This window comes from Haloarchaeobius sp. FL176 (assembly GCF_024609245.1).
Lineage (GTDB): Archaea > Halobacteriota > Halobacteria > Halobacteriales > Natrialbaceae > Haloarchaeobius.
Window position 1 is genome coordinate 389,632 of record NZ_JANJYH010000001.1, and the last position, 57,459, is coordinate 447,090.

General features: G+C 65.2%; 54 protein-coding genes (2 of these 54 cut by a window edge). 32 read left to right on the top strand and 22 right to left on the bottom strand.

Annotated features, from left to right (window positions below; genetic code table 11):
* A protein-coding gene (gene glpK / locus NO978_RS01975) for a glycerol kinase GlpK (protein WP_257297831.1) crosses the window boundary here: on the bottom strand, positions 1–235 show its 5' portion. 1,307 nt of this gene lie to the left of the window's left edge; 235 of the gene's 1,542 nt are visible here — the first part of the coding sequence; it begins with the start codon at positions 233–235; its stop codon lies beyond the left edge, outside the window.
* A 249-nt stretch (positions 236–484) separates the two neighbouring features.
* Here glpK and glpA point away from each other — a divergent pair, with 249 nt between their 5' ends.
* The 4 genes from glpA to NO978_RS01995 all read left to right on the top strand — a co-directional run bounded on the left by glpA (position 485) and on the right by NO978_RS01995 (position 7,056).
* Positions 485–2,179, top strand: coding sequence for an anaerobic glycerol-3-phosphate dehydrogenase subunit GlpA (gene glpA / locus NO978_RS01980; RefSeq protein ID WP_257297832.1), 1,695 nt, complete (start codon positions 485–487; stop codon positions 2,177–2,179).
* The gene (gene glpB, locus NO978_RS01985; RefSeq protein WP_257297833.1) at positions 2,166–3,440 is read left to right on the top strand and encodes a glycerol-3-phosphate dehydrogenase subunit GlpB; all 1,275 of its coding nucleotides are present in this window, start codon (positions 2,166–2,168) and stop codon (positions 3,438–3,440) included. Before glpA ends, glpB begins: the two co-directional genes overlap by 14 nt.
* A complete protein-coding gene (locus tag NO978_RS01990) occupies positions 3,437–4,729 on the top strand; it encodes an anaerobic glycerol-3-phosphate dehydrogenase subunit C (protein ID WP_257297834.1) in 1,293 nt (430 codons plus the stop codon). Before glpB ends, NO978_RS01990 begins: the two co-directional genes overlap by 4 nt.
* 251 nt (positions 4,730–4,980) lie before the next feature.
* Positions 4,981–7,056, top strand: a complete 2,076-nt coding sequence (locus NO978_RS01995) for a hypothetical protein (RefSeq protein WP_257297835.1) — start codon at positions 4,981–4,983, stop codon at positions 7,054–7,056.
* A gap of 62 nt (positions 7,057–7,118) precedes the next feature.
* On the opposite strand, the gene NO978_RS02000 is transcribed toward NO978_RS01995, so the two are convergent.
* The 3 genes from NO978_RS02000 to NO978_RS02010 all read right to left on the bottom strand — a co-directional run bounded on the left by NO978_RS02000 (position 7,119) and on the right by NO978_RS02010 (position 11,446).
* Entirely contained in the window at positions 7,119–7,256 is a 138-nt protein-coding gene (locus NO978_RS02000; protein ID WP_257297836.1) for a hypothetical protein, read from the bottom strand.
* Between the two features lie 241 nt (positions 7,257–7,497).
* Positions 7,498–8,424: a DUF368 domain-containing protein gene (locus NO978_RS02005; protein ID WP_257297837.1), complete on the bottom strand. Its 927-nt coding sequence runs from the start codon at positions 8,422–8,424 to the stop codon at positions 7,498–7,500.
* Between the two features lie 49 nt (positions 8,425–8,473).
* Positions 8,474–11,446 carry an STT3 domain-containing protein gene (locus NO978_RS02010; protein WP_257297838.1) on the bottom strand — a complete coding sequence of 991 codons (2,973 nt, stop codon included), beginning with the start codon at positions 11,444–11,446 and terminating at the stop codon, positions 8,474–8,476.
* Positions 11,447–11,561: 115 nt separating this feature from the next.
* Here NO978_RS02010 and aglG point away from each other — a divergent pair, with 115 nt between their 5' ends.
* Positions 11,562–12,503, top strand: a complete 942-nt coding sequence (aglG, locus tag NO978_RS02015; RefSeq protein ID WP_257297839.1) for a glucosyl-dolichyl phosphate glucuronosyltransferase — start codon at positions 11,562–11,564, stop codon at positions 12,501–12,503.
* A gap of 6 nt (positions 12,504–12,509) precedes the next feature.
* Here aglG and NO978_RS02020 read toward each other — a convergent pair whose 3' ends face one another.
* The 5 genes from NO978_RS02020 to NO978_RS02040 form a co-directional block, all read right to left on the bottom strand.
* A complete protein-coding gene (locus tag NO978_RS02020; protein ID WP_257297840.1) occupies positions 12,510–13,685 on the bottom strand; it encodes a glycosyltransferase in 1,176 nt (391 codons plus the stop codon).
* A 66-nt stretch (positions 13,686–13,751) separates the two neighbouring features.
* The gene (locus tag NO978_RS02025; RefSeq protein WP_257297841.1) at positions 13,752–14,867 is read right to left on the bottom strand and encodes a glycosyltransferase family 4 protein; all 1,116 of its coding nucleotides are present in this window, start codon (positions 14,865–14,867) and stop codon (positions 13,752–13,754) included.
* Positions 14,868–14,895: 28 nt separating this feature from the next.
* Positions 14,896–15,705 (bottom strand): FkbM family methyltransferase, encoded by an 810-nt coding sequence (locus tag NO978_RS02030; RefSeq protein WP_257297842.1) that lies wholly within the window; start codon positions 15,703–15,705, stop codon positions 14,896–14,898.
* A gap of 108 nt (positions 15,706–15,813) precedes the next feature.
* Positions 15,814–16,827, bottom strand: coding sequence for a hypothetical protein (locus NO978_RS02035; RefSeq protein WP_257297843.1), 1,014 nt, complete (start codon positions 16,825–16,827; stop codon positions 15,814–15,816).
* 54 nt (positions 16,828–16,881) lie between these two features.
* The gene (locus NO978_RS02040; RefSeq protein WP_257297844.1) at positions 16,882–17,814 is read right to left on the bottom strand and encodes a hypothetical protein; all 933 of its coding nucleotides are present in this window, start codon (positions 17,812–17,814) and stop codon (positions 16,882–16,884) included.
* Between the two features lie 121 nt (positions 17,815–17,935).
* Between NO978_RS02040 and NO978_RS02045 the strand changes: the two genes are divergently transcribed.
* The 4 genes from NO978_RS02045 to NO978_RS02060 all read left to right on the top strand — a co-directional run bounded on the left by NO978_RS02045 (position 17,936) and on the right by NO978_RS02060 (position 22,878).
* A complete protein-coding gene (locus tag NO978_RS02045; protein ID WP_257297845.1) occupies positions 17,936–18,937 on the top strand; it encodes a hypothetical protein in 1,002 nt (333 codons plus the stop codon).
* Between the two features lie 66 nt (positions 18,938–19,003).
* The gene (locus tag NO978_RS02050; protein WP_257297846.1) at positions 19,004–20,164 is read left to right on the top strand and encodes a DUF563 domain-containing protein; all 1,161 of its coding nucleotides are present in this window, start codon (positions 19,004–19,006) and stop codon (positions 20,162–20,164) included.
* Between the two features lie 203 nt (positions 20,165–20,367).
* Complete coding sequence (locus NO978_RS02055; RefSeq protein WP_257297847.1) at positions 20,368–21,309, top strand: hypothetical protein; 942 nt, start codon at positions 20,368–20,370, stop codon at positions 21,307–21,309.
* A gap of 114 nt (positions 21,310–21,423) precedes the next feature.
* A complete protein-coding gene (locus NO978_RS02060) occupies positions 21,424–22,878 on the top strand; it encodes a flippase (RefSeq protein WP_257297848.1) in 1,455 nt (484 codons plus the stop codon).
* A 38-nt stretch (positions 22,879–22,916) separates the two neighbouring features.
* On the opposite strand, the gene glmU is transcribed toward NO978_RS02060, so the two are convergent.
* Both glmU and aglF read right to left on the bottom strand, forming a co-directional pair.
* Positions 22,917–24,110, bottom strand: coding sequence for a bifunctional sugar-1-phosphate nucleotidylyltransferase/acetyltransferase (gene glmU / locus NO978_RS02065; protein WP_257297849.1), 1,194 nt, complete (start codon positions 24,108–24,110; stop codon positions 22,917–22,919).
* Entirely contained in the window at positions 24,111–24,899 is a 789-nt protein-coding gene (aglF, locus tag NO978_RS02070; protein WP_257297850.1) for a UTP--glucose-1-phosphate uridylyltransferase AglF, read from the bottom strand.
* Positions 24,900–24,995: 96 nt separating this feature from the next.
* On the opposite strand from aglF, the gene aglJ reads away from it, so the two are divergent.
* The gene (gene aglJ, locus NO978_RS02075; protein ID WP_257297851.1) at positions 24,996–25,958 is read left to right on the top strand and encodes an S-layer glycoprotein N-glycosyltransferase AglJ; all 963 of its coding nucleotides are present in this window, start codon (positions 24,996–24,998) and stop codon (positions 25,956–25,958) included.
* Positions 25,959–25,984: 26 nt separating this feature from the next.
* Here the strand turns inward: aglJ and NO978_RS02080 are convergent, their stop codons facing one another.
* Positions 25,985–26,305 carry a hypothetical protein gene (locus NO978_RS02080; protein ID WP_257297852.1) on the bottom strand — a complete coding sequence of 107 codons (321 nt, stop codon included), beginning with the start codon at positions 26,303–26,305 and terminating at the stop codon, positions 25,985–25,987.
* Positions 26,306–26,400: 95 nt separating this feature from the next.
* Here NO978_RS02080 and NO978_RS02085 point away from each other — a divergent pair, with 95 nt between their 5' ends.
* Complete coding sequence (locus tag NO978_RS02085; protein WP_257297855.1) at positions 26,401–26,610, top strand: ribbon-helix-helix domain-containing protein; 210 nt, start codon at positions 26,401–26,403, stop codon at positions 26,608–26,610.
* A gap of 28 nt (positions 26,611–26,638) precedes the next feature.
* Here NO978_RS02085 and NO978_RS02090 read toward each other — a convergent pair whose 3' ends face one another.
* Positions 26,639–27,052 (bottom strand): hypothetical protein, encoded by a 414-nt coding sequence (locus NO978_RS02090; protein ID WP_257297857.1) that lies wholly within the window; start codon positions 27,050–27,052, stop codon positions 26,639–26,641.
* Between the two features lie 55 nt (positions 27,053–27,107).
* The gene (locus NO978_RS02095) at positions 27,108–28,592 is read right to left on the bottom strand and encodes a Na+/H+ antiporter NhaC family protein (RefSeq protein WP_257297858.1); all 1,485 of its coding nucleotides are present in this window, start codon (positions 28,590–28,592) and stop codon (positions 27,108–27,110) included.
* A 167-nt stretch (positions 28,593–28,759) separates the two neighbouring features.
* Between NO978_RS02095 and aglM the strand changes: the two genes are divergently transcribed.
* Positions 28,760–30,061 carry a UDP-glucose 6-dehydrogenase AglM gene (aglM, locus tag NO978_RS02100; RefSeq protein WP_257297859.1) on the top strand — a complete coding sequence of 434 codons (1,302 nt, stop codon included), beginning with the start codon at positions 28,760–28,762 and terminating at the stop codon, positions 30,059–30,061.
* Positions 30,062–30,064: 3 nt separating this feature from the next.
* Here aglM and NO978_RS02105 read toward each other — a convergent pair whose 3' ends face one another.
* Complete coding sequence (locus NO978_RS02105; RefSeq protein ID WP_257297860.1) at positions 30,065–31,018, bottom strand: DUF4268 domain-containing protein; 954 nt, start codon at positions 31,016–31,018, stop codon at positions 30,065–30,067.
* Between the two features lie 108 nt (positions 31,019–31,126).
* On the opposite strand from NO978_RS02105, the gene NO978_RS02110 reads away from it, so the two are divergent.
* Positions 31,127–31,624, top strand: coding sequence for a hypothetical protein (locus tag NO978_RS02110; RefSeq protein ID WP_257297861.1), 498 nt, complete (start codon positions 31,127–31,129; stop codon positions 31,622–31,624).
* Positions 31,625–31,636: 12 nt separating this feature from the next.
* Here the strand turns inward: NO978_RS02110 and NO978_RS02115 are convergent, their stop codons facing one another.
* Positions 31,637–32,323, bottom strand: coding sequence for a hypothetical protein (locus NO978_RS02115; protein WP_257297862.1), 687 nt, complete (start codon positions 32,321–32,323; stop codon positions 31,637–31,639).
* Positions 32,324–32,434: 111 nt separating this feature from the next.
* On the opposite strand from NO978_RS02115, the gene NO978_RS02120 reads away from it, so the two are divergent.
* Complete coding sequence (locus NO978_RS02120) at positions 32,435–33,283, top strand: bifunctional 2-polyprenyl-6-hydroxyphenol methylase/3-demethylubiquinol 3-O-methyltransferase UbiG (RefSeq protein ID WP_257297863.1); 849 nt, start codon at positions 32,435–32,437, stop codon at positions 33,281–33,283.
* 53 nt (positions 33,284–33,336) lie between these two features.
* Positions 33,337–34,011 carry a VOC family protein gene (locus tag NO978_RS02125; protein ID WP_257297864.1) on the top strand — a complete coding sequence of 225 codons (675 nt, stop codon included), beginning with the start codon at positions 33,337–33,339 and terminating at the stop codon, positions 34,009–34,011.
* A gap of 1 nt (position 34,012) precedes the next feature.
* Here the strand turns inward: NO978_RS02125 and NO978_RS02130 are convergent, their stop codons facing one another.
* Complete coding sequence (locus tag NO978_RS02130) at positions 34,013–34,312, bottom strand: DUF5779 family protein (protein ID WP_257297865.1); 300 nt, start codon at positions 34,310–34,312, stop codon at positions 34,013–34,015.
* Positions 34,313–34,519: 207 nt separating this feature from the next.
* Here NO978_RS02130 and NO978_RS02135 point away from each other — a divergent pair, with 207 nt between their 5' ends.
* Genes NO978_RS02135 through NO978_RS02150 form a run of 4 tightly spaced genes read left to right on the top strand, consistent with a single transcriptional unit; the run spans position 34,520 to position 38,816 of the window.
* Positions 34,520–35,074 (top strand): nitrous oxide reductase accessory protein NosL, encoded by a 555-nt coding sequence (locus NO978_RS02135; protein WP_257297866.1) that lies wholly within the window; start codon positions 34,520–34,522, stop codon positions 35,072–35,074.
* Positions 35,075–35,077: 3 nt separating this feature from the next.
* Positions 35,078–37,009, top strand: a complete 1,932-nt coding sequence (locus NO978_RS02140; RefSeq protein ID WP_257297867.1) for a NosD domain-containing protein — start codon at positions 35,078–35,080, stop codon at positions 37,007–37,009.
* Positions 37,006–37,821 carry an ABC transporter ATP-binding protein gene (locus NO978_RS02145; protein ID WP_257297868.1) on the top strand — a complete coding sequence of 272 codons (816 nt, stop codon included), beginning with the start codon at positions 37,006–37,008 and terminating at the stop codon, positions 37,819–37,821. The genes NO978_RS02140 and NO978_RS02145 overlap by 4 nt, the downstream gene beginning before the upstream one ends.
* Positions 37,818–38,816: an ABC transporter permease gene (locus tag NO978_RS02150; protein ID WP_257297869.1), complete on the top strand. Its 999-nt coding sequence runs from the start codon at positions 37,818–37,820 to the stop codon at positions 38,814–38,816. Before NO978_RS02145 ends, NO978_RS02150 begins: the two co-directional genes overlap by 4 nt.
* Here NO978_RS02150 and NO978_RS02155 read toward each other — a convergent pair.
* A complete protein-coding gene (locus NO978_RS02155; protein WP_257297870.1) occupies positions 38,813–39,265 on the bottom strand; it encodes a ferritin-like domain-containing protein in 453 nt (150 codons plus the stop codon). The two genes, NO978_RS02150 and NO978_RS02155, sit on opposite strands and share 4 nt — an antisense overlap.
* 212 nt (positions 39,266–39,477) lie before the next feature.
* On the opposite strand from NO978_RS02155, the gene NO978_RS02160 reads away from it, so the two are divergent.
* The 7 genes from NO978_RS02160 (at position 39,478) to leuD (ending at position 46,935) form a co-directional block, all read left to right on the top strand.
* Positions 39,478–40,737 (top strand): LeuA family protein, encoded by a 1,260-nt coding sequence (locus NO978_RS02160; protein WP_369684090.1) that lies wholly within the window; start codon positions 39,478–39,480, stop codon positions 40,735–40,737.
* Between the two features lie 346 nt (positions 40,738–41,083).
* A complete protein-coding gene (gene ilvB, locus NO978_RS02165) occupies positions 41,084–42,850 on the top strand; it encodes a biosynthetic-type acetolactate synthase large subunit (protein WP_257297871.1) in 1,767 nt (588 codons plus the stop codon).
* Positions 42,847–43,467: an acetolactate synthase small subunit gene (gene ilvN, locus NO978_RS02170; protein WP_257297872.1), complete on the top strand. Its 621-nt coding sequence runs from the start codon at positions 42,847–42,849 to the stop codon at positions 43,465–43,467. Before ilvB ends, ilvN begins: the two co-directional genes overlap by 4 nt.
* The gene (ilvC, locus tag NO978_RS02175; protein WP_257297873.1) at positions 43,464–44,522 is read left to right on the top strand and encodes a ketol-acid reductoisomerase; all 1,059 of its coding nucleotides are present in this window, start codon (positions 43,464–43,466) and stop codon (positions 44,520–44,522) included. The genes ilvN and ilvC overlap by 4 nt, the downstream gene beginning before the upstream one ends.
* A gap of 13 nt (positions 44,523–44,535) precedes the next feature.
* A complete protein-coding gene (locus NO978_RS02180) occupies positions 44,536–44,892 on the top strand; it encodes a hypothetical protein (RefSeq protein WP_257297874.1) in 357 nt (118 codons plus the stop codon).
* Positions 44,892–46,322 carry a 3-isopropylmalate dehydratase large subunit gene (gene leuC / locus NO978_RS02185; protein WP_257297875.1) on the top strand — a complete coding sequence of 477 codons (1,431 nt, stop codon included), beginning with the start codon at positions 44,892–44,894 and terminating at the stop codon, positions 46,320–46,322. Before NO978_RS02180 ends, leuC begins: the two co-directional genes overlap by 1 nt.
* Complete coding sequence (gene leuD, locus NO978_RS02190; RefSeq protein WP_257297876.1) at positions 46,315–46,935, top strand: 3-isopropylmalate dehydratase small subunit; 621 nt, start codon at positions 46,315–46,317, stop codon at positions 46,933–46,935. Before leuC ends, leuD begins: the two co-directional genes overlap by 8 nt.
* Positions 46,936–46,939: 4 nt before the next feature.
* Here the strand turns inward: leuD and NO978_RS02195 are convergent, their stop codons facing one another.
* On the bottom strand, positions 46,940–48,196 hold the full coding sequence (locus tag NO978_RS02195; protein ID WP_257297877.1) for an acyl-CoA thioester hydrolase/BAAT C-terminal domain-containing protein: 1,257 nt from the start codon (positions 48,194–48,196) through the stop codon (positions 46,940–46,942).
* Positions 48,197–48,268: 72 nt separating this feature from the next.
* A complete protein-coding gene (locus NO978_RS02200) occupies positions 48,269–48,796 on the bottom strand; it encodes a hypothetical protein (protein ID WP_257297878.1) in 528 nt (175 codons plus the stop codon).
* A gap of 754 nt (positions 48,797–49,550) precedes the next feature.
* Between NO978_RS02200 and NO978_RS02205 the strand changes: the two genes are divergently transcribed.
* The 3 genes from NO978_RS02205 to NO978_RS02215 all read left to right on the top strand — a co-directional run bounded on the left by NO978_RS02205 (position 49,551) and on the right by NO978_RS02215 (position 54,421).
* Entirely contained in the window at positions 49,551–53,162 is a 3,612-nt protein-coding gene (locus NO978_RS02205; protein ID WP_257297879.1) for a tetratricopeptide repeat protein, read from the top strand.
* A 98-nt stretch (positions 53,163–53,260) separates the two neighbouring features.
* Positions 53,261–54,238 (top strand): 3-isopropylmalate dehydrogenase, encoded by a 978-nt coding sequence (gene leuB / locus NO978_RS02210; RefSeq protein ID WP_257297880.1) that lies wholly within the window; start codon positions 53,261–53,263, stop codon positions 54,236–54,238.
* A 36-nt stretch (positions 54,239–54,274) separates the two neighbouring features.
* The gene (locus NO978_RS02215) at positions 54,275–54,421 is read left to right on the top strand and encodes a hypothetical protein (RefSeq protein ID WP_257297881.1); all 147 of its coding nucleotides are present in this window, start codon (positions 54,275–54,277) and stop codon (positions 54,419–54,421) included.
* On the opposite strand, the gene NO978_RS02220 is transcribed toward NO978_RS02215, so the two are convergent.
* Positions 54,418–54,906: a DUF5799 family protein gene (locus tag NO978_RS02220; protein WP_369684091.1), complete on the bottom strand. Its 489-nt coding sequence runs from the start codon at positions 54,904–54,906 to the stop codon at positions 54,418–54,420. The genes NO978_RS02215 and NO978_RS02220 overlap by 4 nt on opposite strands.
* Positions 54,907–55,045: 139 nt before the next feature.
* On the opposite strand from NO978_RS02220, the gene NO978_RS02225 reads away from it, so the two are divergent.
* The gene (locus NO978_RS02225) at positions 55,046–55,906 is read left to right on the top strand and encodes a ubiquinol-cytochrome c reductase iron-sulfur subunit (protein ID WP_257297883.1); all 861 of its coding nucleotides are present in this window, start codon (positions 55,046–55,048) and stop codon (positions 55,904–55,906) included.
* A gap of 28 nt (positions 55,907–55,934) precedes the next feature.
* Here the strand turns inward: NO978_RS02225 and NO978_RS02230 are convergent, their stop codons facing one another.
* Positions 55,935–56,327 (bottom strand): OsmC family protein, encoded by a 393-nt coding sequence (locus tag NO978_RS02230; protein ID WP_369684092.1) that lies wholly within the window; start codon positions 56,325–56,327, stop codon positions 55,935–55,937.
* A gap of 192 nt (positions 56,328–56,519) precedes the next feature.
* Here NO978_RS02230 and NO978_RS02235 point away from each other — a divergent pair, with 192 nt between their 5' ends.
* Positions 56,520–57,212: a hypothetical protein gene (locus NO978_RS02235; RefSeq protein WP_257297885.1), complete on the top strand. Its 693-nt coding sequence runs from the start codon at positions 56,520–56,522 to the stop codon at positions 57,210–57,212.
* 86 nt (positions 57,213–57,298) lie between these two features.
* A protein-coding gene (locus NO978_RS02240) for an ATP-binding protein (RefSeq protein ID WP_257297886.1) crosses the window boundary here: on the top strand, positions 57,299–57,459 show its start. Its footprint extends 895 nt past the window's final position; the window shows 161 of its 1,056 coding nt (coding positions 1–161); it begins with the start codon at positions 57,299–57,301; its stop codon lies off the right edge, out of view.

Consider the following 57,459-nt stretch of genomic DNA (forward strand, 5'->3'; position numbering starts at 1 on the left):
CCAGCGCGGCGAGTTGCTCCGGGGCGAGGTCGGCCTCGTCGAGTGCACTCTCGACGACCGACTTCGTGTTCTCCCAGATCTCCATCGGGTCGTGCTCGACCCAGCCGGGTTCCGGGTATATCTGTTCGTGTTTCTCGTATGCATTGGCGACGACCTGTCCAGCGTGGTCGAACACCATGAATCGAGTGCCTGTCGTCCCCTGGTCTATCGCGCCGACGTAGTGCTTGCCTGCCATAGGTTCCTCCGTGTCCGCGGGCCAATGTTTACTCTTGGCCCGCAACCGGTAGTAAACACTATGGTAAACCCTGATAAAACTTGTGCGTGTTGTTCACAATCAGAGTAATCTTACGGCCGGAGACGGGAAAAACCGCCGAACAGGTTTGGAGCACCGCCGAAACGTGGAAATAGTTTGTGCTGAGTTACTGGCGCCCCGGGCACTAGGGTAAACAATGAAGTACTCGCGGTCCACAGTGTCGGTATCCGGATGGCAACGACTACCGAAGTACTCGTCATCGGCGGCGGGTCCACGGGCACGGGCATCGCACGCGACCTCGCCATGCGCGGGGTGGACGTGACGCTCGTCGAGCAGGGCAACCTGACACACGGCACCACCGGGCGCATGCACGGGTTGCTCCACAGCGGCGGCCGGTACGCCGTCGCCGACCAGGCGAGTGCGACAGAGTGCATCGAGGAGAACAGGGTCCTGCGTGACATCGCCGGTCACTGCGTCGAGATGACCGGCGGGCTGTTCGTCAAGCGCCCGGAGGACACGGACGAATACTTCGAGGAGAAACTGGAGGGGTGTCGGGAGTGTGGCATCCCGGCCGAGGTCCTGTCCGCGGAGGAGGCACGCGAGGTCGAGCCGTACCTCGCGAAGGACATCGACAAGGCCATCGAGGTTCCGGACGGCGCGGTCGACCCGTTCCGACTGGTCGTCGCGAACGCCGTCTCCGCGGAGGAGCACGGCGCACGCATCGAGACCCACGCCGAGGTCGTCGACCTGTTGACCGATGGCGACGAGGTCACCGGTGCACGCGTCGAACACGACTCCGGGCCGGGGAAGCGCGAGCACGGACTACCGGGCGAGACCGAGGACATCCACGCCGAGCACGTCGTCAACGCGGCCGGCGCGTGGTCCGGCCAGCTCGGGGAGATGGCCGGCGTCGACATCGAGGTCCGCCCGTCGAAGGGCGTGATGGTCGTCATGAACGTCCGGCAGGTTGACACCGTCGTCAACCGCTGCAAGCCGAAGGGCGACGCCGACATCGTCGTCCCGCACGAAACCACCGCCATCCTCGGCACGACCGACGAGGAGGTCGAGGACCCGGAGGACTACCCCGAGGAGGGCTGGGAGGTCGACCACATGATCGACGAGCTCTCCGAGCTCGTGCCCATCCTCTCCGACGCGCGGACCATCCGCTCGTTCTGGGGCGTCCGCCCGCTGTACGAACCACCGGACACCGGGACGACGGACCCGACGGACATCACGCGTGACTTCTTCCTGCTCGACCACGCGGACCGCGACGGCATCGAGGGGCTGACGACGGTCGTCGGTGGCAAGTTCACCACCTACCGGATGATGGCCGAGGACGTGACCGACCACGTCTGCGACCTCCTCGACGTGCGCGCGTCGTGTACGACCGCCGACGAACCCCTCCCAGGGAGCGAGGACCTCGACCGGCTCGAATCGGCGATGGACGACTACGGTCTCCGCTCGCCGGTCGCGCGCCGGAGCAAGGAGCGACTCGGCTCGTACGCCCCGGACGTGCTCGGCACCGACGAGCCGAACCCGGTGCTCTGCCAGTGCGAGGCCGTCACCCGCGCCGAAGTACAGCACGCCATCGGCCAGGCCGGCACCGACCTCAACGCGGTCCGGCTCCGCACCCGCGCCTCGATGGGGAACTGCCAGGGCGGCTTCTGCTGTCACCGGGTCGCGAACGAACTCCACCCCGAGTACGACGCCGAGACCGCCGACGCCTCGTTCGACGAACTCTGGCAGGAGCGGTGGAAGGGCCACCGCCACGCGCTCTGGGGCGAACAGCTCTCGCAGGCGATGCTGAACCACACGCTCCACGCGACGACCTGGAACCGCGACGGCGACGACGCGTACATCGACTGGGACGCCTTCGCCAGCCCGGCACGCGCCGCCACGGACGGGGGGAGCCATGATCGGGACTGAGGTGCTCGTCGTCGGTGGCGGGCTCGCCGGCTCGGTCGCCTCGCTGTCGGCCGCCCGCGAGGGCGCACAGGTCACACTCGTCTCGAAGTCCGAGAGCACGCTGCAGCAGGCCTCCGGGCTCGTGGACGTGCTCGGCCGTGTCGACGGCGACCTCGTCGCGGACCCGTTCGCAGCCATCGAGAACCTCGCCGACGACCACCCATACTCGGTCGTCGGGACAGACGCACTCCGCGGGGGCCTTGCCCTGCTCGACGACGTGGCCGGCGACCGCTACCGCGGCGGCGACCGGAACGCGCTCGTCCCGACCACGCAGGGTACCGTCAAGCCGACGCTCCGGTACCCCGCGAGCGTCGCACCCGGGGTCGCCGGCGACGGCCGCGAGACGCTCCTCGTCGGTATCTCGACCGACCCAGACTTCGACGCGAAGCGCGCGGCGGAGTCACTGGACGGGACCGTCCCCGGCGACGTCCGTGGCGTCACGGTGCGGTTCCCGCGGCTCCGGGACGACGCGAAGCGGACCCGATACGCGAAGCTCCTCACCGAGGACGACGAGTTCCGCGATGCCCTCGTCGAGAAGATCGCGCCGAAGGTCGACGGGGCGGACCGCGTCGGCTTCCCGGCGGTGTTCGGCGAGGACCCCGCCTTCGTCAGGGCCGAGCTCGAGGAACGGTTCGATGCGGCCGGCGAACCGGTGTCGGTGTTCGAGGTACCAACTGGCCCGCCGAGCATCCCCGGAACGCGGCTCCGGGACCTGCTCCGGCACGAACTCGAAGCCGCTGGCGTCGAACTCGTGACGGGCGTTCCAGTGGTGGACTTCGAGGCGGAACCGGCGGCTGACGGGAACGATGCCAGTGAGCTCGTCACGAAAGTCGTCGTCGACCGCAACGGCGCACGCGTGCCGTACGCACCCGAGCAGGTCGTGCTCGCAACCGGCGGCCTCGTCGGCGAAGGGATCGACTCCGAGCGCGACCGCGTGTACGAACCCATCTTCGACCTGCACGTGCCCCACCCCGAAGACCGGTACGACTGGTCCGCGGAAGGGGCGTTCGGGGACCACGCCTTTGCGCGCTTTGGCGTGCGCATCGACACCGACGGGCGGGCCCTCGACGCGGGCGGGGCGGTCGCGTTCGAGAACCTCCGCGCGGCCGGCGCGGTCGTCGGCGGCGCGGACACGGCAGCACAGAAGGCGGCGAGCGGCGTCTCGCTGGCGACGGGCTGGCGGGCAGGGACACGGGCAGCCACAGCAGTGAACCAGTCATGAGTACGGACAACGAGGACGATTTCGAACCGATCCAGGTGTTCCCCGAGGGCGACGCGGACCTGCGTCCCGGGGCGGACAGTTGCTACAAGTGCTCGACGTGCGACTCGTCGTGTCCGGTCGCGGAGGTCGACGACGAGTTCCCCGGACCGAAGTTCCAGGGCCCCGAACAGTGGCGGCTCACGCGCAAAGAGGACCAGGAGATCGACGACTCCATCATGAAGTGTTCGAACTGCATGCGCTGCGACGGCGCGTGCCCCTCCGACGTGCCGCTGAGCCAGATGCACAACACGGCCCGCGCCCAGTACGTCGAGGAGTCGATGAGCAAGCTCTCGGTGGAGTACTGGCGCAACCGACTGCTCGCCAACTACGGCACGATGGCCCGGTTCGGCTCGATGTTCCCGCGGCTCACCAACGCCGTCATGGGCAACTCGCTCGTCCAGAAACTCAACGACCGATTCATCGGCATCACCAGCGAGCGCGACTTCCCCGAGTTCGCCACCCAGACCTTCCGCGAGTGGTGGGCAGAGCGGGGCGGTGCGGCCGTCGAGAGCGAGGACAGGCGTGTTGCCTACTTCCACGGCGACTACGCCAACTACAACACCCCCGAGGTCGGCAAGGCGATGGTCCGGGTGTTCGAACACTTCGGCTACGAGGTCGCCGTCCCCGAGCAACGCTGCTCGGGCACGCCGATGTTCGCCAACGGGATGCTCGACGACGCCCGCCGTGCCGCGCGGTTCAACGTCGAAACGTTCGCCGAACTCGTCGACGAAGGCTACGACATCGTCTGCTCCTGTACCTCCTGCTCGATGGCGCTTCGTCAGGAGTACCCCGAGCTGTTCGACTTCGACAACACCGACCGCGTCTCCGCACACACCTACGACGCCGTCGAGTACCTCCGTATCCACGAGAACCTCGACGGCGAACTGGAGGCCGTCGACGACGTCGACGCACCCGATTTCGCGTACCACGCGCCCTGCCACGCCCGCAATCAGGGCCTCGACGGCCAGACGACCACGGTACTCTCCAAACTCGGCGACGTCGACGCCCACGACGTCGGCGAGTCCTGTTCGGGCATCTCCGGCACCTACGGCTGGAAGTCCGAGAACTACGACGCCTCCATGGCCATCGGCGAGGAGATGTTCGAGCACATGGACGAGGCCGAACCCGAAACCGGTCTGACCGAGTGTCCGACCTGTGCGATGCAGATGGAACACGGCAGCGACTACCCGGTTAAGCACACCCTGCAGGTGCTCGAGGCCGCGCTTACCGACCGCTCGCTCCCGGCCTGAACAGGTCGCTTCCGCCGCCCCGTCTGCGATAATCGGACGTTAGTGATTTCCGATTGATACAACCAGCAGCAGGAAATTTAAGTAGCACGACCAGTATCTACAGTTAACGACCACGACGGTGCTCCGGCACTGCTCGGACCGGGCGAAACAGTCACGGCCGACGAGACCCTCCCACACTCACGCGGTGACGGTACGACAGGGTGGTGGCGGAGTCGGACACGGACCCCCGTCGATGGTATCGTCGGAACACCATGAAGGTCAGTTACAAGCAGACGGACGATCCCTGCGGCGTCGCCATCACGGACCAGATCAAACAGCGACGCCTGCAGGTACTGACCGACGAGCCGGTCTCGCCGACTCCGACCGACGCCGAGTCCTTCGAGTTCCCGGTAGACGAGGCGTTCACGATCGAGGCGAGTGAGCTGTTCATCGATCGTGCGGAGGAGGTATATTTGCGTAGTGACTCCGGCGGTCATGATGGACCGGTCACACATCAGACTCAGGTGGAACCCGGATCGGGGTTGTACAGCCTCGATATCTCGGGTCCTGTCAAGCTCTATTGGCGGTTCAGTGGAACTCCAACAATCCGAAACGGTGCCGACTCTCTCCGGGTCGTGTTCGACGAATCCAGAGTCGTTGAGTTTGGCGTCCGGACCTATCACAAGCACCCTGCTGGTACCATTACTACTACCGAGGACCCGACAGATGTTATGGCTGCGGTCAGTTCGCTTTCCTCGGCGCTCAAAACCACATCCTGTGAACGTTCGTATCCGACACTTCGCGGGCATCCGCCACTGCTGGAACTCGGCGACGACCTAGACATTCCCGACAGTTTTTCCTCCCCCAACACTGGCATCGAGATCGTCATCCCACCTGATCTCCTGTACATCTACTCCGCGACACCTCTGGCATACTACCTCGGTGCGGACCTCGTCCCGGGGAACGAGCCCAAAATCAGGACAGGAGAGTTCGAGCACGGGTTGCCCAGAGGTCGCAGCTTCGAGGACGAGATAGCGAAACTGCTGAAACAAACGCTGTTTCTCGACTGCGTGGTCAGAACAGAGGGCATCCATCAGGTCGATCTCTACGAACGCAGGCAGGTCGAACCGTTCCTGCCATTCGAAACCGGGGCGATGTACGACCGACCCCTGACGGAACAGTTGGCGGCTTACCTCTCTGTCCCGCACGAGGTCATCGAACCATATCTCCCGCGGTGGTGTTTGACTGCACACCTTCCAGCGGAGGCCAAACACGTGGACGCGATACCCCACATCGTGAACGACCTCGGAATAATCAGGTCACCCAAAGGTACAGCACGGACCGTTTCGCGGACAGTGTCGACTCAGGCAGAAGAAGCACGTCTCTACCGTTCGAATGCGCGGAACTCGACGCACGAAGAAGTCTCGCTGTCACTAATCGAACCAGAACGGAACGACGAGTCCATCGAACACGCCTGGTTCGGCGAGAAACTTCCACTGGGCGCGTCGAAGGCATCGGTCCGGTCGTTCGAACACCAGCTCGAACAGGGCGAACGGAGCGACTCCATCAACATCACCGTCGTCTGTAACGACCCGCTGATGCTTGACGAGCAGGCTAGCATCGACGATGCGTACGGGAAACGGGGAGATCAGCCCTACAACGTGGACTCTCACTTCGGCGTCCCCCAAGCCGAACTTGCGACTCTGTTGACCGACGAGGCCTGTGACTTCCTTCACTACATCGGACACGCGACTCCAACCGGACTCAGATGCACGGACGGCGAACTCGATGTCCGCGAACTTGAGTCGGTCGGCGTGAACGTATTCCTCCTTAATGCGTGCCGGTCCTTCGAACAGGCCGAGGCACTCGTCGAGAAAGGATCGTTCGGAGGTGTTGCGACACTCGGCGACGTAGTAAACGAACATGCGGTCGAGATAGGACACGCTATCGCACACCTGCTCAATCTCGGTTTCCCGTTGCGGGCCGCAGTCGAACTGGTTCACGAACACACGCAGATAGGAGACCAGTATCTGGTGGTCGGTGACGGTTCGGTCGATATCGTTCAGTCCGAAGGTGGGCCCCCGCTAGTCTGCCACGTCGAGCACGCGGACGGGGGTAATTACGGCCTGTCGATTCACACGTACCCAACCAAGGAGCTCCAGCTCGGGTCACGAACCGTGCCGACGTTGGAATCCGTCGAGGATTACTACCTCCTCCCGGGACGGATGCAGACGTTTGAACTCGATGAACAGACGCTGCGCGAGTATCTGATGTGGACTATATCTCCTGTAGCGTACCGTGGCCAACTTTTCTGGGACAACGCGATGGGCAACGTAAACATCGAGTGAGGACGACCTTGCTGCCCGCTAACCGGTTTGCAGGAGATCGCAGTAACGGTCCTGTTAGTCGATTACGGGCCGGGGCTGGCGGATGCACCAGTCGCCATCACAGGCGACGCCTGCATCAGCAGCAGGCCGATCATGAACAGGACACCAATCATACGGGGATGCTCGGACAGCCAGTCGGACATCGTGCCTTTGTCGGACATCGTACTTGCATGGTGAGCAGGCACATACATCAAATTATCTTAATATTACTTATAAAATTTCATGGTTTTTTACAGTATTGGTTTATATATGTACTACTTATTGGCAGTTAAAAATACATATATCCATTATTTGCACTCGATTACTCGAGAGTCGGCCAAAAAATACAAATATTGGTGTACGGCCGGGCAGTTATAATAGCCTCCAGTAATCACCAATCAACGCACCAGCAGTAGTCGGGTACTAGTAGTCGATTTCGTCCGTGAAGAAGTCGACCGCGAGTACCAGTCCACCACCGACCAGTGCGAACACGGCGACACCAGCGAGGTCGGCTGTGACACCGAACTGGGCCTCTGTGGTGATGGTCCTCACCGGCTTTACGAGACCACCGACCATCAGACTCACCAGGAACGTGAGGGTTCCAGCACGGTACTCCTGAAACGCCCACTTCACCACCCGCGCCATCGTCAGCAGCCCCAGCAGTGCCCCGGTACAGAACGTGGCGACGACCGTGAACGACTCCCCGAGCGACGCCAGGTCCCCCCCATCCGCGAGACCGATGACCCCATCGACGAACGTCGTGAGGTTCGTAACCATGTACTCGTACTGATTGAGTACGTAGAGGAGGAACGACCCGGAGACGCCGGGAAGTATCATCGCGCAGACGGCGATTGACCCCGCGACGAAGACGACGGGGTAGGAACTTCCTATCGCACTCTCGGGGAGGCTCGACACACCCGCCGCGAGGGCAATACCGACCAGGGCGACGGCCAGGCGCTGCGGCGTCCCCACGTCGACCTCGGAGTAGAGCACGATGGCAGAAGCAGCGATCAGACCGAAGAAGAAGGCCGCGGTGAACGCCGGGAACTGTTCGAGGGTGTGTTCGAGAACGCGGGAGAGCGTAAGCACCGCGGAGGCGATGCCGAACCCGAGTACCATGAGGAACAGTCCATCAGCTCTGGCGAACAGGTCACGGAGATCGTCCCGCCCCTCCGTTGTGTGGAGTGCCAGCAGAAGCCGGGCATCTGCAGGGCTGACGCTCGTGATTGCCTCGATGAGTCGTTCGTAGATACCGGTGATGAGGGCGATGGTCCCACCGGAGACGCCGGGGACCGTGTCCGCGGCACCCATGAGGAACCCCTTCAGGTAGACGGAGAGTGACGAACGCATCGAACGGTGCTAACCACCGTGGTGCGGAAAACAGTTCGCTTTCGGGCCGCTACGCGAGCGGTACGTGGTGACGGACCGGGAGGAGTGCCCCGTCGGTCCGCTCTCGACTGTCCTCGGACTCGTCCGACTCGTCGCCCGAGGACGAGGCGTTCTCGTCGAACGTGACCTCGATGGGCGAGCCATCCTCGTCGACGACTGCCGTCTCCGGGACCGACACCCGAGTCGATTCGTTGTCGTATGTGACCTCGTAGTCACCGGTCGCCTCGACGGCCACGTCGGTCGCGCCGTCCTCGGGCCCGAGTTCGTCGTTCGTGGCGTACGGCACCGTGATCTCGAAGCTGCCGTCCGCGTCGGTCTGGACCGTCCGCGTGTAGTTGAACGTCCGGTTCAGCGTGTCGGAGGCGAGCTCGACGCGCGCGGTGACGTTCGTCGGACTCCCCACGTCGGCCTGGCCAGAAAGCGTCGCACCGGGGACCCGCTCGTAGGTCTTCACGGTGGACTCGGCCTGGGTGTTGTACGTCTCGTACTGCGGTCGGACCTGATACTCGAAGTACTGCTGGACCGGGAGCGGCTGGTTCACGAACCGTGTCGGCCGTAACGACCCCGACTCGTTGATCGCGATGGACGTGAACACGCGCCGGTTCGATGCCTCGTGGACCAACCGGTAGTGCTCCATGCCCTCGGCGTCGTCGAAGTAGAGCCGTGAGAGCATCGTGTTCTCGTAGGAGTCCGAGCGCGTCGGCAGCGCGGCCTGCTGCCCGCCGACGGTCACGTTCTCACGTTGGTTGTAGTACGACCCCGGCCCCGGGCCAGTCCAGGTCGCGATGGCACCGAACTTGCCACCGGCCATCTGGTAGTCGATGACGACGTACTGGGTGTCCTCGTGGGCCTCCTGTTCGGTCTGCTGGTCGATGAGGCTCCGAAGCTCGTCGTTGCTGAGGTTGTATATCGGCTCGTCCGCGTCGCCGGAGTTCGGCATCGCCTCGAGCAACAGGTTCGCACGCGTCTCGTCCTGTGCCTGCAGGTACGCGGAGGAGATACGTGCGTTGTGCTGGAAGGGGTTCGAAACGGGAACACGTTCACTCTGGGTCGTAATCCAGTGTCCGTAGTCCCACCACGACATCACGCCGTATGCACCCTCGGGATACGCGAAGTCGTCTTGGTTCGAGTAACGGTCGTAGTAGCCAAGATCGTTGTCCGCATCACCGTACTGGCCAGGGGCCGGCGTGTTCTGCTCCATCCACTGGGTGCTCTCGTTCCAGATGAGCACCGAACCGGGTGAGAGGTCGGCTGCCTGCTGATCGACCGTCGTGGACGTCATATTCGCCGGCGGGACGAGCGGAACGAACACGAGCATCAGCACGGAGATGACGGCGATGACCTGGTACATCTCGACGTCGAACGCCTTCTCCGAGAGGTTCGTGAGCCCGATGAACTTCGCGACGCGGCCGAGGAACCAGCCATTCAGCGCCGCGACCGGGACAACGAGGTAGTAGTTGAAACGGACCTGTGTGAGTGCCATCAGCAGCGTGAACACCGTCCAGACGGCGACGAGCAGGTACTCAGCACGGTAGTCGTCGCCGACGTAGAGGGACGTGAGGAGCCAGATCAGCGCGGCGAACGCGACGACGTAGCTCAACCCGTACTGCGCGTTCATGAACTGCGTCAGCGTGTCGAAGAACGGTTCACCTGCGGGGACGACTGCCTGTGCCTCGCCGATGGTGAGCGTCGTGTCGCTCGCATTCAATGCGACGGTTCGGTTGATGTTCCGGATCAGCAGCCCGAACGTGTCCGGCAGAAGAAACCGGAGCGCGAGGAAACCGGCGATCAGTGTCGACGCGATGGTGAGCGAGTACGTCGCCGCCCGTACGTCGTCATTCTGAGCGTATGCGACGATGGCGAACGCACCAGCGAACACGAACACCATCGCAAACGGAATGTCGAGAAACGGGAAGCCGATTACGGGTGCGAGCAGGATGCCGAAGAACAGTATCACTGCCGGCACGACCCCGACAAGCTGGAGCGTCGTGACGTCGGCATCGTCCCAGAGCCGGGCCAGATACGCCATGAATACGCAGCCGGCCGCGAGGCCGAGACCGAGGCCGATTTGAAGGAACGAAAGGGAGGTGACCGCGAAGCCGAACTCGTCGATGTTCGGGAGCACCGTCACCGCACTCACGAGTCCGACGACGACACCGGTGAAGGCGACGTGGTCGGGCGAGCGGCCAGCCTGGTACTCCACGACGAGGGCGAAGGTAAAGAAGACACCGAGGATGCCGACCAGCACGACGGCCGGCGGCCATACCCACATGTAGAGCCCAGCTGCGACGCCGGCAAGCCCGGCCCACTTCGTCGGTTCACGGAGTGCAGCCCAATCGCGGTCGAGCAGCAGCTCGAAGACAGGCTTCTCGCGTTCGGCGGATCGGAGCGCGACCATCACCGCGAGGACGGCCGTCGCCTGCAGGAGCACCTCTGCGACTTGGTGGTCCGAGAAGCCGACCGTGCTCCGGCGGAGGAACACACCCGGGAGGAGCGCCAGAACGAGTGCCGCGGTGACGCCGCCGAGGCGGCCGCCGAGACGCTTCCCGATGAAGTAGGTCGGAACTGCGACGAGCATTCCGAACACGGCGGGGGCAATCAGCAACGTCATCGCGATGGTGTTCTGTGACGGGTCACCGAGTCCGACGATCAGCGCGGCTGTCGCAACGATCTGGTCGAAGAGCGTCCCGAACTGGTCTGCGCTGACACCCGTAGGGAATTCGGAATAAACGTCGTACGGCATCGTCCAAGGCCAGTTGCGGACAGTCCACGATACCTCCCGTAGGTGGTACCAGGCGTCGTTCCCTGCGAAGAAGACCTGGCCGTTCCGCGTGAACTTGTCGAGCGGCTGGAGCCTGATCCAGAGCATGAACAACATTATCAGCCCTACGCTCGGTACGTGATACCAACGTTCGAAGGCGTCGAGAAGTGAGTCCGAGGTGGTCTCCTCGGTCTCTGACTCTTCTCCGGTCGACGTACTCATTGTACGGGAAAAGTCCAAACCCACGAATAAGGCTTGTGTAATCGTTTCGGAGAGGAACAGGTGCGAAAAGCACGATGCAAAACGCTTATTCGCGCTTCGGGGGTGAGTCCGAACGATGAACGTCTCCGTCGTCGTCTGTACGTATCCGACGGACCGCTACGAGGTATTCTCCGAAGCCGTCGAAAGTGTGCTGAACCAAACATACGACGACATCGAGGTCGTCCTCGTCATCGACGGGAACGAGGAGGTACACGAGATGACGGTTGCGGACTTCGGTGACGAGGAGACAGTCCACATCCACTGCAACGACGAGAACCGCGGCATCTCCCACTCGCGGACGAAAGGGGCCGAAATCGCTTCCGGGGAGGTCGTCGCGATGATCGACGACGACGCTGTCGCAGAGCCCGACTGGATAGAGAACCTCGTGCGCACGTACAAGGAAACCAATGCCGTCGCGGTCGGCGGTCAGGTGCTCCCCGACTGGCAGGTCGCAAAGCCTGACTTCTTCCCCGACGAGTTCTACTGGCTCGTCGGCTGTGATGAGAAGGGTTTCGGTGAACACTTGGAAGAGATGAGAAACACCTACGGCTCCAACATCTCGTTCCGACGGAAGGTTCTGTTGAACGTCGGTGGCTACGACGAGAACACCGGGCGCAAGGGCGACAAGCACATTCAGGCCCACGAATCGACCGTCGGCGCTCGCATCAGGCGCGAGTACGGGCGCGGCGTGATTTACAATATGGAGGCGAAGGTACATCACAAGCTCTTTGAGTACCGTGGCGACTTCAAATGGCTCGCCAGCCGGTCGTTCTGGCAGGGCTACTCGAAGCGCATCATGGACCACATCATCCCCGAAGCGTCGGGCGACAAGAACGAGTACCTCGCCGACCTGCTCACGGAACACGTACCCGAACGGCTCGTTTCGCTCCTCAGAGATCCCGAGCTAGCGAAGGTGAAACAGCTCGCCGCTCTGTTCGTCTTCACGGCGATGGTCGGATTCGGGTACGTGTACGCGATACTAAAACCGGATCTGCTTGAGGACTACGACGAAGCCTGAGGCAGACTACTCCGTATCGTACTCGGCGTACCAGTCCGGCCGAATCGCTGCCCGTGTGATTGCCTCTCTTGTGACCTGTTTCATCTCCTCGTGGAACGATTCGACGGAGAACCGCTCGGCAAACGAAGCGATTTCCTCTGGTGACCACTCGACACCTTCCGTCTCGAACCGTTCGATGCTCTCTTCGATGCTCGTCCCTGTTTCATCACGTTCGTGATGGTATCCGTTCTTCCCGTCGAGAACCTGAAACTGCGTCATTCCTTCTGCCACGCCGAGCAACGGTGTGCCAGCTGCGAGTGCCTCGACTGGAGCGATACCGAAATCCTCATCTCGAGCGTTGAACACGAACGCCTTCGCCCCCGCCAGCAGTCGTCGCTTCTTCGCTTCGTCGACGAAGCCAGCGAACTCGACGTTGTCTCCGGCTATCGATTCGAGCCGCTCGCGCTCTTCGCCGTCACCCGCGACTATCAGGCGTTCGTCGAGCCCATCGAACGCCCGGACGATACCGTCGATATTCTTGTGCCAGTCGAGGCGCGAGAGCGTCAGATAGTAGTCGCCGTTCTCGGCGTCTGACCGGGAGTAGCTATCCGTCTCAACAGGTGGATACACGACACGAATCTTGTCCTCGGGAACGCCCCAGTATCGGACAATCCGACGCTTGACGACCTCCGAGTTCACCACGAACAGGTCAGGTTTGTGGGTGTTGTGGTCGTAGGCGACGCGCATGCCGTAGTACAGCAGCAGCTTGACCGACTTGAGCCGAGACGACTCCAGTTCGGTAATCTGGTCGGACTGCCGCCGGTTCGTATGGTGAATGTACGCAACCCAAGTCTGGTCGTCCGGAGCCACGTAGAACAGCGGCTCGTTTCCGCTGGTCACGAGTACGTCGTAGTCACGGAGTTCTGGTGCGACCTGCCAGCCGATTAGATGCGCGAGCTGTCGAAGGAGGCCACCACGACGAAGACCGAAATTCAGGAATCGCCCATCGATAAGCTGTTCCGACTCGACGTCGTCCGGCTCGATGGATTCGTCGGTCCAACCAGCGTAGTACGACGAGTCGTCGAAGGTTCTCGCGAGTTCCCAGGCGAGGCGGTCACCTCCGCCGTTCGCGTGCTCACCCCAGTGTGCGATAGCGAGGCTCCGGTCCGAGAGATTCGGAGACCCGTCGGGCTCGTCGGTCATCGTCTACCATCTTTAGTCGGAGGGTCATATCTGTCACGACTTCCGAATGGGACGGGGTGTAGGACCTCAGAGGAGTCGTTCGTAAGCCGATACGAACTGCGGCACCACCACGTCTGGATGGTACGTGGCCCGGACGTACTCACGGTTCTTGGCCCCGTATTCGTCCCGTCGGTCGTACGCCTGCTCGATGGCGTCGGCCATCGAGACGGGATCCGCCGGTGGACACAACATTTCCTGCTGTTTAATTGTCTCCGCCGGTCCGCCGACGTTCGTCGCGACGACAGGTAGCCCTGCCTGCATCGCTTCTAGTATCGTCCGACCGAACGGCTCCGGCCACACACCTGGATGGACGAATACGTCCGCAGTCGCGTACGAACGTGTGACCTCCTCGTAGGGGACTTGTCCAGTGAACCGTACCCGATTCGAGAGCCCCATCTCTGAAACACGGGTCTCCAAGGCTTCCCGTGTCGGTCCGTCACCGACGATCTTCAGCGTGAGGTCTGAGGAGACATGCTTCATTGCGTCTATCAGGTACCGGACTCCTTTCGAATCCCGGAGATACCCCACGTAGAGCAGTTCCGTACTGTCTCCTTCGATATTGGTCGGGAGTTCGAACTCTGGGTCGAGCATGTTCGGGACGACTTCATATTCGGGACCGTCAAACCCGTTCTCCCGGTACACCCGTTCGACCGCACTGCTGAGTGGGAGGAGGAGTTCGATTTGCTGTATCTGTTTCCGTAGTCGTGGCCGTTCGAGGCGGAGCACCGTCGACTCGTACAGTCGCCGCTGCAGCGACGGCGTCACTCCAATCGACGCCCAGTCCAGAAGCGGGTACGCGTTCAGTGTTGCAACGGTGGGGATGTCCCGTTCAGCTGCAAGCCGACCAACAGCAGGGTGGAGGTGCATGTTGTAGGCATGGAGGAGATCGAAGTCCCGGTCCACTGATTTGAGCTTCCGATAGGCAATCTCGTTCGGGAGACTGTAGGGATACTGCGGGACATCGGATAGACGACTGACTTGAACACCTTCGACTGTCTCGGTTGTCGTCCCGTCGAACGAAAAAACCTCGAGATTATTGACCGTCTCGTGGGAATGCAGTTGATTCGCGAGGAGTTGGACGCTTATTTCACCGCCACCGGCATGGTTGGGCGGATACCGGGGCGTCACGATTCCAATCTTCATTCACGTCTAAGACAGCGGTGGGCGACTTTTAGCTACTGCGGGTTGCCCTGACGAAGTAGTTGTCACGCCGTTCGCCGAGCACATCCAGTTCGAAGTCCAAATCTTTCAGGAGAGCCTCAACGCGTTCCGGGGAACCGCCGATGGCCGCGATCTTTTCCGTATGAATTTCGCAGTAGACGACTCGACAGTCAGAGGACCGGAGCGTCTGTTCTAACCCCGAGAGCGCCAGATACTCGGCGCCCTCAATGTCAATCTTGCAGATGTCCGGCCTGGGAACTTCGTCGTCTTCGACCAGTGCGTCACCCCGCGTCGTCTCGACACGCAACGTGGCATCGTCGGTGTCGTCGGCCATCTGGTGGCCCGTGTAGCCACGAGAAACCATCTCTACTTCCCCTTGCTGGTCTGACAATGCCACGTTCTGAAGTTTCACCGATACGTCATTCTCGGCTACATTCCGCGTGAGCAAATCGAATACCTCCGGGTGTGGTTCGAAGGCGACGACCTGTCCCGACTCGAGTTCGTCCCCGACAAGACAAGTGTAGATGCCGGCGTTTGCACCGATGTCATAGAACACGTCGTCGGGCTTGACATCGTCCAAGACCTTGGCGATGAGCACCTCCTCCGAACGAAGATCGTCGACGAAGTCGTGCTGCCGGAGCGACCGCGTACCCATGTCAAAGAATGCTGTCGCACCACTGACGGAGTACGAGTTGAATGCCGGTTTTACCAGCTGGTACAACGGGTCTATCGGTCGAACACTCCGGTGGATTCCCCGACTGATGAGTTCCGTCAGACCATCGTCACGGGCGATTTGGAGTGCTTTTTCGGTGGTGCTCATAGAGAAGATAGAGGTATTGTAGTCGTATAGACGTCCGCAACGAGTAACGACCGGAGTCGAGACTAGAATCGAGACTCGAAACGTGCGATTGTCTCAAATAGCCTATCCTCACTTATAGCCTAGCGCCTCTAGCTGCCGGTCCAGGGCTTCCTCCGACTGGGAGGCTTCCGGTGGGTCGTGAACCGGCGTGTACGAGCCCGTATCAGTCGCAGAGGTGGTTGCCCAGGGCACCGTCCTGACCTTTGGGTGGAGGCTGCCGTTGTTGTGGCCGAACTCCCAGTACTCGCCAAACGCCTCACCGTGGTCCGACGAGATGGCGACGGTCTCCGCGTCTAGGTTTTCGAGGAGGAGTTCGACATCATCAAGAACGTATCGTAGCTCGTCCAGATATGCGTTCCACACGGCCTCTTTGTCGCCTGTCTCTGCCAGGTACCCCCACCAGTCAGTCTCGTACATTTCGAGTGGCCTGTCCTCGGCGATCCCGTTGGCCATGTAGGGCGAATGTGGCTGGAGGTAGTGTAGAATCATCCTGTCGAAGTCGTACTCACGCCACACCGCGATTCCCCTGTCGGTGACGTACCGTGGCGGCGTCCCGCCCTCTGCGTGACTGAGAGGACCGTCTTCCCCCACCCCCTCGTAGGTGTACAGGTACTCACACCGCCCGAGGGTGTCCACATCCACGTTCTGGATTCGTCCCAGCAGCCTGTAGCTCAGGTTTGTTTCACTGAGCGGAATCTTCTCGTGCTCTCTGTCCTCCAGAATCTGGTCGGTGTAGACGTTCGCAGAGAGGTATGCGGTTTCCGCGATCATCTCTCGGTAGTCCTCGTGGAAAGTCTTCGCAATCCATTCTGGGGACCGCCCACCAACAGAACGTATCTTCCCGACCTCACCGATAAAATCGTACTCATCGGCGACCGCGCGCAGTGCATCCACTCGGCATGTGTCCAAGATTAGTAATACATCCCACTCCTTGTCGAACACGTTGGTACCAATAGTTGTGAGGGTGTTGAGGTAAGTCGACGGAATCCGGTAGAAGAACTCGTAGACGGTCGCATCGAACGCCTGGTCAGGAGCTTTCAGTCCCTTCCGGAACGTGTCGACGCTCAGATCGTGGCGCAGCATTGGTTAGAGGTTCTCGACGGGGCGTTTAACGGTTTTGCTCCGGTTAGTCATTCGTTATTTGTAACCGAGCGCCCGGAGTCTATCCTCGAGATTCTCATCGGACCCGCTTTCGGTATCGACTGGTTCGTCCTCTGTTATGTGCCGACGGTCTCCCTCTATCTCCAGCCATGGAACCTCGTACAACGTCCTGTTCCGGATTGCGTCATGTGAGTGTCCGAACTTTGGATTCGTAAGGAAGTTCATCCGTTCGCCAAGCAGTTCGCCGTGATCAGAGCTGATAACCGTTTTGCCGTCGATCCCATCGAGCAACTCCGCTACGTGCTCCAACACGATATCAAGCGTTTCGGAGTACGCCTTCTGCGCCTTCTCAGCAGGAATCTTCCCTCGTTCTACCATCTTCGAGAACGACTCCCGACTGTCGTGCGAACGCTCCTCGTTGGCGACGTGTCGGTTGAACCCGCGAACATCGTACTTCGCCCGGAGTTCCTCACCCGTCGGTCCGAGGTACGGTCGGTGAGGTTGCATGAAGTGGACGATGAGCCGCTTGTCCGGGAAGCGCTGGTGTGCCGCGAGCGCCTCCTCGACGACTGTCTCCGGCAGCACCGTCTCGTTCTTGTCGTCCCATTCTTCGAGGTACAGAGGTTCGACTGCGTGAAAGACATCGTCGGCAAGCTTGCCAGTATGTGGGTTCGCCGTTACGTAAATAGTGTCGTGAAAGGTCTTCCCGACGAAGTTGCCCTCCATGAACTCCCAGCTTCGACCACCGCGAGAGATGACAGATTGCAAGTCACCTTCGAACTCGCATCGCTCCTCAAAATAGTCGTACCGGCAAGCGTCCAATAGCAGCAAGTTGTCCCAGTCCTGCTCCATAACATCGATACCCCCTTCATATCGCAGATTAAAGAGAATTCGCTGAGCCTCCCAGAGAATATACTCAGGTTTGCCCATAACCTTCTTCAGATTCTTTAGATTGTACCGATGACTCATGATTGTCCGGTCAGTTTGGGGGAGCATGATTCTTTGGGATTTTTCCTAAACAAGGAGACGACCGATCCTGCTGTAGCCACACGCCCATCTGGTTGAGTGCGAATCGCGCCATCAAGACTGCATGACTGAGTACGCTTACACCAGTAAACGACAGCGTTATTATTCAAGCGAAGTAGGTCCAGATATGCGCCATCACCTCAAGAAGGCTAAAAATAAATATAGGTCTGAGGGGGCCATACCGGTGTTCAAAAGCGTGCTTCGGTATCTACCGATCGAGTGCAACAATCTGTTTTTCAGGCTCAAATACGGTCCGGGCACGAAGGTGATGGAGGAAGACTGGGACAACCTCGTGATACTTGACGCCTGCCGATATGATATGTTCTCAGAACGAATTCAGCTGGACGGGGAGCTTCAGTCCCGGATATCACTCGGTTCCAGCAGCGAGGAGTTCCTTGAGGAGAACTTCAAAAAAAGGTATTTCGAAACGGTTTATGTGAATACCAATCCTTACGTTCCGCAGTTGGGGCTGGACAGAGGGACGTTTCACGCCGTAATCGATTTGCTAGAGCAGTGGGATTCTGACCTCCAGACGGTTCGACCGGAGACAGTCGTCGAGGAGGCGCTCGCGGCACACCAGCGCTTCCCGGACAAGCGGCTCATCGTCCACTTCATGCAGCCCCACATCCCGTTCATCGGTGAGACCGGAAAGAGGCTGGTTGGCGAGGACTGGACGCTAGGTACAACCAACGAAGACACCAGTGGCGTATGGGAGCATCTCCGTCGTGGCTCCGACGAGGTAGATATCGAGACATTTTGGGAGGCTTACTACGAGAATCTTGACATTGTCCTCGCCGAAGTAGAGAAGTTGCTCGATGAACTCGACAGAAAGACAGTCATCAGTGCCGACCACGGGAACATCGTCGGTGAACGTCTCTTTCCGGTCCCCACACGCCGGATGTATGGACACCCCTACGGCGTCCACACGACATCATTGGTCAAAGTACCCTGGTTTATAGTTGAGGGCGACGAACGCCGCACGGTACGGTCGGACCCACCAGTCGAAGCGGAGAGCATCTCGGGAGAGACCGTGGAGTCAAGACTAGAGGCCTCGGGGTACCGGTGAGTCGCGTCGTTCCGGCAAACACAGAGCGAGGGCGCAGTCCAATCAGGAAGCAAATCCCCAAATAACATGGTATCAGCCGAATTCGCACCTAGCAAGCTCCGACGAAAGATTCGTTCCGACGGCGTCAAAGACTCCCTCATTGCGGCGGGCGATCTACTCGTCCGGAAGCGCCTCGGGAGACCGCTGTTCGACCCACTCGTATACTACGGGCTAGTACAGACCGTGTCGCGAGACGAACTCAAGCGAACCGCCGACCAGTGTGTCTCTCTCCAGCCCCAGTCCCAGGACTCGTTCGCCGCTGCCGCTGGCGGAGGGACGATACTCTCCGAGACTGGACTGGCAATAACGGCAAGCGGCGAAATAATAGAGGAGAGTGCCGCGGCCCCGCCACACGAACTGCAGGCGATGATGGGGATGTTGTCCAGACAATTCTTCTTCGGACAGTTCCCACTCAGGGCGCTGGTACAACGGACTGCACCGAAGGCGTCGACGTCGCTTGGAACCGCTGCCCCATTCATCCCACGGTATCCGAACTATTACCACTGGATGGTCGAGACAGTGCCGAAGCTAAGGTACGTGCAACGGTATGAGAAATCGACCGGCGATAGCGTCACGTTGGTCATTTCGCCCGATGCCCCCCCGTTCGTGGACGAGACCCTCCGAGCACTCGACTGGCCGGCGGAGAAAGTTGAACGCGCTTCGGAGCCAGCTTATGCGGTACAGAAACTAATCATACCATCGTTCCCGCAACGGCGACCAGCCGACTTCGAATGGATCCGCAGGCAAGTTCTGGGTAACAGTGCCACTTCGCTTGCCGCAGATGGAGACGGGAAGAACGTGTATATTTCGCGAGCGGGGGCGGTCGAACGCCGTGTACTGAACGAGGGTGCGGTGATGGAAATGCTATCTGAATACGGATTCAAGCGGTACCGACTAGAAGAGCGATCCCTGGCCGAAAACGCTCACCTGTTTAGCGAGGCGGATATCGTGGTCGCCCCCCACGGAGCAGGGATCACGGATATAATCTTCTCGACCGACTGTACCGTCATCGAATTGTTCGGTGACAAGATCAAACAGCCATACGAGATACTGGCGTCGGTCCTCGACCTCGAGTATCGGGCCGTGTACTGTAAGCCGGAATCTGCCGACATTCGTGTCGATGTGGAAGAACTGGAGAGCGTCGTGGCCGATGTGAATATAGATTCTGGAAAGTCAGAACACACCTAGGTTTTCCGCGCTTCTTGTGGTTCGTAGTAAGTGAAACCCTCTCCAATATGGGACTCGAATCAACCAAGCGCTACCGGAAGCAATAACCAGATCTATAGTTAAATTCGGTTATAGGGGTTGCAGTATGGATTTACAGGGGGAATGCGAAGTCATCATCAGAAGGGTTTTGATCGAAGGTTTCGAACCTGAAATGCACGTCCCCGATGAAGAACCACTACACCCTCGAGAATCTACGACGGGCAATCAACAACCCTGTCTTGTTCGGTCGTGAGGCCCTTCGACTCGGCAGCCTTCCGATTCATCGAGTCTACGGGGGATACCTCGAGTACAAGTATGAGGATGGCATCGACGTTATGGACGAGGACTGGGACAACCTGATCGTCCTCGACGCGTGCCGATACGACTACTTCGAGGAGTTGAATACCCTTGACGGCGCCCTACGCAGGGAAGTGTCGAAAGGAAAAAAGAGCTGGGAGTTCATCCGCGATAATTTCACTGATCGGGAGCTATACGACACGGTATACGTGACCGCGAACCCGTTCTCGACGGATATCGAAGAGGGCACATTCCACGATATCGACCACCTGCACATGAACCGCTGGGACGGCGACATCGGGACCGTTCAGCCGGAAGAAGTCGTGGAAGCCGCAGTCGAAGCCCATGAGAAATACCCCAACAAGCGGTTAATCGTCCACTTCATGCAACCCCAACGTCCGTACCTCGGGGAGATGGCTGACCGCCTCAGAGAGCGGGTTGATCTGCAAGGCTACGGGAATCACGATGAAGGGATCCAGATCTGGGGAGCGGTGAAACAACGCGAGATAACGGTCGATGAAATCCGGACGGCCTACACAGAGAGCCTGCAGATAGTACTCGAATCAGTCGAACAATTACTGGCCGAGGTCGACGGGAAGTCGGTCATCACAGCGGACCATGGCGAGATGCTGGGCGAACGGCTACTCCCAGGAACGACTAGAGTGTGGGGCCACATGGAAGGATTTAGCACACCAACGCTCAGAGGAGTCCCCTGGCTTCAGATCGATTCTGAGAACAGACGTGACATGGTAGCTGAGGAACCCGTTGGCCAATCCGAGTTCGACGATGACACCGTCTCGGACCGGCTGGCAGCTCTAGGGTACAGGTGAGAGTGGCGGATATGACTGTAAGCCACAAAGTGGCAACGGACAGATAAGACACCACAAGAGAAGGATTATGAGCGTCTCAGTTCCAGATGGATGTATCATAGGTCCCCAAGTACGATGAATCTCGGACAAACTTCAGTCGTCTACCTCGTATCGCGTATCGTCGCGACCGCATTCGGCTTCCTTTCGACGATCTATCTCGCCCGTATCCTCGGCGCAGACGTACTGGGCGACTACTACTTGGTCGTCGGTCTCGTCGCATGGCTCTCCATCGTCGGCAACATCGGATTCTCGAAGGCCATCTCTAAACGCATCAGTGAGGGGGTCGAACAGGGGGAGTTCGTCGCTGCGGGTGTGTTCATCATTGGGACCATGTTCACCCTCATCACGTTCACTCTCGTCGTTGCACGACCGTATGTCAACGACTACATCGGGCTTGAGGCGACAGTATACGTCGTCTTCGTGCTGTTCGCGACCTTGGCCAACTCTACGATGTCCTCAATACTGACCGGCCTCGGACTTGTCCACATCGACGGTGTTCTCGGGACGGTGAAGACCGCCGGACGGAGTCTGTTCCAGATTGGGGCCGTCCTCCTCGGGCTAAAGCTGGCTGGATTGTTCATTGGTTACCTTGCGGGTTATCTGGTCGCCATTGCTATCGCACTCTACTTTGTGATGCGAGGCCTAGACCGATTCTCGTTACCGAGCCGCCGGCACTTCGAGAGTCTCACGGACTTCGCGAAGTTCTCCTGGATCGGAAGCCTGAGGTCAAAGATGTTCAGCTTCACTGACATTCTGGTACTTGGCTTCTTCGTTCCGTCGTCCCTCATCGGGATCTACTCCATAGCGTGGAATATCTCAGAGTTTCTTATTATTTTCTCGACTGCCATTAGCACGACGCTGTTTCCAAAGATGAGCGAGTTGTCGGCGAAAGAGGGGAATGATGCGGTGCGAAACCTCGTTGAGGATTCGCTGGCCTACGCCGGTCTCTTCCTTATTCCCGGCATCGTCGGTGGAGCGATACTCGGACGACGTATCCTCCGAATATACGGCCAAGAATTCACCCAAGGTGCGATAATACTGATCATTCTCATCGTCGCGAACTTTATAATGAGTTATCAGAACCAGATCCTGAACACCCTCGATGCAATCAACCGACCGGACCTGTCGTTCCGTGTGAACGGCGCGTTCGCGGTCGCGAACGTTGCGCTGAACGTGGCACTCATCCCTGAGTTCAGCTGGGTGGGTGCCGCCGTCGCGACAACGCTCTCGGTCGCAATTAGCCTCATATTGGGCTACTACTACCTGAACACCGTGATGACCTTCTCCATCCCGTACGCCGAATTCACCCGACAGTGGGCGGCGGCACTGATCATGGGCGCCGTTGTTTATCAGGGACTTCGGATGGAGCGCTCTTCGGACCTCATCTCGCAGAACTTCATCGTTGTACTCGTACTCGTCGGTCTCGGAGCGTCCGTCTACTTCGCCGTCTACTTCCTCCTCTCGGCTCGCTTCCAGCGTACGGTTTCGGACAACCTGCCCTTCGACGTTCCAATGCTCCCGAAGCTGTAGTCATCTCGCCTGAGCACCTTCTCATCAAGAGCATATCCTCACTCGACGTCTCGCAGAACAGCCTCTCCAGGTCTAGTCATCGATCCGGAACTCAACGTCGCTCCAGCATTCAAACTCGAGTTGATACCGGTCTTCGCCTCGTCGCCACACACCACCCCGAACTTCCGCCGTCCGGTATCGACCCGCTCACACTTCACGGTCACACGGACGTTCTCGTCGTCGTGGCGCAGATTGGCGACCTTCGTCCCGGCCCCGAAGTTCACCTCTTGCCCGAGCACCGAGTCACCGACGTAGGCGTGATGGGCCACGTTCGTCCCGCGCATCAGCACTGAGTTCTTCACCTCGACCGCGTTCCCGACTCGAACGTCGGGGCCGACGACCGTCGCACCGCGCACGAAGCAGTTCGGGCCGACATCCGCGCCGGACTGCACCACGACGGGGCCCTCGATGTACGCGCCGTCGCGCACCCGAGCGCCATCCTCGACGACGACCGGGCCCGACAGCGTCGCGCCGTCCTCTACCGCACCGTCGACGCGACCCTCCAGCCCCTCCAGTAGCGTCTCCGTCGCCGAGAGCAGCTCCCACGGGCGGCCGACGTCGAGCCACGGGCCGTCGTACTCCACCACAGAAACGTCTTCACCATCGGCAAGCAGGTGACCGATGGAGTCCGTGATCTCGTACTCGCCACGCTCGCTCAGCTCGGTTCGCTCGATGGCGTCGAAGGCGGACTCCTCGAAGGCGTAGAGGCCGAGATTGGCGAGGTTCGACGGCGGGTCCGAAGGCTTCTCGATCAGCTCGGTGAGGAGACCGTTCTCGTAGCTGACGACACCGTAGTTCGACGGGTCGTCGACCGGCTTGGTCGCGACGGCAGTGCCGCCGGCCTCGACGAGCCCCGAGACGAGCTCGTCGGTGACGACGACGTCACCGTTGAGCACGAGGAAGCGGCCGTCGACCGCCTCGGCGGCTGTCCCGACGGCGTGGGCGGTTCCGAGCTGTTCGGTCTGCTCGACGTACTCGACGGGCCGGCCGCGGTAGCTGTCGCCCACGAGCTCCCGGATGACCTCGTCCCGATAGCCGACGACGAGTACGAAGCCGTCGACGTACGGCGCGGCGGCGTCGAGGACGCGCTCGACGAGCGGCGTCCCGGCGACCGGGAGCGTCGGTTTCGGCCGGTTCGCGGTCAACGGCCGCATGCGAGTCCCCTCACCGGCGGCGACGACGACTGCCTGCATCTATTCGGACCCGCTCTCGGCGGTTGCTTCCTCGGTCTCCTCGTCGGTGGCGCTCGCGTCGTCCGCGACGACCTCGTCAGCCTCCTGGAGTTTCCGCTCGGCCTCGTCGCGGTCCTCCGGGTAGCCGATGTCGGTACGCCAGCCGTCGATGCGGATGGCGTCGATTGTCCGCCCGCTCTTGATGAGCAGGTCGACCGCGTCGCTGATCTCGTACTCGCCACGGTTCGACGGCTGGACGAGGTGACACGCGTGGAAGATGGCCGGCGAGAACGTGTAGAACCCGGTCATCACGAGGTTCGATGGCGGGTCCTCTGGCTTCTCGACGACGTCGACGATCTCGCCGTACTTGTTGGTGTCACAGACACCGTAGCGGCTCGCATCCTCCCAGGGCACCTCCTCGACGAGGAAGGCGGCGTCGGCGCGGTCCTCGCGCTGGCGTCGCACAACGTCCTGGAGGTTCGCGCGGAAGATGTTGTCGCCGAGAATGAGCATGAAGTCGTCGTCGATGTACTCCTCGACGCACAGCAGGGCGTGGGCGAGGCCCTTCTGCTCGCGCTGGTGGGCGTAGGTGATGGGGATGCCCTCGAACTCGTCGCCGTAGTGGCTGATGATCTTCTCCTTGAGGTAGCCGACGACGATGACGAACTCGTCTGCGCCGAGGTCGCGCAGCTGTTCGAGACAGTGCGTGATGATGGGCTTGCCGTTGACCTCGACCATTCCCTTGGGTTTGTCGTCGGTCAGGGGTCGCAGACGGGTCCCTTTCCCGGCGGCGAGTACGACAGCTTTCATACCACCATATCGGCCGCCCCGGCTGTAAATAGTTTTAGTCCTCCACCCCGGGACCGACAGCAACTCTTTTGCGCCCGCCACGTGGAACTTCGTGCGATGGCCGAGACGGACGACGACGATGTCTGCGTGCTGGTGCCCACGTACAACGAGGCGGCGACCATCGGCGAGGTCGTGTCGGGCCTGTACGACGAGGGGCTCGAGAACGTCCTCGTCATCGACGGACACTCCACCGACGAGACCCGCGAGATCGCCGCAGAGCACGGCGCACGCGTCGTCCTCCAGACGGGGACCGGGCGCGGCTCCGGCAAGGGTGAGGCGGTGCGCGAGGGCGTCGAGCACATCGACGCGGAGTACGTGCTGATGCTGGACGGCGACGGCACGTACAAGCCGGAGGACGCACAGGCGATGCTCGAACCGCTCCGCTCGGGCCGTGCGGAGCACGTCGTCGGCGACCGCTTCGCGGACATGGAGTCCGGCGCGATGACGCGGCTCAACCAGTTCGGCAACCGCATCATCAACGCGGGATTCCGGCTCATCCATCGGCAGGACTTCGGAGACATCCTCTCGGGCTACCGCGCGTTCACGCGGGAGTCGTTCGAGTTGATGTCGCTCAGCGCGGAGGGGTTCGGTATCGAGACGGAGCTCGCCGTCGAGTGCGCGCGGCACAACGTCGCCACCGAGGTCGTCGACATCACCTACCTCGCACGGCCGGACGGCTCCGAGACGAACCTCCGGCCGTTCCGCGACGGTGGTGGCATCCTGTTGACGCTGTATCTGCGCTCGAAGACGCACAATCCGTTGTTCTACTTCGGGACGGTCGGTGGCGTGGTCGGGGTGACAGGCGTGTTCGTCGCTGCGTTCGTCGCCTACGACTGGTTCGTCAACGAGGTCCCACACGACGTGCTCGCGATGCTGGCGGGCGTCCTGTTGCTCGTCGGGGTACAGCTCGCGATGTTCGGCGTGCTCGCGGACACCATGGTCGTCCTGCACCGCGAGCAGCGCGAGCGCGTCGAACGACTGGCAGAGCGGATGGACATCGACGAGCAGTACGACGACTGAGGGCGGGATCTCCCAGAGCAGACGGGTTAGAACGGTAGGCTCGACCGGAGTCGGTCGAAGACGGTTCCTTTCTCGCGACGACGCTCGAAGACGGGGTGGAGCGCGTTCAGGAGTGCCTGTTCGTCGGCGAACTCGGCGCAGTCGACCTGCTCGAGCGCGTCGCGCATCGACAGCGTGTGACCCTTCATGTCGTAGGCGACGTCGAGGTGACCGAGCCGACGTTCGAGGTCGTGTTTCGTCGCGGGGTACTCGATATCGTACTCGTCGAGCCTGGCGTCGACCGCCGCGATGCCGAACTCGACCGAGGTCGGCTCGTCCGTGTCGTTCGACGGCGGGCGCATTCCCATCGTTGCCCGGTCGTTACGGCTCGCGGGTCAAAACGCTTCGGCCACGGCGTCGGGGCTCCGCAAGGCCCAATAGTGACGCCACGCTCTGAGCGCACGTGACTGACTACACCACCGTCTCTATTCCGAAGGACCTCGCGGAGCGCGTCGAGGAGACGATCGAGGGTACGAGCTTCTCCTCGACGTCGGACCTCGTGCGGTTCCTGCTGCGCAGCATCGTCATCCAGCACCAGCAACGGGGCGAGCTCACCGAGGCGGAGTTCGAAGAGATAACTGAGCAGCTGCAGGACCTGGGCTATCTGGAGTAGCAAGCGCGCCGGCGCGCCCGAGCCGGGCTCAGTCGAGCGAGCCCTCGGGCGGCACCGCGTCCACGACGTGCATCTCCTGCCGGCGGCCGGAGCGGTCGAACGCGCGGACGTTCTCGGTGGCCCAGGGCGGGACGGCGACGAAGACGACGGCGTGGAGGTCGTCCTCGCGGGAGACCGCCAGCTCGCCCGTCGCGTGCGAGACGAACCGGCCGTGTGTCTGTCCGGGCGGGGTACCGAGGTCGACGCCGAACACCGCCGAGACCGAGCCGCCGGCGTCGGGGAGGTAGAAGTCCGTCAGCACGGGTGTCTCCGGCGAGAGGCCCTCAGCTCCGTCGAGCTCGGCGGCGGCCGTCGCGGCGAGTGACACCGTCACGTCCTCCGGGTCAGCTTCGCGAGCGAAGTCGAGCAGTGTCTCGAGCAACCCCCGTGTGAGATATACCACGTCAGTCGTTAGCAGGTGGGCGGCTTAAAGGGGTTTGGTCGTCGCCAGCGACGCGTCAGTCGTCGGCCGCCGTGCCGGTGCTCGACCGCGGGACACCGTCGGATTCGCCGCGGTCGTCGAACCCGAATCCGAGCACAGCGCTCCCGAACAGGACGAGCGGCGAGAGGTACGCGAAGAAGTAGTAGGGGGCGAAGCCCGCCAGCCCGAACTCGCCGGCCCACGGCAGCACGCCGAACACGCCGGCCATGTAGACGCTGCCGGCGTGCCACGGGATGAGCGCGCCCGTGGGCGTTCCCGCGGCCTCGACGGCCCGCGAGAGGTCGTCGCTGTCGAGGTCGTACTCGTCGTAGAGGTTCCGCAGGGTCATGCCGGGGACGACGATGCTCATGTACTGCTGTGCGGAGAAGGCGTTCACGACGATGGCGGAGACGCCGGTCCCGGCGACGAGGCTGCGCGGGCCGCGGACGGCGGCCGTGAGCCGGTGGGCGAGCACGGCCAGCACGCCGACGCGTTCGAGCAGGCCGCCGAGTGTGAGGGCGGCGACGACGACCGAGATGGTCCACGCCGAGCCGGCGAGTCCGTCGCTCACCAGCAGGTTGGTGACGACCGGGACGCCCGTCTCCGGGCCGGTACCGTTCAGGAACACGTTCCAGGCGGCGGTGAAGCCGGTTCCCTGGACGAGGACAGTCGTCGCGACGCCCGCGAACACGCCCGCGACCAGGGTCGGGAGGGCGGGGTAGCCGTACAGCGCGAGGCCGAACGTGACGACTAGCGGGAGCACGACGAGCACCGAGAGGTCGTAGGTGCCGGCCAGCGCGCCCTGTATCTCGGCGACCCGGCCGGCCGGAATCGCCCCACCAGCGCGGAGGCCGAGGGCGGCGTAGGCGAGCACGGCCAGCCCGAAGGCGAAGGCGGTGCCGTTCCGCATCGCGTGGATGTGGTCGTAGAGGTCGGTGTCGGTCACCGCGGCCGCGAGGTTCGTCGTGTCCGAGAGCGGCGACTGCTTGTCGCCGGCGTACGCGCCGGAGAGGATCGCCCCGGCGGTCATCGGTGCGGGGATGCCGAGGCCCGACCCGATGCCGATGAACGCGACGCCGAGGGTGCCGGCGGTGGTCCACGACGAGCCGATGGCGAACGCCACAAGCGCCGCGAGTACGGCCGTCACCGGGAGGAACACCGTCGGAGTCAGCACGGAGAGCCCGTAGTACATCAGCCCTGGAATCGTCCCCGCGCTGATCCACGTGGCGATGAGGGCGTAGATGACGAACAGGATGAGGATGGACTGCAGCCCCATGAGGAGGCTGTCCGCGATACCCTCGTAGAGGTCGTCCCAGCTGTAGCCGAGCCAGTGCTTGCCGACCGCGGCGGTCAGGACGATGCTCCACAGCAGCGGTGCGTGTGGTGCGAGCCCGAGGTAGCCCGAGCCGATTCCCAGGAAGACCACGACGCCGAGTACCGGGACGAGCGCCTGAGCGAGGCTCGGTCGCCGGGCGGGGTCGAGGTCGGAGTACGTTCGTGGGTCGAAACTGCGTTCAGTCACGGTTGCCGGATATAACTACTGAGAGTAATTAAACTGCACAGATTTATTCGTCTAAGGCATGTCTTTTGGTCCCACGTCCCACGGGACATGCTGGCGTCGGTGCCGGCCGAGGCCGGGATTGATGGAGACCATCACCGTCATTAGCCGCCCCGGTGAACTGGCTGGCAATGGACGTCAGCATCATCGGGAGCGGCTACGTCGGGACGACGGTCGCGGCCTGTCTGGCCGACGACGGGCACGGCGTGGTCAACGTCGACATCGACGAGGAGGTCGTCGCAGCCATCAACGAGGGCCACTCACCGATCCACGAGCCGGGCCTCGACGACCTGCTCGCCGAGCACGCCGGCGGCCGACTTCGCGCGACGACGGACTACACGGCGGTGCGCGACACGGACGTGACGTTCCTCGCGGTCGGCACGCCCTCCCGCGACGACGGCAGCATCGACACGAGCGTCATCGAGGCGGCCACGCGCTCGCTCGGCGAACAGCTCGCCGCGAAGGAGGGCGACCATCTCGTCGTCGTCAAGAGCACGGTCGTCCCGGGCACCACGGACGAACTCGTAATTCCCACTCTCGAAGAAGAGCTCGACGCACCGGTCGGCGAGTCCGTCCACGTCGCCGTCAACCCCGAGTTCCTCCAGATGGGCTCGGCGGTCGAGAACTTCCGGACGCCCCAGAAGATCGTCTTCGGGACCACGGGCAACCAGTGGGCGCTCGACCAGCTCCACGCGCTCTACGCCGGCGTCATCGAGACCGCCGACCCCGCCGTCGTCGAGACCGGCCTGCGCGAGGGCGAGATGATCAAGTACGCCAACAACGCCTTCCTCGCGAGCAAGGTCAGCCTCATCAACGACATCGGCAACGTCTGCAAGGAGTTCGACGTCGACGCCTACGAGGTCGCCGACGCCATCGGGCTGGACGACCGCATCGGCGAGCGCTTCCTCCGCTCGGGACTCGGGTGGGGCGGCTCCTGCTTCCCGAAGGACGTCGCCGCCATCATCGCCGCCGCCGAGCACGCCGGCTACGAGCCGCCGATGCTCAACGCCGCCGTCGAGGTGAACGACCTCCAGCCCGAGCGCCTGCTCGACCTGCTCGCCGACCACGTCGACCCCGCCGGCGCGCGCGTCGCCGTCCTCGGGCTCTCGTTCAAGCCCGGCACCGACGACGTGCGCGGCTCCCGTGCGGTTCCGGTCGTCGAGGGCCTGCGCGAGCGCGGCGCGACGGTCGTCGCCTACGACCCCGTCGCGACGGAGAAGTTCCGCGAGAAGCACCCCGACGTCGAGGTCGCGTTCGCCGACTCCGCGGCGGCCGCGCTGGATGGAGCGGACGCCTGCGCCGTCGTCACCGACTGGGACGAGTTCGCCGCGCTCGACGCGGAGTTCGACGCGATGGCGAGCCCCGTGGTGGTCGACGGGCGGCACGTGGTCGAGCGTCGCGAGGGAATCACGTACGAAGGGCTGACCTGGTGAAGCCTACCCCCGAGACAGTGTCGCTATCCGCGGTTCGATTTCATCCTGAAAGTCGGCCATCGACTCTACTCCCCACTCGACCAGTTCCCTCCGTTGTTCGGTCGTCAGTTCTGTGATTCTCGAATCTATCTCCATCGACCACTTTATCCTGCAGGCCTGTTTCTCCGGGAGCCGCTGCCACTCCAGTGCGGTGGCCAGTCCCGACTCGATTTCGCTCCGGGTCTCCTCCAGTGCCTCGAAGATTTCTTCGTTCCGTTCTTTCTCCGACGTCGAGATGTAGAGCTCGATGCAGAATTCGGGCCCCTGATGGAACACCCACCCGAAACTGACTCCCGAGAGTCCGGCACTGAACGTCAGGTAGTTTCGAGGCCCCGGCTTCAACCGGTTCCATCCCGGCCGGTGCTCGGCATATGCGTCCACCACCAGACCGAAGAACTCCCGGTAGCCACGTTCCGTTTCACTCAGATCGTCCGAGATGAGCTCACGCTCCCAGTCGTTCGGCTCGACGACGATCTCGAACTCGAATCCCCGTTCGCCCGACCCTTCGATACTCACCACCCGAGGCCTGATACCGAAGAACCGCACGTCGTTCGGGCCGCTCTCGTTCAGCCACTCGAGGACGCTCCGATGCTCGGGTCGGAACTCCTCGGCCAGCCACATCGTGAATCCGGCGTGCTTGCCCGCGGAGTAGGTCAGCAACTTCCCCAGATGGTCGTGGTCGGTCTTGTGGTACTGGTTCTCGATGACGACTGTCTCACCCGTGTTCATCTCCCGGGCCACGATGTCCGCCGAGAAGTCCCCGATGGATTCCTCGGCGCGGGCGTCCTCGATCTCGATTCCGAGTTCCGATCCCAGCAGGTCGATGTTCTTCGTCAGCCATCGAGTGAAATCCCGCTCCTCGTTCTCCCAGACCGACCGGAGATCGTGGTCTCGAATCCGGCCGATTTCTTCTTCCATACCCGTATCTCCCAGATGAGCGGCAAAAAACCTCGGCAGCGCTATGTCCACCCGGTGGGTCGACCAGCGGGGAAGATTTTGTAGGAATCGTGTATGAACTATCAGTCGATGCCCTCCGCAGACGCCGTCTCGCAGATCCGCGAGCGAGTCCGTCGCTATCTCTCGCTCCGCGTGCTGGTGCTCTGGTGTGCCCTTACCGTCCTCGTCGTCGGGGCCGCGTCCGTCGCGGTCCATCCGGCGTTCAGCCACGTCGGAGCGATGGGCCTCGTGCTCCTGTCTCTGTTCCTCATCGGACTCTTCAGGCTCGGTGTCGGTGACCGAATGCAGCCAGTACTGTCGGCGAAGTGGCGGGCCGCCTTGCTCGGCGTGATGTTCTTCGGCGTCGCAGCGTTGCCGATTCCGTTATCCGCCTGTTTCGGCGCCGCCTGCGGCGGGGTCGAAGAGCTCCACGTGTTCTACGACTGGTCGCCGGTGTTCGGGCCCTCCGTCGCTGCCTCGTTCGCCGCCGAACCCTGTGCGTACAGGTGTCCACACAGGGTACAGCTCCTCCCGCTCGCTGCTGGCTACCTCCTCCTCGCCGAGACCATCACGACCGAGCAACTGTGAGAGGCCAGGTCCTCAGAACGGCATCGCGTTCCGCGCCGCCCTGGCGTACACGCCGAGCATCCGCTTTCTCGACCCGGCCAGCGCGTCGGACAGTGCCGTGGTCGTGTCCGTCCCGACGCCCTCGCCGTGGCCGGCGTGGATGCGCTCCGGCCGCAGCTCGCCGAGCGCGCGCCGCGGCGGGAACGCCCGGAGCGCCGGGTGGACGCCAAGGTCCTCCCCCGACGCGAGGAAGTAGTCGCAGTTCCCCACTGATTCGGGCACCCAGAGCGTCCCGCTCTCCTCGTGGTACAGCCCGGCCTCCTGCCAGAACCGCCCGTCTCGCAGGCGAAGCGTTCGGTAGCCCGAGTCGTCGAGCTCGTTCCCGAACCGCTCGACCGGCGCGTCGAGGTCGTCCGCGACGCCGGTGAACCACGTCGGCAGGTAGACGGGCACGTCGTGGCGGTTCGCCACCGCCGCCGAGTCGCGCTTGTGGCGGTCCAGCGTCACGACGACGCCGCCGACCTCGCCGTGTTCTTCGAGCAGCTCGTCCAGCCCGGGCACGTCGATCGGGTCGCACACCCACACCTGTTCGTCGTCGCCGACCAGCGCGACCGACGCACGCTGCATCTCCTCGTCCGGGTAGGCGATCCAGCCGAAGCCGTGGTCGCCCTCGTTCACGACCCGGAAGTCCTCGGCCGTGCCGGAGCCTTTCATTCCCATGCGTCACCAGTGGGTCCGGTCGCTGATAAATCGACGGCTCGCGGCAGGTGGTTCGACAGACCGAACCACACCTTCGGCAATCCTTTTCCGTCGGCCGTCGTGGAACCGACCATGACAGACACCACTGACCCCGAGGCGTTCTACGACGAGTACGGCGAGCGCGAGTGGGACCGACTGGAACGGGATTTCTTCCACCGACTGGAGTGGGAGGGGACCGTCGAGTACCTCGACCGCTACCTCCCCGAGTCGGGCCACGTGCTGGACGTGGGCGGCGCGGCGGGACGCTACACCGTCTGGTTGGCCGAGCAGGGCTACGACGTGACGCTGGTCGACCTGAGCGCGGAACAGCTTGACATCGCCCGCGAGCAGGTCGGCGAGCGCGACCTCGGCGACCGCGTGACGGTGGAGAAGGGCGACGTGCGGGACCTCGCGTTCGACGCGGACGAGTTCGACGCGACGCTCTGTCTCGGCGGCCCCGTCTCCCACGTGGTCGACGAGGCCGAGCGCGAGACCGCCGTCGCGGAGCTACGTCGGGTCACCCGCACCGGTGGCCCGGTGTTCGTCTCGGTGATGGGCCTGCTCTCGGCGGTGGTGAACACCGTCGACCACACCGGCCGCGAGCGCTTCGACGGGTCGGCCGCGGACTACCCCATCCTGTCCCAGCTCGTCGATACGGGTGACTACACCGGCGAGCTGTGTGCCGAACACGGTGTCGAGCCCGTGATGGCTGACTGCCACTTCTTCCGCGCCGACGAGCTGGAGTCGCTGCTCGAATCGGGCGGGCTCGCCGTCGAGACCCTGGCCGCACTGGAGGGCGTCGCCTCGACCCGTCGCGACGAGTTCGACGGGCTGGGCGACGACCGTCGACGGGTCGTCCGCGAGGTGAACGACGCGCTGCGCGAGGACCGGAGCGTGGTCGACCTGTCGAGTCACATGCTCGCGGTGGCGCGGGTGCCCTGACGAACGCACCGTGGCAGTCCACGTTTAAGCGACAGCACGCCGAACCCCACGGTATGCTCGATTCACTCTCTCGACTCGGGCTCGAGGTGAAGTACCTCGACCCCGCCACAGACTTCTACGGCGACACGCTCGCACTGACGGAACTGCGCCGCGACGACGACGCCGTCGCCTACGACGCCGGCGACACCGAGCTGGTCCTCCGGCGGCCGTCGACCGTGCCGCGGGGCGGCGTCCACACCCACTTCGCGTTCTCCATCCCGGCCGCCGAGTACGACGACTGGTGGGACCAGCTCGATGGAGAGCTCGACCTCGAGGAGCACGTGTTCGGCGACGCCCGCTCGCTGTACTGCTACGACCCCGACGGCAACTGCGTCGAACTCGGGCAGACGACGGTCGCGGGGCCGGGTATCGACGGGGTGTTCGAGGTCGTACTGGAGGTCGAGGACCTCGCGCGGGCCGAGTCGTTCTACACCGACCTGGGTTTCGAGCCGGTCGACCGCGGCGAGGACCGCGTCCGCACCCGCCTCCAGGGGCCGATGGCGCTCGAACTCTGGGAGCCCCACCTCGGCCTCGCGGACGCCCGAGGGGGTCTGCACGTCGAGCTCGGCTTCGAGGGCGACCCTGCGGCGGCCAGCGAGGCCGTCGGCGACGCTGCCTGCGCTGTCGAGTCGGTCGACGGCGGCGTCAGAATCCGGGACCCGGACGGGCACTACCTGACCGTGCGCTGAGTCAGACGCGGTCGGTGTCGATCTCGATGCCCGGCGGCGAGACGATGAGGAAGCCACGGAAGTGGACGAGCCCACCGCCCTCGTTCTTGATCTTGCGGGCGAACCCCGACGCGAGCTCGTTCACGTCACCCTCGACGTTGAGGACGAGGATGCGGCCGCTCATGACGGTCTCCACCCACTCCTCGTCCGATGTGGATCCGTCCAGATGCCCGAGTTCGACCGCGCCGGAGACGTCCTCCTCGTCCGCCTCGTCGGGCAGGTGGTCCTCGACCGCGTTCAGGTCCAGGTCGAAGTTGCTCATGGGGCAGTAGTCGAATCGCCACGAGAAAAATCCTCGCCTCGGCCACGACGGAAGTAGTTTTTCCCGATTACCAGTTGCGAAGCACCATCGGCATTGATATTGTCCCCCAGACACAATATCAGTACGAACGGTTCCCACTCCAACGAGTTTCCCATGTGCCGACACCACCACAATCGCACGAGTCCCGCGGAGACTGACGACCACGACGTGTCACGACGGACGGTCCTCGGCGCGAGCGGCGCACTCGCCGCCACCGCGCTCGCCGGCTGTCTCGACGGCGACGGTGACAGCTCCGCCCCCGCCGCCATCACTATCGGCAGCAGCGACGCCTGCGACAACTGCGGGATGGTCATCGCGAACCACCCCGGCGCGAACGGCCAGATATTCTGGGAGGACTACACCCCTGACGGGCACGACGCGCCGTTCCGGTTCGACGCGCTCAAGCAGTGCCTGTTCCCGCACCTCTTCGAGAACCGGGACCAGGGCCGGACCGCGGCAGCCATCTACGTCACGGACTACTCCACGGTCGAGTACAGCGTCTCGTCGTCCGACGACGCCCCGTACATCAGCTCCCACCCCGAGGCGGAGGCGTTCGCGCTGGCGCGTGACCTCTCCTACGTCGTCGGGAGCGAGGTCAACGGCGCGATGGGTGCGGACTTCGTCCCGTTCTCCGACGCGGGCGACGCCGACGCCTTCGCCGGTGAGTACGGCGGCGAGGTCGTCTCGTTCGACGACATCACCCCCGCACTGGTCGGTCGGTGAGCCGTGTACGCGCGCTACCTCGTCACCGCGCTCGCCGCCATCCTGCTCGTGACCAGTGGGGTCTTCGTCGTCGACGTCGACCCCGGCGAGGGTCCGTCGGTCGTCGACTTCGACGACACCATCACGATGAGCGACCTGACCCAGGCCGAACAGCGCGTCGTCGAGGAGCGCTCCCTGGCCGTGCCGCAGGCCGAGGTGTTCTACTCGCGCTACCGGTACGTCGTCGGCCATCAGGGGCTCTCTTCCCTCGTCACCGAGCTCGACCGGGACGGCCACGAGCGCCAGTTCGGCGTCCCGCTCTCCATCTACGTCACCGACTACGCGGACGCTGAACTCGCCGCCGGCGACGACGGTTTCCTGCGGATGACCGGCGGTGACACCGACTGGGTCGCCGTCGAGAACGCCCACTTCGTCGTCGACTCCAGCGCGCGACATCCCGGTGGAAGCGCCGTCGTCCCGTTCTCCGAACGAGCAGCGGCCGAGCGGTTCACCGACAGCTTCGGCGGCACCGTCGTCGGCTGGGAGGGCCTGCGCGCCCACCCCTTCGACCGGTCCGACCTGTCCATCGCCGCCGCCGAGCGCCGCGCCACGGACCGGCACGCCTGGGCAGACGCCGCGGCGGCAGACGCCCGCCAGCTTCGTGACCGCCCCGTCTCCGTCGTCGTCGGCGAGGACGCCCCCACGCTCGCAGCGGCCATCGAACGGGCGCCGCCCAACACGACAGTCGTGCTCCCGGCCGGCGAGTACCACGACGTGAACCGTACCGTCCGCAAGCCCCTCACCATCCGGGGGGCGGGCGTCAACGAGACCTGGCTCGTCGGCGACGGCAACGGCAGCGTCCTCCGCGCGTTCGACGCCCGCGTCGCCGTCACCGACCTCTCCATCCGCGGCATCGGCCAGCAGCAGGCCCGACCCAACCTGACCGTCGACGCCGACGCGTGGGACGCACAGGTACTCCGAGCCTACGGCTACGCAGCCTCCGGTATCGAACTCGACGACGCGGCCGGCTCGTACGTCGCCGACGTGTACATCGACACGCCCACGAACGGCGTGACGGTGCGCTACAGCGACGGCGTCGTCATCGAGGACGTGCAGGTCGACGGGCAGACGCCGTGGCGCGAAGGCTTCATGAGCACCATCACCGTCCACTCTCGCATGCTCGTGCAGGACTCGACGTTCGTCGGCGGCCGCGACGGCGTCTACATGCACCTCGGCGACGGCACCGTCGTCCGGGACAACCAGTTCGCGGATCTCCGCTTCGGCGTCCACGAGATGTACACCTCGGAGACGCTCGTCGCCAACAACAGCGCGACGCGGACCCGGACCGGCGTCGTCGTGATGACGCTGCCAGAGGACAACGTCGTCGCGGGCAACCACGTGACTGACAGCGCCGTCGGCATCGACGTGGCCGGCCGTGCCTCCTACGTCGTCCAGAACACGGTCGTCGGCAACGAGGAGGGGCTGGACGTGGGTTCGGATCGGTCCCTGTTCGCCCGGAACGTCGTCGTCGACAACGACGTGGGCATCCGGGCCTCGACGCTCATCCCGACGAACATCGTCACCGCGAACGACATCGTCGGCAACGACCGCTACGTCTCCACCTCGCTCGGGCCGGTCCGCATCTGGACCGACGACGGCGCGGGCAACTACTGGGGCGGCGCACCCGGCGTCGACAGCGACCGCGACGGCTTCGTCGACCGCCCGTTCCAGCCGACCGGGGCGGTGGACCGGTACGCCGCGTCGTCCCCAGACGCCCACGTGCTCGCCACCTCGCCCGCGGTCCAGCTGCTCCGCTCCCAGGAGGGCTCGCTCCCCGGCCTCCGGAGCCGCGGGGTCGTCGACGAGGCACCGCAGGTTCGGCCAGTCCGGCCCGCGGCGGTCGCGGCCGCACTGAACACCAGCGCGACGCGAGCAGCCACGGGGGTGGTGGCATGAGCGAGCACGAGCCAGCGGCGGACGCCACCCACCAGTCGGTCGACCGATACCCCGTCGCCAGCGTCGACTCGGTCGCGCTCGCGTTCGGCGACGTGACGGTGTTCGACGACGTGTCCTTCACGCTCGAATCCGGCACCGTCACCGCTGTCGTCGGCCCGAACGGCTCCGGCAAGTCGACGCTCCTGCGGGTGCTCGCCGGGCTGCTGCCCGCGACGGAAGGCTCGGTCACGGTCGCAGCCACCGGCGACCACCCGATCGGCTTCTGCCCGCAAGAACCCGCGTTCCGGTCGGGCTTCACCGTCCGGGAGACGCTGTCGTTCTACGGGGAACTGCTCGCCGACGACCCGGACGTCGAGGAGACGCTCGAACTCGTCGGGCTCGGCGGCGTCGCCGACCGCCGGGTCGGCGCACTCTCGGGCGGCATGAAGCGGCTGCTCGGGATGGCCGGGGCGGTGCTCGGGGACCCGCCGCTGCTCGTGCTTGACGAACCAGCGAGCGGGCTCGACCCGGCGATGCGGCGCCACATCTTCGAGACAGCCGACGCGTTCGCCGACCGCGGCGTCGCGGTCGTCCTCGCGACCCACCACCTCGTCGGCGCGGAGACCGCGGACCGCCTGCTCGTGCTCGACCGGAGCGACATCATCGCCGACGGGCCGCCGCAGTCCGTCATCGACGACGCCGGTGCGGAGACGTTGGAGGCGGCGTTCCGCGGGATGGTCGGCGACGAACTCACAGTGCGAGCCGGTCGAACCGGGGCTGACCGGCCAAGACGAGACGAGGAGTCGGACCCGGAGACGGAGGGTGACGCATGAACGGTGAGACCGACGACCTCTTCGCGGTGGTCGAGCGCGAGCTCACCATCGTGGCGCGGACGCCGGCCTACATCGCGACCGCGGTCGGCTTCGCCGCGATCGTCTGGTGGCTCGCCTTCGCGAGCAGCCTGACTGGCTACGTCCCGCTCGTCGCCGACCTGCTCACGCCCGTCGAGGTGCTCGTGCCGCTGCTCGCCGTAGCGTTCGGCTACCGGGCCATCCAGGCCGACGCGGCCTCGAAAGAGCTCGACGTACTGCGTACGTATCCACTCCGGCCCCGAACCTACGTCGTCGGCGTGTTTGTCGGGCGGGCGACGGCGGTGCTCTCGCTCGTGTTCGTCACGTTACTCGTCGCCGGGCTGTTCGTGCCGCTGTTCGGCCCGCCCGCGAACCCGGTCATCGCGACCCACGGCGGCGACGGACCCTTCGGCACGTACCTCCGATTCGTCCTGCTCGCGACGCTGTACGCCGCGGTCGTGCTGGGCGCGGTCGTCGCCGTCTCGACGGTCACGGCACGGGGCCGAACCGCCATCGCGGCCGCCGTCGGCGTGTTCGTGCTGCTGACGGTCGGGCTGGACCTCGGGCTCGTCGCCGCGCTGTCGTCCGGCACCGTCGGCCCGGACGGGCTCCGGTACCTGCTCGCGCTCAGCCCGAACAGCGCGTTCCGCGGGTTGACCCTCGCACTGTCGATCCAGACCGTCGAGGCCGCGACGCTGCCGCTCTCGGCGGTGCTCGCGAACGTCGTCGGGCTGGTGCTCTGGCTGGTCGGCTCGCTCGTCCTCGCGGCTCTGACGGTCTGGTCGGACCCACCGGCGGACCGCTGGCGGGTCGTCGAGACGCTGGACGCAGCAGCAGCAGGGGCACCCGACTCGTCCGCCGCGACGCCCGACGAGCCGACCGAACCCGCGGCTGCGGAGTCGGCAGACGCGTCGACGGACAGCAGCGAGGACAGGCCGACGGGGCCCGGCGGTGCCGAGGGCGCGCCGGAGGACTAGTCGTTGCGGTACTCCTTCCGGTAGCCGCGGAACTCGGTGCGGTGTGCCTCCTCGTCGGCGAGGATGGTCACCGCGAGGTCCTCGGTCACGGGGTCGTCCGCGTCCTCGGCCGCGTGGATGAGCGACCGGTACGTCTCGATGGCGTCCTCTTCGGCCTCGATGACGCCGTCGATGACCGAGAGCACGTCCGTCGTCTCCGCAGGGGGCTGGAGGCTCTCCTGGCTGGCCTCGAACGCCATCGATCCCGGCGGGGCGTCGTCGAGCTGCTTCAGCCGCTCGCCCAGCTGTCGGGCGTGCGTGAGCTCCTCTTGGATGTCCTGGTCGAGGCTCTCCTTGATCTCCTCGGCCCGGACGCCGTCGAGCACGATGGAGTTCGACATGTAGTTCATCACGGTCTCGATCTCGTCGCCGTACGCCTCCTTGAGGAGCCGGATAACTTCGTCTGCCATAGCTAGACGGACGGCGACCAGCCGTTTAACGCTGGGGTAGCCGGCCACCTGTACGAGCGCTCGAACCGGGCTGGCACCGCGGTGAGGGATGCAAACAATATAAGGAATGCATATCCGACAGTAGCCGGTGCCCGCTGGTGGTTCTCCAGATTGTCACGGTCTACAACCCCGTATATCGCCGGGGGCGGGACCTGTCACAGCACCAGGCTTATATAGGAGTTCGCACCTCGGAACGGGTACGATGTCTCACAACGACACTCGCTCTGACACCAGTCAGGGCGGTCGAGTTCTTCCAGGGCACCCTGGACGTAACTGACGAGTTCGACGCTGCACGAGTTTTCGACACCACACTGCGGGACGGCGAGCAGTCCCCGAGGACGTCGTTCTCCTACGAGGACAAGCGCGAGATAGCGGCCGTGCTGGACGAGATGGGGACCCACGTCATCGAGGCCGGGTTCCCCGTCAACTCCGACGCGGAGTTCGAGGCTGTCTCCGACATCGCCAGTCACACCGACGCGACGACCTGCGGGCTCGCCCGCGTCGTCGACAAGGACGTGGAGGCCGCACTCGACGCCGGCGTGGAGATGGTCCACGTCTTCGTCAGCACCTCCGACGTCCAGATCGAGGACTCGATGCACGCTACGAGGGAACAGGTCAAAGAACGCGCAGTCGACTCCGTCCGGCAGGTGAAAGACGCCGGCGTCGACTGTATGTTCTCGCCCATGGACGCCACCCGAACGGACGAGGCGTTCCTGGTCGAGATGGTCGAGGCCGTCACCGAGGCGGGCACCGACTGGATCAACGTGCCGGACACCTGTGGGGTCGCCACGCCGCGGCGGTTCTACGACCTCATCGACACGGTGACCGACCACACCGACGCACGAATCGACGTCCACACCCACGACGACTTCGGGCTGGCGACGGCGAACGCGCTGTCGGGCATCGAGGCCGGTGCCGACCAGGCCCAGGTCTCGGTGAACGGCATCGGCGAACGCGCCGGCAACGCCGCCTACGAGGAGTTCGTGATGGCCGTCGAGTCGGTGTACCAGACGGACACCGGCATCGACACGACGCGCATCACCGAGCTGAGCAAGCTGGTCGAGGCACGCTCGGACATGCCGGTGCCGGCGAACAAGCCGGTCGTCGGCGACAACGCCTTCAGCCACGAGTCGGGCATCCACGCCGCGGGCGTCATCGAGAACAGCGACACGTTCGAGCCCGGCGTGATGACCCCGGAGATGGTCGGCGCGACTCGCGAGCTGGTGCTCGGCAAGCACACCGGCGTCAACGCCGTCCGCGAGCACCTGGTCGAAGCAGGCTACGACCCGACCGAGAGCGAGGTCCGTACGGTCACACAGAAGGTGAAGGACCGCGGTGCCGAGAAGGAACGGGTCACCGCGTCGACGGTCCGCGAGTTCGCACGCGACGCGGGCATCGAGCGGGTCGAGGACGGAGAGGAGGTGTCGGTCTGATGCGGTCCGGTGGCAAGGACTGCACGACCGCCAACGTTTATATATCGTGCTCGCCCTACGTATCCAGTAATGAGACGTCGACCGTCTGTCCGGGGCCTGCCCCTCGACAGCGGTCGCACCGTCGTACGTATTCTCGGTATTGTAGGGGCCGCCTAGCCCCTACCATCACCCCTCCGCCGACCGTTTCTGCACCGACTCCAGACCCACAGCCGAGCGTCCGTACGACACCGATGCACACCGCCGACACATCCACACGAACCCGAACCACAGCCACCCGTCACCCGCCAGCCGCGGGTGACCACCGGTATCGCCCCACGACCACAACACCGTTCGACGGCCCGACTCCATGAGCGAACGAGCGAGTACCGCACCCACGGACGGAGCCACAGGTGAGGCGACACCGGCCGAGGACGAGGAGCCGCCACGGCCACGCACCGGCGCGACCTCGGTCGTCGAGGCGCTGGAGAACGCCGGCGTCGAGTACTGCTTCGGCGTGCAGGGCGGTGCCATCATGCCAGTCTACGACGCGCTCTACGACTCCCAGGCGGTGCGCCACGTGACGATGGCCCACGAACAGGGCGCGGCTCACGCGGCCGACGCGTACGGCATCGTCTCGGGCGAGCCGGGGGTCTGCATGGCCACGTCCGGCCCCGGGGCGACGAACCTCGTCACCGGCATCGCCGACGCCTCGATGGACTCCGACCCGGTCGTCGCACTGACCGGGCAGGTCCCGACCGAGTTCGTCGGTAACGACGCCTTCCAGGAGACGGACACCACCGGTGTCACGGCACCCATCACGAAGACGAACTACTTCGCCAGCGGGGCCGACACCGTCGGCGACGACGTGAGCGAGGCGTTCGGCCTCGCAGCTGCGGGCCGTCCCGGTCCGACGCTCGTCGACCTGCCGAAGGACGTCACGCAGGACGAGACCGACCACGAACCCGGCCCGCCGACCACGCCCGACACGTACCAGGTGACCGAGCGCGCCGACCCGTCGGCCGTCCGCGAGGCCGCCGACACCATCGAGGCCGCGAACAAGCCGTTGCTGCTCGTCGGTGGCGGCGTCATCAAGGGCGACGCCAGCGAGGAGGTCCGACAGTTCGCGAACACCTACGACGTGCCGGTGACGACGACGATGCCGGCCGTCGGCGCGTTCCCCGAAGACCACGAGCTGGCACTGGAGATGGCCGGCATGCACGGCACCGGCTACGCCAACATGGCCATCACCCACACCGACTGCCTCGTCGCGGTCGGCTGCCGCTTCGACGACCGCCTCACCGGCGGCATCGAGACGTTCGCGCCCGACGCCGAGGTCGTCCACGTCGACATCGACCCGGCCGAGATCAGCAAGAACGTCAAGGCCGACTACCCGCTCGTCGGCGACGCCGCGACGGTCGTCACCCAGCTGGACGAGGCGATGCGCGCCACGCCCGAGACGAAGAAGTGGCGCGCGACCTGTCAGCAGTGGAAGTCGGAGTACCCGATGGACTACGCGACCCCCGATGACGAGCCGCTGAAGCCGCAGTTCGTCGTCGAGGCGTTCGACGAAGCGACCGAGGACGACGCCATCGTCACGACCGGCGTCGGCCAGCACCAGATGTGGGCGGTCCAGTACTGGCAGTACACCGAGCCCCGCACCTGGGTCTCCAGCCACGGGCTGGGAACGATGGGCTACGGCCTGCCCGCCGCCATCGGCGCGAAGGTCGCCGCCCCCGACACGCAGGTCGTCTCCTTCGAGGGCGACGGCTCGTTCCTGATGACGATGCAGGAGCTGTCGGTCGCGGTCCGCGAGAACCTCGACATCACGGTCGTCGTGCTGAACAACGAGCACATCGGGATGGTCCGTCAGTGGCAGGACGCGTTCTACGACCGCCGGCGGATGGCCTCCGAGTACCACTGGTGTCCAGACTTCGCCACGCTCGCCGAGGGCTTCGGCGCGAAGGGCATCACCGTCGCGGAGTACGACGAGGTCGCCGACGCCATCACCGAGGCGCTCGAGTACGACGGGCCCGCCGTGCTGGACTGCTACATCGACCCCGAGGAGAACGTCTACCCGATGGTCCCGAGCGGCGGCGACAACGGCCAGTTCGCGCTGGAGGAGGGGCACCTGTGAGCTCCGGACTGCCCGGGCCCGCTCCCACGGAGCGCCCCACCCCCGAGGGACGACGGAACAAACAGGGCATCCGTATCGACCCCGAGGTCGAGGCCGAGCCGGCGACGCGCCGCGCCGTCATCTCGGTTCTCGTCGAGCACGAGCCCGGCGTCCTCTCGAAGGTCTCCGGGCTGTTCAGCCGGCGTCAGTTCAACATCGAGAGCCTGACCGTCGGCCCGACCGAGAACGACTCCCGCGCCCGCATCACGGTCGTGACCGAGGAGTCCGACCCCGGCATCGACCAGATAGAGAAGCAGCTCAGGAAGCAGATCCCGGTCATCTCGGTGAAGGAGCTGCCCGAGAACGCCATCAACCGCGAGCTGGCGCTCGTGAAGGTCGAGGCCGAGAACCCCGACCAGGTCGCCGCAGTCGCGGAGATGTACGACGCGAACACCGTCGACGCGTGTCCGGAGACGGTCACCGTCGAGATCACCGGGAGCCGCCAGAAGATCGCCGCGGCCGTCGAGACGTTCGAGCGCTTCGGCGTCCACGAGGTCACCCGGACCGGCACCGCCGCGCTCGCCCGCGGCAGCGAATCGACAACCGACGACACCACCCCGCAATCAACCAACCAATGACGACAGACGACTCCACGACGACGACAGTGTACACCGACGACGACGCCGACACGAGCTACATCGACGGCAAGACCGTCGCCGTACTCGGCTACGGCAGCCAGGGCCACGCCCACGCACAGAACCTCGCCGAGAGCGGGGTCGACGTGGTCGTCGGCCTGCGCGAGGACTCCAGTTCCCGGGCGGCCGCCGAGGCCGATGGCCTGCAGGTCGAGACGCCACGCGACGCGGCCGAGACCGCCGACATCGTATCGGTGCTCGTCCCCGACACCGTCCAGCCCGCCGTCTACGAGGAGATCGAGCCGGCCCTCGAACCGGGTGACACGCTCCAGTTCGCCCACGGCTTCAACGTCCACTACAACCAGATCCGCCCCGCCGAGGGTGTGGACGTGACGATGATCGCGCCGAAGTCCCCGGGCCACATCGTCCGGCGGAACTACGAGCGCGGCGAGGGCACGCCGGGCCTGCTCGCAGTGTACCAGAACGCGACGGGCGAGGCCACCCAGGAGGCACTCGCGTACGCGCAGGCCATCGGCTGCACCCGTGCGGGCGTCGTCGAGACGACGTTCCGCGAGGAGACCGAGACCGACCTGTTCGGCGAGCAGGCCGTCCTCTGTGGCGGCGTCACCTCGCTCATCAAGCAGGGCTACGAGACGCTCGTCGACGCGGGCTACAGCCCCGAGATGGCGTACTTCGAGTGCATGAACGAGATGAAGCTCATCGTCGACCTCATGTACGAGGGTGGGCTCGGCGAGATGTGGGATTCCGTCTCCGACACCGCCGAGTACGGCGGACTGACCCGCGGCGACGTGGTCGTCGACGAGCACGCCCGCGAGAACATGGAGGGGGTGCTCGAGGCGGTGCAGGACGGCACCTTCGCCCGCGAGTGGATCACCGAGAACCAGGCCGGCCGCCCGAGCTACGACCAGCGCCGCCAGGCGGAGAAGGCCCACGACATCGAGGCCGTCGGCGAGGAGCTGCGCGGGCTCTTCGCGTGGGCCGACGACGCACCGACCGAACAAACGGATGACGCGACCCCGCCACAGGCGGACGACTGACGGACACCCCACAATGACCGAACGCACCACCGACCGACAGACCCGCACCGAGAACCGAACGATGGCGAACGTGAGCCACACGAACCCGTTCACCGGCGAGAGCATGGGCCAGGTGTTCGACCACGGCGTCACCATCGTCGCCGACGGCGGCCGCGACCCGGCCCGCGAGGACGACGAGTCGGGAGCCGAGCCGTTCGACGCCGGAGCAGAGGAGGACGACGTCTCCGAGTCGACCGACGGCACCGACGAAGACGAGTCGGACGACGACCCTGACGTCATGGCCGACGTACGCCATCAGACGACAGACGACGCCGCCGCCAACCGCGTGTTCGAGCGCGGGGGCGAGCACAGCGAACGGGACGACGACTGATGTCCGGGGGCACGCTCTACGACAAGGTCTGGGACCGCCACGCGGTCACGGAGCTCCCGACCGGCCAGACACAGCTGTTCGTCGGGCTGCACCTCATCCACGAGGTGACGAGCCCGCAGGCGTTCGGGATGCTCGAGGAGCGCGACATGGAGGTCGCGTACCCCGAACTTACGCACGCCACCGTCGACCACATCGTCCCCACGGCCGACCAGTCGCGTCCCTACGCCGACGATGCGGCCGAGCGGATGATGGCCGAACTCGAGGAGAACGTCCACGACGCCGGTATCGAGTTCTCCGATCCCGAGTCGGGGAACCAGGGCATCGTCCACGTCATCGGGCCGGAGCAGGGGCTCACCCAGCCCGGCAAGACCATCGTCTGTGGCGACAGCCACACCTCGACCCACGGCGCGTTCGGCGCGCTCGCGTTCGGCATCGGCACGAGCCAGATCCGCGACGTGCTCGCGACCGGAACCATCGCGATGGAGAAGAAGGACGTCCGCAAGATCGAGGTCACGGGGGAGCTCCCCGACGGCGTCGGTGCGAAGGACGTCATCCTCGAGATCATCCGGCGGCTCGGCACCGACGGCGGTGTCGGCTACGTCTACGAGTACGCCGGCGGGGCCATCGAGAGCCTCGACATGGAGGGACGCATGTCCATCTGCAACATGAGCATCGAGGGCGGTGCCCGTGCGGGCTACGTCAACCCCGACGAGACCACCTACGAGTGGCTGCAGGAGACCGAGTACTTCCGGGAGCACCCCGAGAAGTTCGACGAGCTGAAGCCGTACTGGGAGTCCATCCGGAGCGACGATGACGCCGAGTACGACGACGTGGTCACTATCGACGGGAGCGAGCTGGAGCCGGTCGTCACCTGGGGCACCACGCCCGGGCAGGGCGTCGGCGTCACCCAGCCCATCCCGGCTCCCGAGGACCTGCCTGCGGACAAGGCGGACACTGCCCGTCGCGCCCAAGAGCACATGCGCGTCGAGCCCGGCGAGACGATGGACGGCTACCCGATCGACGTGGCGTTCCTCGGCTCCTGTACGAACGCACGCCTGCCGGACCTGCGCCGTGCGGCCGGCATCGTCGAGGGCCGCGAGGTCCACCCGGACGTCCGCGCGATGGTCGTCCCCGGCAGCCAGCGCGTCGCGAGAGCCGCCGAGGAGGAGGGCCTGCGCGAGACGTTCGAGGCGGCCGGGTTCGACTGGCGAAACGCCGGCTGCTCGATGTGTCTCGGCATGAACGAGGACCAGCTTGAGGGCGACGAGGCCTGTGCCTCCTCCTCCAACCGGAACTTCGTCGGCCGTCAGGGGAGCAAGGACGGCCGTACCGTCCTCATGAACCCCCGGATGGTCGCCGCCGCGGCCGTCGAGGGCGAAGTGACCGACGTTCGTGACCTCGAAACCGCGGAGGTGGTCGCGGATGACTGATTCCGACGGCCCCGCCGAGACCGTCGAGCGCGTCTCCGGCTCCGGTATCCCCGTGCGCGGCAACGACATCGACACGGACCAGATCATCCCGGCGCGGTTCATGAAGGTCGTCACGTTCGACGGCCTCGGCCAGTTCTCGTTCTTCGACCAGCGGTTCGACGACGACGACAACGAGAAGGACCACCCGATGAACGAGGACCGCTTCCGCGACGCCTCGGTGATGGTCGTCAACGCGAACTTCGGCTGTGGCTCCTCGCGCGAACACGCCCCGCAGGCGCTCGTCCGCTGGGGCATCGACGCCATCATCGGCGAGTCGTTCGCGGAGATCTTCGCGGGCAACTGCCTCGCGCTCGGCGTGCCGACGGTAACGGGAGACGCCGAGACGGTCGAAGCCATCCAGGACTGGGTGGACGAGCACCCGGACGGCGACATCGACGTCGACGTGGCGGCCGAGACCGTCACCTACGGCGATACGACCGTCGACGTGACCGTGGACGACGCCCAGCGCAAGGCGCTCGTCGAGGGCGTCTGGGACACCACAGCGCTGATGAAGGCGAACGCCGGCGAGGTCGAGAAGACGGCCGCGAGTCTGCCGTACGTCGACACCGCCTGAGCGGCTACGCTTCTATCCTTTCGGTCGTACCGAGCCCCGCCGCGAGGAACGCCTTCACGCGCGGCCAGGAGTCGGCCGCGGCGTGCGCGGTGGCCTTCGCACGGTCGGCGGGACCGACGCCGGTCATCGGGACGTACGGTCGACCGATGAAGTGACCGACACCGTCGTAGGTGTGGTGCTCGAACCGGTGTGGGAAGTCAGCCCGCTCCAGGCGCTCCATCGCGAGATCGGAGAGGTAGCGAGACTGCCATACCTCGTCGTCCCCGCCCGAGAGCAGCAGGACGGGGCCGTCCGTCTCCTCGACGTGGACCGTCGCGCGCTCGACCTGTTCCTCGGTGAGCCCCTGCTCGATGGACGCGCCGGGCGTCGGGTCGGCGACGACGTGCGGGACGGGCTCACCGTCGTCGGTCCAGGCGGGTTCGCCCGAGGGCGTGTCCCACATGATGGCGCTACCGGCGTAGGAGACGACGGCACCGACCCAGTCGCGGCGCGACCCGAGCAGGAGCGCGAGTTCGCCCCCGCGGGACGCGCCGACGAGACCGACCGGACCCGTGCGGACCCGGAGCTGGTCGTGCAGCCAGCCGACGGCGGTGTCGAAGTAGGAGAGGGGAACCCGCCGGTGGTCGTCCGGGATGGGTTCACCCTCGCCGAAGTAGTCGACGGCGAGCGTTGCGTAGCCCTCGTTCGCGAGCACCTTCGCGGTCGAGTCCGAGAGCCGGCCGGCCGAGCCGTGGAGCTCGATGACGGCCGGGTGGGGCCCCTCGCCTGCGGGTTCGTACAGCGTGCCGACGACGTCGTCGTGGTCGACCGGTCTCGCCGTCACGTCGTCGGCGTACACCTGCCGAGTGATGGTCCGGCTCGCGGACCGGTCGCCAGCGGTCGCGCGGAGCTCGATGTCGACGGTCGGCTCGTCGCTGATAGCGGGGAAGCGCGTCTCTTCGTCCGTGGCGGCCATGGACCAGTACCAGCCCATCGGGTCGACGCCGTCGTAGCTTCCCGACTCCGGTGCGTGTTCGGCGAGCGCGACGGTTCCGTCCTCGTCGGCGGTGAACGTCGCCTCCGAGCGCCAGGTCACGCCGTCGTGAGCGACGAGTTCGGCGGTGACCGTGACGGATTCGCCGGGCGCGAGTCCGGTCACCGTGACGGCGATGGACTCGTCGTTCGCGCTGTGGACTGGCGCGTGGACGGCGAGACCGCCGTCAGTGGCTGGCGCGGGCTGGTCGTCGGCTGTGCTGGGGTCCTGTGGATTGTGTTCTGACATGGCTGTCGGTGGTCGCAGGGGGTTGCAGGCTGTGCTGGCTGTCGGCGGACCGAGGGGCGGGCCTCGGCGCGGTCAGTCGAGGAACAGGCGCACGTCGTCGCCCGAGGGGCTGTCCTCGTCGAGCATGTCGTGGGGGTAGCTGTCGAGCCAGTCGACGGTCCACGACTCGTCCGTGGGTGGCGCGAGCTCGGGGTCGTCGGCGACCGGTTCGCCCGCGAGGACGAGGTGGGTCGTCACGTCGGCCGGGTCGCCGCCGCCACCGAGAATCTGCTCGGCGTGCCTGAGGCGCTCGACGCCAGTGATGCGGACGTCGATGCCGGCGACCTCGGAGACCTCGCCGCGGGCGGCTTCGATCCAGTCACCGTCGCCGTCGACTTTCGGGCTCGGGAGGACCGCGTTCTCCCCGCCTTCGGCGACGATGAGCAGCAGCTCGTCCGCGTCGTTGGTGACGCCGACGATGGCGCGGCCGGCGTACTCCTCCTCGCAGTAGTCGTGGTCCTCGTGGACGAACTGCTGGGTGACCTCGTCGACGTCGTCGCGGGCCGCGAGTTCGGTCGGGTCGTTCGGGACTGCAATCGTATCCTGTGTCGTATCGTACATCTGTGATGTGAGCGGCGGAGTTGCGTATCTTGGTCGACGAGCGACGTAGCTGTCGCTCGGTGTCGGGCAGTACACTGTCGTCAGCAGGGTGGTTGGCCTGTCGTCGGGCCCGGCTCGGTACCGGGAGCAATTGCTACTGGAGACTGATACAAGAAACTACTGATTTCTATTCGAGTCGCTACTGCATGTAAATATTTCTGCGCCGGGGATAAAAGTGTTGTGGTGGTCGCGTGGTCTCGACACGGCGCACAGCCGCGGCGGTGGGCCCCGTTCCCTCTCGGGTCCCACGGTCAGCGGGTCGGAGTGAGACGCCTGGTATCCCGACGAAGGACGTGGCGTCCCACCAGCTGCCGACGTTCGGTGTCACGGGCGTCGACCTGGGAGCCGACTGCACTGGACCGGTACCGACGACCGCCGGCCGAACGGTCCCCCAACCGTCCAGTCGGCGGCCGCCGACGATACCGAGCGTCCGTGATCGACAGGTGGTCTCGGAGGGCTCCCCCGCAGGCACGGTGGTCGGTGTCAGCGGACCACGGGACGACGGTGACCCAGATGGACACGATGCGGGCGATGGCTCCCGATGGTCGACACTGCGACGGCCCATCCATCGGCGTCCGAATCGTTGTGAGCGACGTGTACTTATCTCACCGACTGGGAGCGTGTTCACGCCGTGGGGAGAAGTACCAGACGGAGTATAATTGCAGCGTGGCACCGCATCGCAAAGATTTAACAGAACTCCCTCCCGTGGCACGATATGGACCTGTCGGCCGAACCGGAGGAGATCGAAGTCATCGCACGACGGGTCGAGTTCCTGGAGCAGCTGCAGACCACCCACGCCCACAAGCCCGACCTGGTCGAGGCCCTCGACCACTCGCGCTCGACGGTCGACCGGGCGGTGAAAGAGCTAGACGAGGCCGGACTGGTGACCAGGGAGACCGAGGGATACGTGACGACACAGGCCGGACGGCTCGCCGCCGAACGGTACCGGACGTTCCTCGTCGACCAGCGGCAGATACTCGCCGCCAGGGACGTGCTCGAGGCCATCCCACCGGACCGAGCGTTACCGCTCGAACTGGTCACCTGCGCGACCGAGGCATCGACGGACGGCCCCTACCGGCTGTTCGAGCATCTCGCCGGCCGTCTGCGCGATGCCGACCGCTATCGTGCCGTCGTCCCCAGCTTCGCAGACTCGCGACACCTGCGCCTGTGCCACGCCCGCGCCGTGCGCGACGGGACACCCGTGACCGTCCACACGAGCGCGGACGAGCTGTCCCGACTCCGCGAGGAGTTCCCCTACATGGTCGCCGAACTCGCCGACTCGTCGGCGTTCACCGCCCGGACCGGCGACGTACCGGCCGTGGGACTCGTCCTCATTGACGCCCCCGAGACGGCGGTCACGCTGGTCGCCTACGACGGCGACGACATCGCGGGGTTCCTCCACACCGACGACGAGGACGCCGTCGCGTGGGCGGAGCAGCAGTACGACTCGGTCGCCGCGGACACCCACGAGGCGACCGCGGCGCTCCGCGACGCGGCCACGGACACGGATCTGCCGTCGCTCACCGGCGGGCGTCTCCCGACGACGCTCCGTTCGGAAGGGTTCGTCCGGGTGGACGACCGCTACTTCGAGCGCCGGGAACCGATGTCGCCGGCGACCGCGTGGCGGGCCGGGCTCGGGCTCCCCGAGGTCGACGCCGGCTACGCGGTCGACCGGACCAGGGACGGCGAGTCGGTGACCGCGGCACTCCTCGACCGCGTCCGCGACGGCGAGTCGGTCGCGCTCGTCGGGCCGCCGGGGACCGGCAAGAGCACGCTCTCCCGTCGCGTCGCCTGCCGATTCAACGAGCATGACGACGCTGCCGTGCTCTACCGGCAGAGCGCGAGCGGTCAGCCGTTCGAGTCGCGCGCAACCCTCGACGCGTTCGTCGAGACGACGCAGGGGCCCGTCCTCGTCGTCGTCGAGGACGCGGTTCGCGCGGCAGCGAACACGGTGTTCGAGGTGATGCGCGACTTCGACGGCGACGACGACGTGGCGTTCCTCGTCGACGCCCGCGAGTCCGAGTGGCGCGACCCCGACGAGTTCCCGGTGGACGCACGACTCGAATCGTTCCGCCACGAGGCCGTCGAGACGGTGACGATGCCGCCGCTCACCGAGGACGACGTCGAGCGCGTGGTGGAGCGCATCGACGACCTGACCGACCAGGAGCTCGCCGTCCCGGTCGCGGACGTCGTGCGGGACGTGCGGTCGGAGGCCCCCGACGACATCTCGCTGCTGTTTCACCGCCTGGCGAGCTACGTCGAACCACTCGCCCCCTACGAGAACGGGACGCCTTCGACGCTCGACGAGGACGTCGACCGCCTCCGACGGGACCTCGACGACTGCGGCGACCTGGCAGTCGAGGTCGGCGTCCTCGCGAACGTGCTCAACGCGGCCGGGCTGCCGGTCGCGGAGCCGTACCTCCGTGCTGTCGGGCGCGAGACGGTGGACGAGACCGCGGCGGCAGTCGACGACGCGCTCTCGCGGATGCACGGCCACGTCCTGTTCGGCTCGCCGGGCGACGGGACGACGGGCTACCGCTCGGTCGCCGAGACGTGGTCGACTCGCTACCTCGAACGCCTCGGCGACGACCGCGCTGACGCTTCGGACCGGTTCGCGGCCGCGGTGACCGCCCTGTTCGGCCTCGCGGACAGCGCGGACGACCGGGAGGCCGTCGCCGCAGCAGCCAGCGGCCACACGGCTGCGCTGGACGGCATCGTCGCCGACCCGACCGACTGGGCCGACGAGGCCATCAGGAAGGTGTTCGACCTCGGAACGTCGGCCCCGAAGCTCGCACCGCTGTTCGGGACGACCGGCGAGTCCGACATCGAACTGCCCGCGGCGTGCTCGGACGAGGCGCGGCTGCGGGCCATCGAGGCACGCGGCCAGATGTTCACTGGTGCCGGCGCACTCGACCGTGCGAGCGCCGAGTTCGACACCCTCGTCGAGACAGCCCGCGACTGCCCCGGCGTCGACGCCGACGAACGCCGGCTGACCGCGCTGTACGGCCGCTGTCAGATCGCCCGCCGCCGTGGGGAACACGAGGCGGCGGAGCGTCACGCTCGCGAACGTCGGTCCCTCGCCGAGTCGCTCGACTCCCCCCGCGAGGTGGCCCAGAGCCGGCTCCTGCTCGGGCAGATCGCCCACGGCCGGGGCGACCTCGACGAGGCGGAAACCGAGCTCACGGCGGCACTGGAAACGTTCGAGGCGCTCGAGGAACCGCGTGCCGAGGCGGAGACACGGCGCGAACGTGGGCTCGTGGCCGCGTACCGGGGGAACCACGGGACCGCGACCGAGCACCTCCGGCGGAGCCTCGAACGGTACCGCGAACTGGACGACCGCCGCGGCGAGGCGTCGGTTCTGAGCCACCTCGGCGAGCTCGACCGCCGACGCCGCGACGTCGAGACCGCCAGCGAGCGGTTCCTCCGCGCGCTCGAGATCGCACGGGAAATCGGTGACCGGGCGCTCGAAGGGGAGAGTCTGGCCACGCTGGCGAACCTCGAACTCACGGCCGGCGACCTCGACGCGGCCGAGCGGCACGTCGAGCGGGCCATCGAGGTCGCCCGCGAGATAGACGAACGCGCGGTCGTCCCCGCGCTCCTCGGGACGTTCGGCGACATCGAGTACGAACGCGGAAACGACGCGGCCGCCCGTGAGCGCTACGAGCGCGGGCTCACCGCCGCCGAAGAAGCCGGCGACAGTCGGACGGCGGCGATCCTGCGCCGCGGACGAGCACTCGTCCTCGCTCGCGACGGCGACGCCGGGCAAGCCCTCGACGATGCGGAGCGGGCGGTCGAGCTCGCCGAGGAGGTCGGCGACCGGACCGTACAGGTGCGGTCGCTCCGTGCGCTGGCGACCGTCCGCAGGAATCGCGGCGAGTACGGGGCGGCCATCGACACGCTCGACCGGGCTCACGACCTCACCTCGGCAGGTGGGCACCCGACCGCCGTCGCGCTCGTCGCGACCGAACGGGGCGTCACCGAACGAGAGCGCGGCGACCTCGCGGCCGCAGCGGCGGCACTCGAACGTGCGCTCCAGACCCTCGACGGCAACCAGGCAACGGGTGCAACTGCCCGGGCGCGGTTCGAGCGGGGGCTGACCGCGCTCGCGGCCAACGAGCCGGGGAGGGCCCGCGACCACCTCACCGAGGCCGTACCGTACTTCCTCGAGGTCGGTGCGGACGGACGCGCCAGGGACGCGGTGGAGGGACTCGTCGACGCCTGCGCCGCGGTCGACGACCGCGAGACGGCGGCCGAGTGGTGCGAACGGGCACGGGACGCCGGTGTAGCGGTCAGCCTCGACGAGCGGTGGGCGCGTCGCGACGCCTGACGCGCCCGTACCGGCGGCCTCGCGTCGTCGGCGACGCAGTGCTGGCGGATGTGGCCCCTTCCGGAATCCTGATTTGAGCACGCCGAGTGGCTTCCGTCATGACAGAGACAATCGCTGTCGTGCCCGGCGACGGCATCGGCCAGGAGGTCGTCCCGGTCGCCGTCGACGTGCTCGACGCGGTCGGCGAGTTCGAGTTCGTCCACGGCGAGGCAGGCGACGCGACGAAGGCCGAGACAGGCAGTGCACTGCCCGCAGAGACGTACGAGCTCGTCGCCGAGTCCGACGCGACGCTGTTCGGCGCGGCCGGCGAGACCGCCGCCGACGTGGTGCTCCCGCTCCGGGAGGCCGTCGACTCCTTCGTCAACATCCGGCCGGCGCGGGCGTACCCCGGCGTCGACGCGCTCCGCCCGGAGACGGACCTCGTCTTCCTGCGCGAGAACACCGAAGGTGTCTACTCGAGCCACGAAGCCCGGCTCTCCGACGACCTCTCGACGCTCACGCGTGTCGTCACGACATCTGCCTCCGAACACCTCGCCGAGTTCGCCTGCGACTACGTCGACGACCGCGGCCTCGACGGCTTCCACGTCGCCCACAAGGCGAACGTGATGCGGGAGACGGACGGCCGGTTCCGGGACGCGGTCGTCGGGGTCGCCGACGACCACGGCGTCGAGACCGAGGAGGTCCTGATGGACGCCTTCGCCACCCACGTCTGCCTCGACCCCGAGCAGTTCGACGTCGTCGTCTGCCCGAACCTCGCGGGCGACGTGCTCTCGGACCTCGCCGCCGGTCTCGTCGGCGGCCTCGGTCTGCTCCCGTCGGCCAACGTCGGCCCCGAGAACGGGCTGTTCGAGCCGGTCCACGGGAGCGCCCCCGATATCGCCGGCGAGGGCGTCGCGAACCCGTCAGCGACCCTGCTCTCGGCCGCGATGCTCCTCTCGCACCTCGGCTACGACGAGGAGGGCGACCGCGTCCGCGCCGCCGTCGAGGGCGTACTCGCGGAGGGGCCGCACACGCCGGACCTCGGCGGCGAGGCGTCGACGGAGGACGTGGCCGACGCCGTGCTGGCGCGGCTCTGAGATAGAGTTTTGGGTAACCCAGACGTATGTTACCGTATGCCAGAGATAGAGCTCCGGGAGGAGACGGTGGAACGGCTCGACAGTCTCCGCGTCGACGACGAGAGCTACGACGAGCTCGTGACGGAGCTGCTGAACATCTACGAGGCGGAAGAGCTGACGATGTTCCGGTCGGGGGACGGCTAGCGCTCGTCGTCCGCCGGTGCCCGCGCTGCGACCGCACAGACCTCCTCCCAGCGGCCTTTCGACTCCAGATGCGCCTGGAGCTCCTCGCCGTAGCGTCCCGCGAGTTCGCTCGCCGCGTCGATACGCTTCTGGTCGGGCTCGTCGTCCCCGCCATCGCCACCCATGCCGAGTGCGGACTTGACGGAGTCGACGATGCCGCCACCGCCGGAGCCGCGGTCACGTGACCCGCCGCCGGGCGCTCCGCCCATCGCCTGCATCTGGGCGTTGATGTCGTCGAGTTCGGGCACGATGGTCGCCACCTTCTCCGTGTTCGCGACGATACGGGCGTCCGCCGGCGACTCGGGGTTCTCTATCTCGAACTCGACCGCGCTCATGATGAGGTTCCACTCCTGATTGGAGAACTCCGAGTCGATCACGTCCTGTGTGAACTCCTTGTCGACCGTCATGCGCTCGCCGACGACCTGGTCCGTCCAGCCGTTGTTCATGTCACGACGTTTCGTGAGCATCCGTATCAGGGTTGCGCTCGCGCGCACGTCAGCCGTCATCTGACAAGAACTTTACTCCCGTTCACACAGGGTGGGAACGGCAGGCCCCGTATTTGTCTCCCGACCGGGTCACTTTCGAATGGTCCCCATGGATTCCGACAAGTACCCGACAGAGAGCGACAGACGACGGTTCGTCAAAGGCGTCGCGGGCGGTGCGGCGATGGCCGCTATCAGCACTGCGGCCGGTGCTGCCATCGAGGGCACGACGACCGGGAGCGGCACGGGCGGCGGGTCAGTCACCTACCGCGCCGCGAAGAACACCGACGGCCCCGCTCCCCGTGGCCTCCCACAGATTCCGCTCGAACTCGACGACGAGGGCTACCTGAAGGGCGTCTGGCCCGAGTCCGAGGAGCGCGAGCTCGAGGACGGCACGACCGTCACCGTCGCCGAGATGGAGCTCGGCGGGGTGACCTACTCCACCCAGTGGTTCCAGTACTGCGGGTGCCAGACCTTCCAGAACGTCCAGCCCGACGGCGACTACGACAACTACATGCGCTACAGCGCGAACACACGCCTCGGCTGGCAGAGCTCCGAGAGGAGCATCGGTGAGCGCGTCCACGTCGACCACTTCGACGACTACGCGGACTGGGGCAACGGCATCGGCGATGACGGCTACGGTAAGCCCGCGAACTGCACCTGGCGCTCGCAGGACATCGACAGCGGGGAGACGCTCCCCATCCAGGTCATCCGCAGTACGCGCGTCGAGCGCGCCGCCGAGGAGGACGAGTGGCTCGCCGACAGTACGGTCGACGGCTTCATCGCCTTCCTAAACAAGTGCACGCACTTCTGCTGCATCCCGGGGTTCAAGGACAGCTCCGACGCCCCGAAGTTCGGTGCCGCGAACAAGAGCTACTGCGGCTGTCACCAGTCCGTCTACGACCCGTTCGAGGTCGTCGAACGTTCGTTCACGGCTCTCCCGCGCCCGAACAGCGACGGCTGAGACGGGCGGTGACAGCGCGACGCCGGCCTCAGAACGCGTCGCCTTCGATGTCGACCTCGGCCTCGAGCGCCGGCTTCACCGCGTCGCCGACCTTGCAGAGCTCGTGGGCACGCTCGACGATAGCGTCGCCCTTGTCGCCGATGTCGCCGGCGACCTTCACGTCGAAGTGGACGGACGCGAGCTTGTCGTCGTCGTTGAGTTCGCCGGTCGTGTCGATCTCGATGTGGCCGAGGTCGCCAGCCTGCCGCTGCTCCGCGCCGACGCGGAGTGCGGGGACGTAGCAGGACGCGTAGGCGGCGAGCAGCGCCTCGAGTGTGTCGGGCGCAGCCTCGCCGGTCGCGTCGACGGTCGTCTCGAAGTCACGGATCGTGTTCTCGGTGCTGTAGCCCTCCTCTGAGACGCTGTGGACTTCTTTGGACATTGCATTCGTGTCCTCGCCCGGCAGCGCCTTCATACTTGTTCTTGCGGGTGACGCGACTCTGTCTCAGGTGAATCGTGTACGAAAACTTTACTTACAGGACCGGAGACAGACTGAACGAGCCATGACAGCTCAAAGTAATATACGGATTGGCAACGGTCGGAACGCTGCGACGACGACGATGGGGTGGTCAGCGTGATTCCGCTACAGGACAACTTCGAGATCACGGCGACGCCGCTCATCCGGTGGCTGGACAACGCGTTCTCCCGAGTCGTCACCGACTTTCAGGGTATCGCGCCGAACCTGCTGTACGCCCTCGTCTACCTGGTCGTCGGGTTCCTCGCCGCGAAGTTCGTCTCGGGCACCGTGGTGAAGGTGACGCGGCGGATGGGCCTGGACGAGATGGCCGAGGACTCGCCCGTCGGCGAGTTCCTCCCCGGACGCGACCTGAGCCAGCTGCTCGGCCAGTTCGCGACCCTGTACATCTACCTGCTCGTCGGCCTGCTGGTGATGCAGGAACTGGGCATCGGCCGGCTGGCCGCAGCGTTCAACGGCGCGGTCGAGTTCCTCCCTACGGCTATCATCGCGGCCATCGTGGTGGCGCTCGGCTTCTGGCTCGCGGACCTCGTCGAGGACCGCATGAGCGACTCCGAGCTGGGTGACGGGCAGGTCGGCGCGCTGTTCGGGGCCGCCGTCCAGGTGTTCGTCTACCTCATCGCCATCGCGGTCGGCTTCGGCGCGCTGGCGTCCTCGACCGGTGCCGGCGGCATCGCGTTCCCCATCATCCAGGCGTTCGCGCTCGGCTTCGCCATCGCGCTCGGCCTCGCCGTCGGCTGGGTGAGCAAAGACCACCTCGCCGGTGCGGTCGAGAGCGACGGGGACGAGTAACTGCCCGGCTATCGCAGCCGGACTCCCCACAGGAATCGGTCCGACGGACAGAACTGTTATTCCGTTTCGTACAGAACACGCGTCTCATGACAGACTGTTCCCTGGAGTCCTCGGGCCCCGTCCTCGAGACGCTGGTCGAGAACTTGCCCGAGGGCGTGCTCGTCGAGGACGCCTCCAGGGAGGTACTGCTGGCCAACGAGCGCCTCTGTGAACTCCTCGAACTCGCTCGTGACCCCTGTGAGCTGAT

Coding starts and splice junctions, on each gene's coding strand:
- glpA (WP_257297832.1), top strand. CDS start 485: ATGGCAACGACTACCGAAGTACTCGTCATCGGCGGCGGGTCCACGGGC.
- glpB (WP_257297833.1), top strand. CDS start 2,166: ATGATCGGGACTGAGGTGCTCGTCGTCGGTGGCGGGCTCGCCGGCTCG.
- NO978_RS01990 (WP_257297834.1), top strand. CDS start 3,437: ATGAGTACGGACAACGAGGACGATTTCGAACCGATCCAGGTGTTCCCC.
- NO978_RS01995 (WP_257297835.1), top strand. CDS start 4,981: ATGAAGGTCAGTTACAAGCAGACGGACGATCCCTGCGGCGTCGCCATC.
- NO978_RS02000 (WP_257297836.1), bottom strand. CDS start 7,256: ATGTCCGACAAAGGCACGATGTCCGACTGGCTGTCCGAGCATCCCCGT.
- NO978_RS02005 (WP_257297837.1), bottom strand. CDS start 8,424: ATGCGTTCGTCACTCTCCGTCTACCTGAAGGGGTTCCTCATGGGTGCC.
- NO978_RS02010 (WP_257297838.1), bottom strand. CDS start 11,446: ATGAGTACGTCGACCGGAGAAGAGTCAGAGACCGAGGAGACCACCTCG.
- aglG (WP_257297839.1), top strand. CDS start 11,562: ATGAACGTCTCCGTCGTCGTCTGTACGTATCCGACGGACCGCTACGAG.
- NO978_RS02020 (WP_257297840.1), bottom strand. CDS start 13,685: ATGACCGACGAGCCCGACGGGTCTCCGAATCTCTCGGACCGGAGCCTC.
- NO978_RS02025 (WP_257297841.1), bottom strand. CDS start 14,867: ATGAAGATTGGAATCGTGACGCCCCGGTATCCGCCCAACCATGCCGGT.
- NO978_RS02030 (WP_257297842.1), bottom strand. CDS start 15,705: ATGAGCACCACCGAAAAAGCACTCCAAATCGCCCGTGACGATGGTCTG.
- NO978_RS02035 (WP_257297843.1), bottom strand. CDS start 16,827: ATGCTGCGCCACGATCTGAGCGTCGACACGTTCCGGAAGGGACTGAAA.
- NO978_RS02040 (WP_257297844.1), bottom strand. CDS start 17,814: ATGAGTCATCGGTACAATCTAAAGAATCTGAAGAAGGTTATGGGCAAA.
- NO978_RS02045 (WP_257297845.1), top strand. CDS start 17,936: ATGACTGAGTACGCTTACACCAGTAAACGACAGCGTTATTATTCAAGC.
- NO978_RS02050 (WP_257297846.1), top strand. CDS start 19,004: ATGGTATCAGCCGAATTCGCACCTAGCAAGCTCCGACGAAAGATTCGT.
- NO978_RS02055 (WP_257297847.1), top strand. CDS start 20,368: ATGAAGAACCACTACACCCTCGAGAATCTACGACGGGCAATCAACAAC.
- NO978_RS02060 (WP_257297848.1), top strand. CDS start 21,424: ATGAATCTCGGACAAACTTCAGTCGTCTACCTCGTATCGCGTATCGTC.
- glmU (WP_257297849.1), bottom strand. CDS start 24,110: ATGCAGGCAGTCGTCGTCGCCGCCGGTGAGGGGACTCGCATGCGGCCG.
- aglF (WP_257297850.1), bottom strand. CDS start 24,899: ATGAAAGCTGTCGTACTCGCCGCCGGGAAAGGGACCCGTCTGCGACCC.
- aglJ (WP_257297851.1), top strand. CDS start 24,996: ATGGCCGAGACGGACGACGACGATGTCTGCGTGCTGGTGCCCACGTAC.
- NO978_RS02080 (WP_257297852.1), bottom strand. CDS start 26,305: ATGGGAATGCGCCCGCCGTCGAACGACACGGACGAGCCGACCTCGGTC.
- aglM (WP_257297859.1), top strand. CDS start 28,760: ATGGACGTCAGCATCATCGGGAGCGGCTACGTCGGGACGACGGTCGCG.
- NO978_RS02105 (WP_257297860.1), bottom strand. CDS start 31,018: ATGGAAGAAGAAATCGGCCGGATTCGAGACCACGATCTCCGGTCGGTC.
- NO978_RS02110 (WP_257297861.1), top strand. CDS start 31,127: ATGCCCTCCGCAGACGCCGTCTCGCAGATCCGCGAGCGAGTCCGTCGC.
- NO978_RS02115 (WP_257297862.1), bottom strand. CDS start 32,323: ATGGGAATGAAAGGCTCCGGCACGGCCGAGGACTTCCGGGTCGTGAAC.
- NO978_RS02120 (WP_257297863.1), top strand. CDS start 32,435: ATGACAGACACCACTGACCCCGAGGCGTTCTACGACGAGTACGGCGAG.
- NO978_RS02125 (WP_257297864.1), top strand. CDS start 33,337: ATGCTCGATTCACTCTCTCGACTCGGGCTCGAGGTGAAGTACCTCGAC.
- NO978_RS02130 (WP_257297865.1), bottom strand. CDS start 34,312: ATGAGCAACTTCGACCTGGACCTGAACGCGGTCGAGGACCACCTGCCC.
- NO978_RS02145 (WP_257297868.1), top strand. CDS start 37,006: ATGAGCGAGCACGAGCCAGCGGCGGACGCCACCCACCAGTCGGTCGAC.
- NO978_RS02150 (WP_257297869.1), top strand. CDS start 37,818: ATGAACGGTGAGACCGACGACCTCTTCGCGGTGGTCGAGCGCGAGCTC.
- NO978_RS02155 (WP_257297870.1), bottom strand. CDS start 39,265: ATGGCAGACGAAGTTATCCGGCTCCTCAAGGAGGCGTACGGCGACGAG.
- ilvB (WP_257297871.1), top strand. CDS start 41,084: ATGAGCGAACGAGCGAGTACCGCACCCACGGACGGAGCCACAGGTGAG.
- ilvC (WP_257297873.1), top strand. CDS start 43,464: ATGACGACAGACGACTCCACGACGACGACAGTGTACACCGACGACGAC.
- NO978_RS02180 (WP_257297874.1), top strand. CDS start 44,536: ATGACCGAACGCACCACCGACCGACAGACCCGCACCGAGAACCGAACG.
- leuC (WP_257297875.1), top strand. CDS start 44,892: ATGTCCGGGGGCACGCTCTACGACAAGGTCTGGGACCGCCACGCGGTC.
- leuD (WP_257297876.1), top strand. CDS start 46,315: ATGACTGATTCCGACGGCCCCGCCGAGACCGTCGAGCGCGTCTCCGGC.
- NO978_RS02195 (WP_257297877.1), bottom strand. CDS start 48,196: ATGTCAGAACACAATCCACAGGACCCCAGCACAGCCGACGACCAGCCC.
- NO978_RS02200 (WP_257297878.1), bottom strand. CDS start 48,796: ATGTACGATACGACACAGGATACGATTGCAGTCCCGAACGACCCGACC.
- NO978_RS02205 (WP_257297879.1), top strand. CDS start 49,551: ATGGACCTGTCGGCCGAACCGGAGGAGATCGAAGTCATCGCACGACGG.
- leuB (WP_257297880.1), top strand. CDS start 53,261: ATGACAGAGACAATCGCTGTCGTGCCCGGCGACGGCATCGGCCAGGAG.
- NO978_RS02215 (WP_257297881.1), top strand. CDS start 54,275: ATGCCAGAGATAGAGCTCCGGGAGGAGACGGTGGAACGGCTCGACAGT.
- NO978_RS02220 (WP_369684091.1), bottom strand. CDS start 54,906: ATGAACAACGGCTGGACGGACCAGGTCGTCGGCGAGCGCATGACGGTC.
- NO978_RS02225 (WP_257297883.1), top strand. CDS start 55,046: ATGGTCCCCATGGATTCCGACAAGTACCCGACAGAGAGCGACAGACGA.
- NO978_RS02230 (WP_369684092.1), bottom strand. CDS start 56,327: ATGTCCAAAGAAGTCCACAGCGTCTCAGAGGAGGGCTACAGCACCGAG.